The sequence below is a fragment of the Micromonospora sp. SL4-19 genome, from assembly GCF_047921475.1.
Classification (GTDB): domain Bacteria; phylum Actinomycetota; class Actinomycetes; order Mycobacteriales; family Micromonosporaceae; genus Micromonospora.
This window is the reverse complement of record NZ_JBLROB010000003.1, coordinates 166803-221659: the sequence shown is the minus strand read 5'-3', so window position 1 is coordinate 221659 and position 54857 is coordinate 166803. Positions and strand designations below refer to the sequence as shown.

Annotated in this window: 55 protein-coding genes and 1 pseudogene (2 of these 56 cut by a window edge); 23 read left to right on the top strand and 33 right to left on the bottom strand. The window is 72.1% G+C overall.

Translation table 11 applies throughout. From position 1 onward, the window contains the following. Positions 1-442 carry the 5' portion of a PPC domain-containing DNA-binding protein gene (locus tag ACNAVT_RS07050; RefSeq protein ID WP_416293945.1) on the bottom strand. 2 nt of this gene lie to the left of the window's left edge, so only the first 442 of its 444 coding nucleotides appear in the window; it begins with the start codon at positions 440-442; only part of the stop codon is in view: it crosses the left edge, with 1 base visible at position 1. A 246-nt stretch (positions 443-688) separates the two neighbouring features. Here ACNAVT_RS07050 and ACNAVT_RS07045 point away from each other — a divergent pair, with 246 nt between their 5' ends. Then, entirely contained in the window at positions 689-847 is a 159-nt protein-coding gene (locus ACNAVT_RS07045; protein WP_416293943.1) for a hypothetical protein, read from the top strand. A gap of 42 nt (positions 848-889) precedes the next feature. Here the strand turns inward: ACNAVT_RS07045 and ACNAVT_RS07040 are convergent, their stop codons facing one another. The 3 genes from ACNAVT_RS07040 to ACNAVT_RS07030 are packed head-to-tail and all read right to left on the bottom strand — an operon-like array spanning position 890 to position 3473. After that, on the bottom strand, positions 890-1453 hold the full coding sequence (locus ACNAVT_RS07040) for a GerMN domain-containing protein (RefSeq protein WP_416293941.1): 564 nt from the start codon (positions 1451-1453) through the stop codon (positions 890-892). Continuing rightward, positions 1450-2802: a sensor histidine kinase gene (locus tag ACNAVT_RS07035; protein ID WP_416293940.1), complete on the bottom strand. Its 1353-nt coding sequence runs from the start codon at positions 2800-2802 to the stop codon at positions 1450-1452. Before ACNAVT_RS07035 ends, ACNAVT_RS07040 begins: the two co-directional genes overlap by 4 nt. Beyond that, complete coding sequence (locus ACNAVT_RS07030) at positions 2799-3473, bottom strand: response regulator transcription factor (protein WP_416293938.1); 675 nt, start codon at positions 3471-3473, stop codon at positions 2799-2801. Before ACNAVT_RS07030 ends, ACNAVT_RS07035 begins: the two co-directional genes overlap by 4 nt. A 161-nt stretch (positions 3474-3634) precedes the next feature. Between ACNAVT_RS07030 and ACNAVT_RS07025 the strand changes: the two genes are divergently transcribed. The 4 genes from ACNAVT_RS07025 (at position 3635) to ACNAVT_RS07010 (ending at position 5396) form a co-directional block, all read left to right on the top strand. Next, positions 3635-4045: an STAS domain-containing protein gene (locus tag ACNAVT_RS07025; protein WP_416293936.1), complete on the top strand. Its 411-nt coding sequence runs from the start codon at positions 3635-3637 to the stop codon at positions 4043-4045. Between the two features lie 26 nt (positions 4046-4071). Next, positions 4072-4353, top strand: coding sequence for a hypothetical protein (locus tag ACNAVT_RS07020; protein ID WP_416293934.1), 282 nt, complete (start codon positions 4072-4074; stop codon positions 4351-4353). Positions 4354-4419: 66 nt separating this feature from the next. Then, on the top strand, positions 4420-5106 hold the full coding sequence (locus tag ACNAVT_RS07015) for an STAS domain-containing protein (RefSeq protein ID WP_416293932.1): 687 nt from the start codon (positions 4420-4422) through the stop codon (positions 5104-5106). Then, positions 5106-5396, top strand: a complete 291-nt coding sequence (locus tag ACNAVT_RS07010) for a BON domain-containing protein (protein ID WP_416294191.1) — start codon at positions 5106-5108, stop codon at positions 5394-5396. Before ACNAVT_RS07015 ends, ACNAVT_RS07010 begins: the two co-directional genes overlap by 1 nt. Positions 5397-5492: 96 nt before the next feature. On the opposite strand, the gene ACNAVT_RS07005 is transcribed toward ACNAVT_RS07010, so the two are convergent. The 10 genes from ACNAVT_RS07005 to ACNAVT_RS06960 form a co-directional block, all read right to left on the bottom strand. Then, a complete protein-coding gene (locus tag ACNAVT_RS07005; RefSeq protein ID WP_416293930.1) occupies positions 5493-8261 on the bottom strand; it encodes an AAA family ATPase in 2769 nt (922 codons plus the stop codon). 55 nt (positions 8262-8316) lie between these two features. Then, the gene (locus ACNAVT_RS07000; RefSeq protein ID WP_416293928.1) at positions 8317-9780 is read right to left on the bottom strand and encodes a hypothetical protein; all 1464 of its coding nucleotides are present in this window, start codon (positions 9778-9780) and stop codon (positions 8317-8319) included. A gap of 7 nt (positions 9781-9787) precedes the next feature. Next, a complete protein-coding gene (locus ACNAVT_RS06995) occupies positions 9788-10318 on the bottom strand; it encodes a hypothetical protein (RefSeq protein WP_416293927.1) in 531 nt (176 codons plus the stop codon). A gap of 12 nt (positions 10319-10330) precedes the next feature. Further along, the gene (locus ACNAVT_RS06990; protein WP_416293925.1) at positions 10331-10807 is read right to left on the bottom strand and encodes a hypothetical protein; all 477 of its coding nucleotides are present in this window, start codon (positions 10805-10807) and stop codon (positions 10331-10333) included. Positions 10808-10983: 176 nt separating this feature from the next. Continuing rightward, positions 10984-11670 carry a DedA family protein gene (locus ACNAVT_RS06985; protein ID WP_416293924.1) on the bottom strand — a complete coding sequence of 229 codons (687 nt, stop codon included), beginning with the start codon at positions 11668-11670 and terminating at the stop codon, positions 10984-10986. Between the two features lie 35 nt (positions 11671-11705). Further along, positions 11706-12254 (bottom strand): phosphatase PAP2 family protein, encoded by a 549-nt coding sequence (locus ACNAVT_RS06980; RefSeq protein WP_416293923.1) that lies wholly within the window; start codon positions 12252-12254, stop codon positions 11706-11708. A 117-nt stretch (positions 12255-12371) separates the two neighbouring features. Then, on the bottom strand, positions 12372-13775 hold the full coding sequence (locus tag ACNAVT_RS06975) for a sensor histidine kinase (RefSeq protein WP_416293922.1): 1404 nt from the start codon (positions 13773-13775) through the stop codon (positions 12372-12374). Between the two features lie 73 nt (positions 13776-13848). After that, on the bottom strand, positions 13849-14526 hold the full coding sequence (locus tag ACNAVT_RS06970; protein WP_416293920.1) for a response regulator transcription factor: 678 nt from the start codon (positions 14524-14526) through the stop codon (positions 13849-13851). Positions 14527-14648: 122 nt separating this feature from the next. Further along, complete coding sequence (locus tag ACNAVT_RS06965; protein ID WP_416293918.1) at positions 14649-15437, bottom strand: hypothetical protein; 789 nt, start codon at positions 15435-15437, stop codon at positions 14649-14651. 95 nt (positions 15438-15532) lie between these two features. Next, on the bottom strand, positions 15533-16195 hold the full coding sequence (locus tag ACNAVT_RS06960; RefSeq protein WP_416293916.1) for a hypothetical protein: 663 nt from the start codon (positions 16193-16195) through the stop codon (positions 15533-15535). Between the two features lie 64 nt (positions 16196-16259). On the opposite strand from ACNAVT_RS06960, the gene ACNAVT_RS06955 reads away from it, so the two are divergent. Next, on the top strand, positions 16260-16595 hold the full coding sequence (locus tag ACNAVT_RS06955; RefSeq protein WP_416293914.1) for a hypothetical protein: 336 nt from the start codon (positions 16260-16262) through the stop codon (positions 16593-16595). Between the two features lie 179 nt (positions 16596-16774). Continuing rightward, positions 16775-17683 carry a methyltransferase domain-containing protein gene (locus tag ACNAVT_RS06950; RefSeq protein ID WP_416293912.1) on the top strand — a complete coding sequence of 303 codons (909 nt, stop codon included), beginning with the start codon at positions 16775-16777 and terminating at the stop codon, positions 17681-17683. 96 nt (positions 17684-17779) lie between these two features. On the opposite strand, the gene ACNAVT_RS06945 is transcribed toward ACNAVT_RS06950, so the two are convergent. Next, positions 17780-18496 carry a hypothetical protein gene (locus ACNAVT_RS06945; RefSeq protein ID WP_416293911.1) on the bottom strand — a complete coding sequence of 239 codons (717 nt, stop codon included), beginning with the start codon at positions 18494-18496 and terminating at the stop codon, positions 17780-17782. Then, complete coding sequence (locus ACNAVT_RS06940) at positions 18489-19070, bottom strand: RNA polymerase sigma factor (RefSeq protein WP_416293909.1); 582 nt, start codon at positions 19068-19070, stop codon at positions 18489-18491. Before ACNAVT_RS06940 ends, ACNAVT_RS06945 begins: the two co-directional genes overlap by 8 nt. A 71-nt stretch (positions 19071-19141) precedes the next feature. Between ACNAVT_RS06940 and ACNAVT_RS06935 the strand changes: the two genes are divergently transcribed. Next, positions 19142-20395 (top strand): YncE family protein, encoded by a 1254-nt coding sequence (locus tag ACNAVT_RS06935; protein WP_416293907.1) that lies wholly within the window; start codon positions 19142-19144, stop codon positions 20393-20395. 69 nt (positions 20396-20464) lie between these two features. Here ACNAVT_RS06935 and ACNAVT_RS06930 read toward each other — a convergent pair whose 3' ends face one another. From ACNAVT_RS06930 to ACNAVT_RS06920, 3 genes are all read right to left on the bottom strand, one after another. Further along, a complete protein-coding gene (locus tag ACNAVT_RS06930; RefSeq protein WP_416293905.1) occupies positions 20465-21373 on the bottom strand; it encodes an NADP-dependent oxidoreductase in 909 nt (302 codons plus the stop codon). Positions 21374-21497: 124 nt separating this feature from the next. After that, complete coding sequence (locus ACNAVT_RS06925) at positions 21498-21947, bottom strand: VOC family protein (RefSeq protein ID WP_416293903.1); 450 nt, start codon at positions 21945-21947, stop codon at positions 21498-21500. A 106-nt stretch (positions 21948-22053) separates the two neighbouring features. After that, a complete protein-coding gene (locus ACNAVT_RS06920; protein ID WP_416293902.1) occupies positions 22054-22554 on the bottom strand; it encodes a DUF6194 family protein in 501 nt (166 codons plus the stop codon). A 102-nt stretch (positions 22555-22656) separates the two neighbouring features. On the opposite strand from ACNAVT_RS06920, the gene ACNAVT_RS06915 reads away from it, so the two are divergent. Further along, positions 22657-23340 (top strand): TioE family transcriptional regulator, encoded by a 684-nt coding sequence (locus tag ACNAVT_RS06915; RefSeq protein WP_416293900.1) that lies wholly within the window; start codon positions 22657-22659, stop codon positions 23338-23340. Between the two features lie 47 nt (positions 23341-23387). On the opposite strand, the gene ACNAVT_RS06910 is transcribed toward ACNAVT_RS06915, so the two are convergent. Continuing rightward, positions 23388-24257: a DMT family transporter gene (locus ACNAVT_RS06910; protein WP_416293898.1), complete on the bottom strand. Its 870-nt coding sequence runs from the start codon at positions 24255-24257 to the stop codon at positions 23388-23390. Positions 24258-24410: 153 nt separating this feature from the next. Next, positions 24411-25121 (bottom strand): phosphatase PAP2 family protein, encoded by a 711-nt coding sequence (locus ACNAVT_RS06905; RefSeq protein WP_416293896.1) that lies wholly within the window; start codon positions 25119-25121, stop codon positions 24411-24413. A 143-nt stretch (positions 25122-25264) separates the two neighbouring features. Here ACNAVT_RS06905 and ACNAVT_RS06900 point away from each other — a divergent pair, with 143 nt between their 5' ends. Both ACNAVT_RS06900 and ACNAVT_RS06895 read left to right on the top strand, forming a co-directional pair. Continuing rightward, positions 25265-27928: a wax ester/triacylglycerol synthase domain-containing protein gene (locus ACNAVT_RS06900; RefSeq protein ID WP_416293894.1), complete on the top strand. Its 2664-nt coding sequence runs from the start codon at positions 25265-25267 to the stop codon at positions 27926-27928. Then, a complete protein-coding gene (locus ACNAVT_RS06895) occupies positions 27919-28668 on the top strand; it encodes an SDR family NAD(P)-dependent oxidoreductase (RefSeq protein ID WP_416293892.1) in 750 nt (249 codons plus the stop codon). Before ACNAVT_RS06900 ends, ACNAVT_RS06895 begins: the two co-directional genes overlap by 10 nt. A 51-nt stretch (positions 28669-28719) precedes the next feature. Here ACNAVT_RS06895 and hpnH read toward each other — a convergent pair whose 3' ends face one another. The 9 genes and pseudogenes from hpnH to ACNAVT_RS06850 all read right to left on the bottom strand — a co-directional run bounded on the left by hpnH (position 28720) and on the right by ACNAVT_RS06850 (position 38965). Beyond that, entirely contained in the window at positions 28720-29718 is a 999-nt protein-coding gene (gene hpnH / locus ACNAVT_RS06890) for an adenosyl-hopene transferase HpnH (protein WP_416294190.1), read from the bottom strand. A gap of 2 nt (positions 29719-29720) precedes the next feature. Beyond that, positions 29721-30677 carry a 4-hydroxy-3-methylbut-2-enyl diphosphate reductase gene (gene ispH / locus ACNAVT_RS06885; RefSeq protein ID WP_416294188.1) on the bottom strand — a complete coding sequence of 319 codons (957 nt, stop codon included), beginning with the start codon at positions 30675-30677 and terminating at the stop codon, positions 29721-29723. Positions 30678-30737: 60 nt separating this feature from the next. Continuing rightward, positions 30738-31229 (bottom strand): annotated as a pseudogene (locus ACNAVT_RS06880) (hypothetical protein); the annotation flags it as partial. A gap of 41 nt (positions 31230-31270) precedes the next feature. After that, on the bottom strand, positions 31271-33223 hold the full coding sequence (gene shc / locus ACNAVT_RS06875) for a squalene--hopene cyclase (RefSeq protein ID WP_416293891.1): 1953 nt from the start codon (positions 33221-33223) through the stop codon (positions 31271-31273). Then, positions 33223-34230 carry a polyprenyl synthetase family protein gene (locus ACNAVT_RS06870; RefSeq protein ID WP_416293889.1) on the bottom strand — a complete coding sequence of 336 codons (1008 nt, stop codon included), beginning with the start codon at positions 34228-34230 and terminating at the stop codon, positions 33223-33225. The genes shc and ACNAVT_RS06870 overlap by 1 nt, the downstream gene beginning before the upstream one ends. Continuing rightward, positions 34227-35579, bottom strand: coding sequence for a hydroxysqualene dehydroxylase HpnE (hpnE, locus tag ACNAVT_RS06865; RefSeq protein ID WP_416293887.1), 1353 nt, complete (start codon positions 35577-35579; stop codon positions 34227-34229). The genes ACNAVT_RS06870 and hpnE overlap by 4 nt, the downstream gene beginning before the upstream one ends. An 8-nt stretch (positions 35580-35587) precedes the next feature. Next, positions 35588-36457 carry a presqualene diphosphate synthase HpnD gene (gene hpnD / locus ACNAVT_RS06860; RefSeq protein WP_416293886.1) on the bottom strand — a complete coding sequence of 290 codons (870 nt, stop codon included), beginning with the start codon at positions 36455-36457 and terminating at the stop codon, positions 35588-35590. After that, the gene (gene hpnC, locus ACNAVT_RS06855; RefSeq protein ID WP_416293884.1) at positions 36454-37311 is read right to left on the bottom strand and encodes a squalene synthase HpnC; all 858 of its coding nucleotides are present in this window, start codon (positions 37309-37311) and stop codon (positions 36454-36456) included. The genes hpnD and hpnC overlap by 4 nt, the downstream gene beginning before the upstream one ends. Before the next feature lie 283 nt (positions 37312-37594). Beyond that, on the bottom strand, positions 37595-38965 hold the full coding sequence (locus tag ACNAVT_RS06850; protein ID WP_416293883.1) for an MFS transporter: 1371 nt from the start codon (positions 38963-38965) through the stop codon (positions 37595-37597). Between the two features lie 274 nt (positions 38966-39239). Between ACNAVT_RS06850 and ACNAVT_RS06845 the strand changes: the two genes are divergently transcribed. From ACNAVT_RS06845 to ACNAVT_RS06830, 4 genes are all read left to right on the top strand, one after another. Next, positions 39240-40085 (top strand): SAM-dependent methyltransferase, encoded by an 846-nt coding sequence (locus tag ACNAVT_RS06845; RefSeq protein WP_416293882.1) that lies wholly within the window; start codon positions 39240-39242, stop codon positions 40083-40085. 51 nt (positions 40086-40136) lie between these two features. Beyond that, the gene (locus ACNAVT_RS06840) at positions 40137-40361 is read left to right on the top strand and encodes an alpha-L-fucosidase (RefSeq protein WP_416293880.1); all 225 of its coding nucleotides are present in this window, start codon (positions 40137-40139) and stop codon (positions 40359-40361) included. Next, positions 40362-41204, top strand: coding sequence for an alpha-L-fucosidase (locus tag ACNAVT_RS06835; RefSeq protein WP_416293879.1), 843 nt, complete (start codon positions 40362-40364; stop codon positions 41202-41204). Between the two features lie 190 nt (positions 41205-41394). Beyond that, on the top strand, positions 41395-42138 hold the full coding sequence (locus ACNAVT_RS06830; RefSeq protein WP_416293878.1) for a DUF998 domain-containing protein: 744 nt from the start codon (positions 41395-41397) through the stop codon (positions 42136-42138). A gap of 33 nt (positions 42139-42171) precedes the next feature. On the opposite strand, the gene ACNAVT_RS06825 is transcribed toward ACNAVT_RS06830, so the two are convergent. Further along, complete coding sequence (locus ACNAVT_RS06825; RefSeq protein ID WP_416293876.1) at positions 42172-43353, bottom strand: beta-propeller fold lactonase family protein; 1182 nt, start codon at positions 43351-43353, stop codon at positions 42172-42174. Between the two features lie 291 nt (positions 43354-43644). Here ACNAVT_RS06825 and ACNAVT_RS06820 point away from each other — a divergent pair, with 291 nt between their 5' ends. Further along, the gene (locus ACNAVT_RS06820; protein ID WP_416293875.1) at positions 43645-46467 is read left to right on the top strand and encodes a M14 family zinc carboxypeptidase; all 2823 of its coding nucleotides are present in this window, start codon (positions 43645-43647) and stop codon (positions 46465-46467) included. An 81-nt stretch (positions 46468-46548) separates the two neighbouring features. Here ACNAVT_RS06820 and ACNAVT_RS06815 read toward each other — a convergent pair whose 3' ends face one another. Both ACNAVT_RS06815 and ACNAVT_RS06810 read right to left on the bottom strand, forming a co-directional pair. After that, positions 46549-47706, bottom strand: coding sequence for a D-alanyl-D-alanine carboxypeptidase family protein (locus tag ACNAVT_RS06815; protein WP_416294186.1), 1158 nt, complete (start codon positions 47704-47706; stop codon positions 46549-46551). Positions 47707-47845: 139 nt separating this feature from the next. After that, a complete protein-coding gene (locus ACNAVT_RS06810; RefSeq protein ID WP_416293874.1) occupies positions 47846-48778 on the bottom strand; it encodes an ion transporter in 933 nt (310 codons plus the stop codon). A gap of 121 nt (positions 48779-48899) precedes the next feature. Between ACNAVT_RS06810 and ACNAVT_RS06805 the strand changes: the two genes are divergently transcribed. The 7 genes from ACNAVT_RS06805 to ACNAVT_RS06775 all read left to right on the top strand — a co-directional run. After that, positions 48900-49322, top strand: coding sequence for an acyl-CoA thioesterase (locus ACNAVT_RS06805; RefSeq protein WP_416293873.1), 423 nt, complete (start codon positions 48900-48902; stop codon positions 49320-49322). Between the two features lie 213 nt (positions 49323-49535). After that, positions 49536-50942 (top strand): hypothetical protein, encoded by a 1407-nt coding sequence (locus ACNAVT_RS06800; protein ID WP_416293872.1) that lies wholly within the window; start codon positions 49536-49538, stop codon positions 50940-50942. Further along, positions 50939-51514 (top strand): hydrogenase maturation protease, encoded by a 576-nt coding sequence (locus ACNAVT_RS06795; RefSeq protein ID WP_416293871.1) that lies wholly within the window; start codon positions 50939-50941, stop codon positions 51512-51514. The genes ACNAVT_RS06800 and ACNAVT_RS06795 overlap by 4 nt, the downstream gene beginning before the upstream one ends. After that, a complete protein-coding gene (locus tag ACNAVT_RS06790; RefSeq protein WP_416293870.1) occupies positions 51507-51863 on the top strand; it encodes a hydrogenase/urease maturation nickel metallochaperone HypA in 357 nt (118 codons plus the stop codon). Before ACNAVT_RS06795 ends, ACNAVT_RS06790 begins: the two co-directional genes overlap by 8 nt. Continuing rightward, on the top strand, positions 51863-52402 hold the full coding sequence (locus tag ACNAVT_RS06785; protein WP_416293869.1) for a hemerythrin domain-containing protein: 540 nt from the start codon (positions 51863-51865) through the stop codon (positions 52400-52402). Before ACNAVT_RS06790 ends, ACNAVT_RS06785 begins: the two co-directional genes overlap by 1 nt. Further along, positions 52399-53520, top strand: a complete 1122-nt coding sequence (locus tag ACNAVT_RS06780; protein ID WP_416293868.1) for a hydrogenase expression protein HypE — start codon at positions 52399-52401, stop codon at positions 53518-53520. Before ACNAVT_RS06785 ends, ACNAVT_RS06780 begins: the two co-directional genes overlap by 4 nt. Then, a protein-coding gene (locus ACNAVT_RS06775; protein ID WP_416293867.1) for a nickel-dependent hydrogenase large subunit crosses the window boundary here: on the top strand, positions 53517-54857 show its 5' portion. It continues 459 nt past the right edge of the window; only the first 1341 of its 1800 coding nucleotides appear in the window; its start codon is at positions 53517-53519; its stop codon lies beyond the right edge, outside the window. Before ACNAVT_RS06780 ends, ACNAVT_RS06775 begins: the two co-directional genes overlap by 4 nt.

Here is a 54857-nt window from a genome sequence, read left to right as displayed (position 1 = left end):
ACGGGCGGGTCGTTCCCGTCAGCAGGGCCATCCCGGTCTCCCGGTCGATCCGCTTGGCGAGGCTCGCCCCGACCTCGGAGATGATGACCTCCAGGGTCGGCCACACCTCGCCACGGAGCAGGTGACCGCCGACCGTCGTGCCGTCCGAGCGGCCGAGCACCGCGTGCACGTGCAGCGCCGCCTTCCCCTCGTCGTCGGCGATGTCACCCAGCAGCGACAGGACCTCGACCTGCTCGCGGACCGGGATGCGCAGGTACTCACGCCGCTCGCGGTCGTAGTAGCCCAGGTCAGCTGTCGTGAACGCGCCGACGGCGGTGACCTGGGCGCCGCGGATGCCGTGCCGCTGCGCCACGTCGTTGATGGCGGCCACCGCCTCCGCCCCCTTGTCGACCGCGACCACGATCACGCGCCGGCCACTGTCGCTCAGTTCGGCTTCCCTCATGATCTCCCTCTCCACGCCCCGGTCGGCCCTGCCCGCCGCGGGTGTCCGTTCACCCGCCACGCTATCGGCGCAATAGGAGCGTTGTGCCCGGATCGATCGACCCCGGATCATTCCGGGTGCGGGAGCACCAAACGCCCACGGACGGGCGCGGCGCCGCGGCAGTTTGCCGCCCGGGTGCCCGGGAAGCCATGAGGTTCCGACGGCGCGAGTCCGGTAGCCGCGCCGAAGCCGAGCCGGGAGGTTGACATGGCTGACCGCGAACGACTCCACGACCTGCGCCAGCAGGCCCACAACGCGGGCATCGAGGGCAACTCCAAGATGACCGAGGGCCAGTTGCAGGAGGCGCTCAAGAGGGTCAGCAAGGGCGAGCAGCCGCAGATGGCCAAGCGAGCGGCCAAGGGCTGACCGCACGCTACGCCGCCGGCACTCGCGTCGCGGGTGCCGGCGTCAGCGCCGCACGATCAGCGGCGCGTAGTCCGCCGCGGTCAGCGGTGCCCGGGACAGCGATCCGTCGGCCCGCGGCACGTCCACCGGCTGACCGTCCCGTCGGAAGGAGACACCGTGCACGTCGGCGCGGTTGGTCAGCGTGCAGACGATCTGGCCGAACGCGAGGATTTCGTCGCTGCGTCGCGTCTCGTAGCCGGCTCCGCCGACCTCTACCTCGGCGACGCCGCCGCTGAGCCGGGCACCGGCCACCGCGGCGGTGCCGGTCAGGGCACTGGTGAATCCGGCGTCCCGTTCCGCGCTCCCGGGTCCGGCCAGCAGGTGCTGCAGGTGCGTCTCGACGTCGGGCAGGTAGTCCACGCGGCGCATGACGGTGCGTAGCCGGTCATCCCGAACGAAACAGAACGGCTCGTCCGCCCGTCCTTCGGTCGGCACGGCACCGCTGCCGACCGGACTGGTGAAGGGACGAGGTGGGGCGTGCAGGGGGCGGGGAGCCTCGTCCACGGGAACGCCACATCCACCGACCAGCAGCGCGGCGAGAGTCAGGATCGACACCCGTCGGTTCACGGCACGCACCCCGGCAGTTCCACCCGGAACCGGGCTCCGCCTTCGGGGCGCTCCGTCACCATGGCCCGGCCGCCGTGCACGGCCGCGTGTTCGGCGACGAGCGCGAGACCGAGACCGGTCCCGTCGGTGCCGGCGCGGGCGTGGGCGGCCCGACCCCGAACGAAGCGGGCGAATATCACCTCGCGGTCCTGCACCGGCACACCCGGTCCGTCGTCGTCCACCTCGATGATGCCGGTGCCGTCGTGGTCGCAGGTCAACCGCACCGCCACCGGCCCCCCGGCGTAACGGACGGCGTTCTCCACCAGATTGAGCAGGATCTGCGCAACGCGGCGCCGGTCGACCAGCCACTCGCCGCCGGCCGGTGCGGACCACACCATCCGGTCCGACAACCCGTGCGTCCGGCAGGCGTCCCGGGCCAGCGCCTCGACGTCGACGCGCTCGCGGAACGCGGGATGTTCGGTGCGGGCCAGTTCGATCAGGTCGTCGACCAGCCGCTGGAAGCGGGCGATCTCGTCGGCGACGAGGCCGGCGGCCGTCGCCGTTCGTTCGTCGTGGTGTTCGCGGCGGCGGTCCAGCACGCTCGCCGCAGCGGCCAGTGTCTGCAGCGGGGAACGCAGTTCATGGCTGACGTCGGCGGCGAAGCGCCGGTCCCGCTCGATGTGCCGGACCAGCTGCTCCACCATCCGGTTGAACGAGGTGGAAAGGCGGGTCAGGTCAGGATCGGTGGCGGGGTCGAGGCGGGTGCTGAGGTCGCCGGCAGCGATCCGCTCGGCGGCGTCGGCGACCGCGGTCAACGGGCGGAGGCTGTGCCGGGTGGCGTACCAGCCGAGGGCGGCTCCGGAGCCGGCGACCATGATGGCGACCGCGGTCAGCGTCAGCCCCACCAACTGGAAGGTCTGCTCGACCTCGCGCAGGGAGGTGAGCTCGTAGTAGCTGGTGTTCGGCGAGAGCGGGATGCCGACCAACAGGGCCGGCTGCCCGTCCGTCCGGATCCGCTGCACGGCCGGCTCACCCGATCGGACCATTCGCTGCAGCTCGGGCGGGACCGAACTCGCGCCGATCTCCGCGGTACGGGCGAACCACCGGCCGTCGCGCTGCACCAGCGGGCGCCGGGCACTGCCGGTGTCCAGTGACCCGAGCACCTCCGCGACGTCGGGCGCGTCCGTGTCCAGGCCCGCGCGGACGACCGCGGCGTCGAAGTAGGCCGCGCGCACCGCGGTGCGTTCCCGCTCGTCGAGCAGTGAGCGGCGGGTCAGGTCGTACGAGAAGAGGGCCATCGCCACCGCGAGCAGCAGCGCGCCGATGGCGAACGCGGCGGTGACCCGGGCGCGGAGTCCGAGACGGTTCATCGCTGCAGCTTGTAGCCGAGGCCACGGAGGGTGACCAGGTGTCGGGGGTTGCCCGGATCCTGCTCGATCTTCTGGCGCAGCCGGCCCACGTGCACGTCGACCAGGCGCTCGTCGCCGGTGTCGTATCCCCACACCCGCTGGAGCAGTTGCTGGCGGGACAGGACCTTGCCGGCGTGCTGGGCCAGCTCGCAGAGCAGGCGGAACTCCGTCCTGGTCACCGCGACCGTTCGGCCGGAGCGGCGGACCTCCCCGGCGTCCGCGCTGATCTCCAGATCGCCGAAGACCTGCATCGCGGTGGGCGTGACGGTGGCCCGTCCCCGGCGGCGCAACGCCCGCAGCCGGGCGGACAGCTCCTTTATCGCCACCGGCTTGACCACGTAGTCGTCGGCGCCGGCCTCCAACGCGGCCACGATGTCGTGCGTGTCGTCCCGGGCACTGACCACCACGATGGGGACGTCGTCGTCGCGGCGGAGCTGCCGGATGCACTCGAACCCGTCCATCCCGGGCAGCATGAGGTCGACGAGCACGTTGTCCGCCGGGTCCTTACGTTGCCGGCGCAGCCCCTCCTCGGCGCTCGCCGCCCCGTACGCGGTGTAACCCTCCTCCTCCAGGGCGAGCAACAGCGCGAGCCGGATCCGGTCGTCGTCCTCGATCACCAGTACGGCCGTCATACCCGGCATCATTCCTGGCCGAGGTCGGGATCCCCAACCCCCTGATCCCCGCTGCGGTTTTGTCACACAACTGTCATGCGGCTGCGGGACGACCTCCAAGATCGGCACGCAGAGTGTGAAGCAACCGGACGCGACGGACCGAGAACCCACAGGAGCCGTGAGTGACTGCGCACCAACCACTCCCACCGGAGTGCCGGGTGCCCCGGGTCGAGCTGGACATCGTCGACGAACTCGACCTGCCCCGACTACCCGAGATCGGCGCGGTCCTGGACCGGGTCCTGTCCCTGCATCCCGCGGAGGTGGTGATCGACCTGTCCGGATGCCGGCACCTCGACGCGGCAGCCATCGGGTTGCTGCTCGACGTCCAGCGACGGATGGCTCGACGAGGCGGCCTGCTCACGCTCCGCGATCCGCACCCGCGAATCCGCCGCATCCTCGACACCGCCCGTGACAAGGAACCTCTCCCGGTCGTCGGCGCACCCGCGCGCCCGCAACCCGCCAGAAGCAGTGCGGCCGGTGCCGAGCCGACGAAACCAGCGCTCGGACGGGCGCAGGTCGTCGCGCGGTGCTGAGCCCACCGAAGCGAAAGGAGGAATCAGTGACCGGCAGCGCGCTGCTCAGCGCCCTCGCCATCGGTCTCGGTGTCGGCATCGTTGGCCGGCTCGTCCTGCCCGGCCCGAAGGCCGCCCCCGTGTGGCTGACCCTCGCTCTCGGGGTGGCTGCCGCGCTGCTGGGCTCGATGACCATCCGCCTGTTCGGCGTTGACGTGGACCACACGTTCCCCCGGCTGCTCGCGCAGGTCGGCTTCGCGGTTCCCGCAGTGATCCTCGGGGTCGTGACCGCCGGACGCCGGGGCACGGGAGACGCCACCAAGCCCTGAACCGCCGCACCATCCGGCAACCGCCGAGCCCGCACATCGTTACGGGCGGGCAGCGAGAGGAGAGGCATGACGGTCGTACCGGCGGACCACCTGATGAGCCTGATCTGCGACGGCTGCGGCGAGACGATCACCGGAGCCGCCTGCGTCCTGCCCGACGCCGAGGTCGTGTGGACGCTGGTGTTCGAGCACGGCTGGACAGGCTCACCCTTCGCCTCCGGTCCGCACCACTGCCCCCGCTGCGGGCTCAGGCTCGCCGCCGGCGCCAACGGCGCGGGCCGGGCCCGGGACGACGACCTCGACAACACGCTCGGCATCGACGACCTCGACGGAATTGACGACGAGCGGGCGCCCGGGAACGGGGACCCGACCGAGGCGGTGCGACGGGCCCTGGCGGAGTCCCTCACCACGGACGATCAGGTGCTCGTCGACCTCGGTGAGGTGAGCACCATCGACTCGACGGGCCTCGGCCTGCTGGTGCGCGCGCATCAAGAGGCACGGCAGGACGGCAAGGTGCTCTGCCTGGTGGCGCCGTCCCGCTTCGTCCGGACGGTGCTGCACACCATGCGGCTGGACACCGTCTTCCCGGTCATCCCCACCCGTACGGTCGCCTTTCGTCGATCCGCCGGGACCGCTCGCGCGGTGCCCGCGACGGACGCGACCCGCCGCCGTCGCGCGCCAGCGCGCTATCTGCCCGTCCAGCCGAGTCCGACGACGCCCGTTCAGCCGACATCGACCAAGGAGGTCGCCAGGTGATGCCTTGGCCATTCCCCGAGAACAATCCCTTTGTCGGCGGAGACGGGGCTCACGACGACGATCACGACCTGCGACTCGCCGCGCTGGTCGCCCAACGGCTGAGCGCCGACTGGGCCACTCGTCGTCAGCAGATCTCGGTGTCCGTCCAGAACCGGGTGGTCATCCTGACCGGGATGGTCGGCGACCCGAACACCCGGCAGGCGGCCGGCGAGCTGGCCTGGGACGTGCCCGGCGTCTTCGACGTCTGCAACGCGCTGACCCTGTACGGTCGGCGACGCGGCCGACGCTGAGCCACCGAGACCGTGCCGCCGTTCCTCGTCGCCGAGGCAATGGCGCCCCCTAACGGCCGGCGCTCGGGCGCGGGATGGCCGGCCGAGCGCGGACGGTCAGTCCGGGACGGACTCCGGTGGCGGGGCGCCCGGTCGGCTTCCCATCACCGCCCCCAGTTCGGCCCGGCTGGAGATGCCGAGCTTGCGGTAGGCCCGGGCGAGGTTGGCCTCGACGGTCTTCGGACTGATGAACAGCGTGTCGGCGATGACCCGGTTGGTGCTCCCCTGCGCGGCCAGCCGCGCCACCCGTTCCTCGGTGGCGGTGAGGACGATCGATGACGCCGCCCGCCGGCCGATCCGGGTCAGCTCCGCCCGCGTCTGGGCGGCGAACGCGGCGGCCCCGAGCGTGGTGAACTCGGCGTCGGCCACGTCCAGCGCCTCGCGGGCCTCGCGTCGGCGGCGGGCGCGGCGCAGTGCCCGACCGGCGACCAGGAGGCAGCGGGCGCGGTCCAGCGGCAGCACGTCCGCCGGCACGGCCGCCCGGGCGGCGGACAACGCGGCGAGCGCCGGCGTCGGGTCGGCCCCGGTGGCGCTGACCAGCAGCACCCGGCTGCGGGCGAGGCCGAGGGAGGTCCACGGTCGGGCCAGCCGGGTGTGTCGCTCGGCGAGCCGGGCGAGGGCCTTCTCGGCGGTGGCGAGGTCGCCGGCTCCGACGCACGCCTCGATCCAGTCCGGTTCGAAGCGCAGCGCGATCGGTTCGGCGATCCCGGAGCCGTCCAGCGCCTGTACCAGCTCGCCGTATGCGGCCGCGGCCTCGCCCATCCGACCGGCGGACAACGCGACGAACCCGGCGAGCTGCAGATGGATCCGCCGGCACCAGGCGTCGTCGAGGTCGCGGGCACGGCGCAGGCCGGCCTCGACGACCAGGGTGGCCTCGGCGAGCCGCCCCCGGTACGCGTCCAGCGTCGCGGCCAACCAGGTCTCACCGACCAGGCCGCTGCCGATCTGCTCGCCCAGTTCCCGGGCCGCGGCGATGTGCGCACCGGCGGCGGCGAACCGGCCGGCGAGCAACTCCGTCTCGCCGAGATGGGTGAGCAGTTCGTGCTGCCACGGCTCGTCGCCACGCGCCACCGCGCGGCCGAGCATGTCCTGCAGCCGGGCTCGCGCCCGGTCGTGGGCATCGGTCGCCTTCCACCAGATCGCCGGGATCGAGCCGGCCAGCCACGACGGCTCGCCGGCCTCGAGCGCCAGGGCCCGATCGAGCAGCTTCGTGCGGGCCGGCAGCCCGGCGCGTACCTCGTGGAAGAACAGGAGCAGCAGCGAGGCGGTCACCAGGGACCGGTCGTCCTCGCGGTCGGGAAGCAGCGCGATGGCGGCCTCGGCGTGCCGCCGGGCGGCTTCCGGCGCGTCCTCGAACAGGGTCAGGTGCGCGTGGATCCGCCCCGCCAGGGGGGTGCCGGCGGGTGCCGCGGCCAGCGCCTGCTCACCCGCGGACACCGCGGCGGTGAGATCGTCGGCGCACCACGCGACCATCGCGCGCAGCAGCAGTGCCTCCGCGCGGGCCTCGCCGGTCAGCTGCCCGGCCGCCGCGTCCGCCGCCGCACCGGCTGCCGCGTAGTCGCCGCTGTCGATCCGGCACCGCAGCGCGGTCAGGCGGCGCCGGTCCCGGCTGTCGGCGTCCACGGATGGCGTGAGTTCGGCGGCTCGTTCGTACAGCTCGGCGGCGACCGCGGGGGCACCGCGGGCCCGCTGGCGTTCGGCCGCCTCGGCGAGCACGGCGGCGACCGCGGTGTCCGGCGTCGTGGTGCACGAGGCGAGCTGCCGCGCACGTTCGTCCGGATCGGACACCGCGTCGGCCAGCGTGCGGTGCAGCCGGCGCCGGACACCCGGCGGGATGCCACCGCGTACGGCGGCGGCGTACCGGGGGTGGGTGAAGGTGACCCGGCTCGGCGTGACGGTCAGCAGGCCGGCCTCCTCCCCCGCGTCGAACGCATCCGCCGGCACGCCGGCCGCTTCCAGATCGCGGAGGGTGGGCACGGTCAGCAGGGCGGCCAGCCGCACCGCGTCCCGGCTGTGGGCGGGCAGCGCCCGCAGCGCGTCGGCGAGCAGTTGCCGCATCGACGACGGCACCGGCAGGTCCTCGCCGGGCCACGGCGGGCGGGGCAATCGCAGCACCGCCCGGGCCATCTCGATGGCCAGCAGCGGGTTGCCGCCGGCGTCCCGGGCGATGCGGGCGAGCAGCGGGCGGCTGAGCGTGCCGCCCAGCCGGGCCCGGACGATGTGGTGCAGGGCCCCGGCGCCCAGTGGGGCCAGGCCGATGCGGGTCATCGACGGGACATCCGACCGGTCGTCGTCGAGGCCCAGCGGCGCGGCCGGGGGTTCCGTACCGTCCGTGCGCCGGGTGACCAGGACCGGGGGTCGGGGGGCGAGTCGCCGCAGCGCGAACCGCAGCGCCCGCTCGCTCGGCGGATCGAGCCACGGGGCGTCGTCAACGGCGAGCAGCACCGGCGCGGCGTCGCTCATCGCGGCCTCGATCAGGGACCGGGTCGCCGCGCCGACGGCGCGCTCGTCGATCACCTCGTCACGATGGGCGGAGAGCAGCACCACCTCGGCCGCGACGCGTTGCGGGGGCGGCAGGGCCGGCACCCGGGCGGCCAGCGGCCGGAGCAGGTCGGCGAGCGCGGCGAACGGCAACGCCGCCTCGGTCTCGGTCGGAGCGCAGGTCAGGGGCAGCCAACCGGCCCGTTCGACCCCGGCCACCAGGGCCCGCCAGAGGGCGGTCTTCCCGATCCCGCTCGGGCCTTCCATGAGCACCGGCGCTCCCGCGTCGAGTGCCCGCCGCGCCCGGCCGGCGACCGCGTCCCGGCCGACCAGGGAGACATCCATGGCGGGATGATGGCACGCTCACGCCAGCGGCTGGCGCACCCGGGGGTACGGCGACTCACCGTGGCGGGCGCCCGCAGACGGCGACGTCCGGAATGACCTCCTCGTTGCGATACACGTCGGCGCTCCAGCGAGGTCCGCTTTCCGGCGGGATCGGTTTGATCGCGGGTGCCGTGCTCGGTTTCAACAGACTGAGGAACTTGTTGATCACCGCCACGACCGGTTCCAGGATGCGGTAGCCGACGCCGAAGACGGCCCGCACCCCGATCGCCACGCCCCGGCACTGGGCGTAGGCGGCGCCGAGGGCCGAGCCGAGGGTCGAGCCGTACGAGGTCGTCAGTTCGAAGTAGATCCCGGCTTTGAACAGGAAGGCGCTGATCCCGACGGTGAAGCGGACGCCGTGCCGGATGACCAGGCCCATGACACCGACGGGCACCCCGGTGAGGGAGTTGAGCAAACTCGTCCTGCGCTGGAAGTTCTTCGCTATCCGTGGCCCGAAGGTGCCGTTGGCGTATCCGAAGCCGAGCGAACCGGCGAGGGAGAACTCGCCCGCCCCCTTGACGGTGCCCAGCTTCGCGCCGAACGCGGTGGCGACCTCGAGCGTCTGGCTGATCGTGAACGAGAGCGGTATCCCGATCAGCTGGCCGATGGGAAACGAGAGGTCCGCCGCGATCGGGAACGACTTCTTGTGGTTCTTGCCGTCCTTGATGCCGCCCTCGAACTCGACCTTGATCCCGAAGCCGCCGCCGATCTCCAACTCGGCCCGGGTCAGCGTGCCGGCGCCGATGGCGAGGTGGAAGGTGGCGTTGGGCCGTTTGAAGGTGAGCGTCACGGTCCCGACGAGCCGGACGCCCCCGTCGTCGTAGGTGAAGTGCGCGCCGACGCCGTCGGTGCAGCAGGTGGAGAAGACCTGGTACCCGTGGGACCTGGTGCTGACCGTGCCGCCGCGCTGGGGCGCCGGCTGCACGGGCTGGTCGGCCGACGCTCGGGCCGGCAGCCGCCCCACCGGCCGGCTGCGGCCGTAGGTGCTCGGCGGCGGGGGCGAGTCCTGGGCCCACCCCGGGTCGCCCGCCGGATAGATGACCGGGTCGTCGAGGGTGATCCCCTGCTTCTCGAACGTGCCGTCACGGATCACCTCGGTGATGTCCACCGGTCCGATCGTCACGAGCAGGTCGTCGCCGTCCGCCGCGATGTCCAGCACCCGGCCCACGCCGCGCCCGGTGACGAACATGACCTTGCCGGGGGCGAGGTCACCGGCGTTCCGGGCGTGCCTGTCGAGGCGCCAGGTCAGACCGTCGGCGGTGACCGACCGGACGGACCGGCCGCCCCCGCCGACGATCACCACGTCGGGCTGGAGAGTGACCCCGGGACCGGGGACCGGAGCCGCCCCGTAGGCAAGGTCCGCGTCGCTGAGCGTGGCGTCCGCGGAGCGGGCCGCCGGGCGGAAGCTGTCGCACCCGGTCAGCATCAGCAGGGCCACGACGGCGACGGCGATCAGCGCTCGGCCTCCGTGCGCTCGCATCCGCGGCTCACATCCGGGTGCCGACGGTACGGGCGAGCGCTTCCAGCCCCTGGCGGTTCTCCTCGGGGTCGTTGAGCCGGACCAGTCGTACCGCCACCCACACCCCGGCCTTGTTGATGAAGAACCCCTCCAGGGTGGCGTAGGCCTCGTCGCCGACGCCGGACAGTGGTCGCACCTCGTGCCCGAGCTCACGCTCGATGTCGAGGTACTTCTTCGCGCCGTCACCGACGTAGACCTCGACCTGCGCGGTGGGTCCGGTGACCGGCGCGGTGTAGGTGCAGGTGTCCCGGACCGCCTGCGCGTCGTCCAGTCCGGTACCGGCCAGCTTCTCGGCGTCGGGCTTGAGCACCAGGGAGCAGGCGTCGGGCAGGGCCGCCGGCCCGGCCGGGCCGGACTCCTCGGTCGTCGGCTCCGCCGACGCCGCCGCCGCGGCCGGCCGGCCGTCCCCGGCGGGCTTGTCGTCGGAGCTGCCGCACCCGACCGGTACGGCCAGCACGACGACGGCCAGCCCGAGCACTGTGAGGTGGTTCTTCCGCATCTCGGACTCCCGTCAGGCCAGGATCGCGTCGAGCAGGGCACGCAGCTTCCGCTCGTACGTCCCGGTGTCGACGCTGAAGCTGCTCATCGTCACGGTGTAGCTGCCCTTGGGGCTCACGACCACGGCTTCGCCCTCGATGTCCTTGGCGGCCACATACGCCCGGTCACCCTGGTCGAGGTCGACGACCCGGTCGAAGCGCTGCCCGGCCTGGTCGTGCTGGTAGTCGTAGGTCATCGCGCCGGCGGTCTGGGACGCCATCGTGATGGTGAGGCTGGCCACGCCCTTACCGTCGCCGAACAGGCAGTTGCCCTCGTCCTTCATGGGCTGCCCGAGCAGATCGGACACCTGCGCCGCGGTGAACGGGCACGCCGGTACGGAGTCGTTGCCGAGGCCCGCGGCACCCGCGTCGGAGCCCGCGTCCGCTCCGATGTCGCCGCCGGCCGGGTCGGTCGACCTGTCGCAGGCAGCGGACGCGAGCAGGGTGAGCATCAGCAGGAGCGTCAAACCCCGCAGCCCGGATCCTCGAGAGGGCCCCGGGCGGGGCAGGCGGTGGGGACGGTCCGGGGCGAACAGAGCACGGGCCATGCGCCTGACGGTAGGGCGTCACGCGCGTCCGGTAATCGGGTGTTTCCCTATGGCACGACGCGATCTCTGCTCGTCGAGATTCAGCGTCCGACGCGCCGCTCCGGCCCGGCCAGCTGCCCGCCGTCGCGTGGGGCAGCCACCCGGCGGGAGCGCAGCAGGTGGATGCCGACCGGGAGCACGGAGAGCACCACGATGCCGATTAGGATGAACTCGATGTTGGACTTGACGAAGCCGATCTGGCCGAGGAAATAGCCGAGGACGGTGACGCCGGCGCCCCACAGGACTCCACCGAGAACGTTGAAGGCCAGGAACGTGCGGTAGTGCATCCGGGAGACGCCGGCGATGATCGGGGTGAAGGTCCGGACGATGGGTACGAAGCGGGCCAGCACGATCGATCGGGCGCCGTAACGGGCGAAGAAGGCGTTGGCCCGCTCCACGTTCTCCTGCTTGAACAGGCGGGAGTCGGGTCGGCGGAACAGACTCGGGCCGACCCGCTTGCCGAACAGGTAGCCCACCTGGTCGCCGGCGATGGCGGCAACGGCCACCAGGAGGCAGAGCAGCCAGAGCGGCTGGTGCAGGTAGCGGCCGTCGGCGACGAGCAGCCCCGCGGTGAACAGGAGCGAGTCCCCTGGCAGGAAGAAGCCGATCAGCAGTCCGGACTCCGCGAAGACGACGGCCAGGATGCCGATCAACCCGAACGTGGAGATCAGCCACTCCGGATCGAGGAAGCTGGGACCCGCGGCGAGGAGTGCCTGGGGCGTTGACACGAGGGGGACCTCCACGGAAGGGGACGGGGGCGGGTTCAGTGGCCGACGGCCGCGCTCGGCCGACGGCGCCGCGCCCACCGGTCGTACGCCCGCCCCCCGGCATCGACGACGCCGACGGCGGCGGCGGCGATGAGCGCGCCGACGAGCACGTCCGCCGGATAGTGCACACCGGTCCAGATGCGGGCGAATCCGATGACGGCGGCGAGCACAGACAGCGCTACCCCCCAACGCCAGGACAGAAACGCCCCGACCGCGAAAGCCACCGCGAACGCGGCCGTGGCGTGATCGCTGGGTAGTGACGGTCCCGAGGCGTGCGGGATCAACTGGTGCACGGAGTGGGTCTGGAACGGTCGCACCTCGGTGCTGACGGCCCCGACGACCTGCCCGGTCACGAACGCCACGGCGAGCACGGCCGCGACCCGCACCACTGCGCCCCGGGTTCGCCGCAGACCGGCCAGCACGGGCACCGCCGCCCCGACGCCGAGTACGTAGATCAACCAGACCGCTGACCACTCGAAGACGTCGTCGACGGGGTCGCTCTGTCCCGCTGCGGCGTTGATGAGCTCGAACAGGTGATAGTTCATCGCGTCGTCGGCTCCCCGGGCTGACCCGGCACTCCCACACGGCCGGCTGCTACCAGCATGTCCCCCCGGAACTGAGAGGAGGCTGAAACGGCGACGGGCCGGGGCCGGTCGGTCGGGTCAGGCGTCGTCGCCGAGGGGCAGGAGGATCCGGACGGTCATGCCCGGGCCGGGCAGCACCTGCACGGTTCCGCCGTGCGCGGCGATGATCTCCCTCGTGATCGGCAGGCCCAGGCCGCTGCCACCGTCGGCGCGGGCCCGGCTGTCGTCGAGTCGGACAAACCGGCCGAAGATCCGCTCTCGCTGCTCTTCGGGGACGCCCGGCCCGTCGTCGGTGACGTCGACACAACCCCATCCGTCGTGCACGGCCACCCGCAGGACGACCCGGGAGCGCGCGTGCCGGGCGGCGTTGTCGGCCAGGTTGCGCAGGGCCCGGCCGAGGTCGTGCGCGTCGCCGCGGACCCGTACCGGGGCCAGGTGGGCGCGGACGGTCAGGTCCGGTCGACGGGTGGCGATGCGATCCCGCTCGGTGTAGGCGAGGTCGTCCAGGTCGACGTCGTCATGGCGCGGGGTGGGGCGGCGCTCGTCGATGCGGGCCAGCAGCAGGAGATCGGAGACCAGGCGGCCGAGCCGTTGCGACTCCTGGCGCAGCAGCCCGACCAGCTCGGCGTTGGCGTCGGGCAGCGGCGCGATCGCCAGCCGATCCAGGCCGGCCTGCAGGGTGGCGAGCGGGCTGCGCAGTTCGTGGCTCGCGTCGGCGACGAACCGTCGTTGGCTCGCCGCCGCCGTCTCCAGGCGGTCGAGCATGCCGTTCATCGTCTCGGCCAGCGCCGCGACCTCGTCGTGCGCGTCGGGTACCGGCACCCGGGCGTGCAGATCGCGGGCGGTGATGCCGGCGACCCGGCGGCGAATCGCCTCGACCGGGTGCAGCGACCGGCCGACGAACAGGAAGACCGCCGCGCCGACCACCAGCAGCATCGGCGGCAGCCCGGCGGCCAGGATCGCGGCCACGGCCTCCGTGCTCTCGTTGACCGGCCGCAGCGACTGCGCCACCAGCACAGTGTGGGTGCCGGCAGTGGTACCGACCCCTTCGGCGACCACCCGGTACGGGTCCTCGTCGGCGAACGGCAGCATCCGCTGCTCCCGCAGCACCTGCCCGGCCCCGGGGCGCAGGGGGGACAGCGGCGCGGCCCCGGCGAGCGCGGCCGAGGCGGCCTCGACCCGGCCGGACGGTGCGAGGACCTGCACGAGGGTCTGCTCCCGCGGGCTGGGTCTCAAGGTCTGGGCGAGCGCGTTCCGGTCGCCGGCGGCCACCGCCGAGGCCACCTCGGTGGCCCGCTGCCGTGCCGCCGCGTCCACGTTGCCGGCCAGGTCCGCGCGGGCCAGGTAGACGAATGCCGCCGCCCCGACGGCGAAGGCGAACGCCACCACCAGCGCGGCGGCCAGCGCCGACCGGAGTCGCACCCCCAGCCGCCGGCGCACCCACCGAATCAACCCCTGGTAGTGCTCGCGCGTGACCGGCATGACGGCAGCGTAGGCACCCCGATGCTGAGAGGGCTCTGAGACGACCGGCAACGGGCGGTCACCGGTCCCGCTGTCAGCCGCCGTCGGCCGCCAGCCGGTATCCCATGCCGCGCTCCGTCTGGATCGCCGCCCGGCCGAACGGCTGATCGATCTTGCGGCGCAGGTAACCGATGTACACCTCGACGATGTTGGGATCGCCATCGAAGTGGACGTCCCAGACATTCTCGATGATCTGGGTCTTGGACACCACGTCGCCGCGATGCCGCATGAGGAACTCCAGCAACGCGAATTCCCGCGCGGTCACCCGGACCGGCTGGCCGGCCCGGGTGACCAGTCGCCGCGCGGGATCCACCGTGAGGTCGCCCGCGGCCATGACCACCGGACGGGCGGGAGCGCCCCGGCGGACCAGCGCACGCAGCCGGGCCACCAGCACCACGAACGAGAACGGCTTGGTCAGATAGTCGTCGGCGCCGAGGTCGAGGGCGTCGGCCTGGTCGTACTCACCCTCCTTCGCGGTGAGCATCAGCACCGGCGTCCACACCCCCCGCGACCGCAACTGCCGGCACACCTCGTAGCCGCTGAGGCCGGGCAGCATGATGTCGAGAACGACCACGTCGTAGGGGTGCTCGCTGGCCGCCCACAGCCCGTCCGGGCCGGTGTGCTGCACGTCGACGGCGAACCCCTCGTCGGTCAGGCCGGCGCGGATCACCTCCGCAAGCGCCTTCTCGTCCTCGACCACGAGCACTCGCACCAGTTCGCCCCTCTCCCCTCGGCCGGCACCGCCCTGGGTCGACGTCGCTTCCGATCATCCGTCGGGGCGGACCCGGCGCCGCCGGCCCGGGCGGTCGCGGGTGGCCTCGTCGGTGCGGGCGTTCACCGCTGTGCCGCGGCGGCCCGCCGGTCCGGCGTGACGACCCGCACCGGGGCGTCCCGCTTCGTCACGCTCAGGTAGAGGATGAGGACCACGACGGTTGCCAGGAACGCCCCACTGGTGATCACCGTACCGAGACCGAGACCACCTTCGTCGCGGCCCTGGGAGAGATAGTCGCCCAGCGACGCGCCGAGCGGGCGGGTCAGCACGTAGGCGATCCAGAACGCCAGGATCGGGTCCAGCCACGACCGGGCGTACGCGGACGCCACCACGGCGATCAGCGCGGCGAAGATCAGCCCCGAGCGCCAGTATCCCAGGTCGAGGCCCTCCGCCAGCAGGTCGCCGGCGGCGGTGCCGAGCGCGAAGGTGAACAGGATCGCGGCCCAGTAGAAGCGCTCCCGCCGCGCGGTGACGATCGAGTGGATCGACAGCGTTCCCTCACTGCGGTACCACACGACGAAGGTGGCCCCGAGCGCCACGGCGAACACCGCGGTGCTCACCGCCAGTGGCACGCCGAGGTTGTCGGTCAGGTTGTCCGTGATCAACGTGCCGACGATGCTGATCAGCACGACCGCCAGCCAGTAGATCCCCGCCACGTACCGGTCCGCCCGGAACTGCCAGACGAGCACGGCGGCCAGCGCGACGGCCATGACCAGCGTCGTGCCGGTCAGGCCGAGGTGCAGGTTGACGTTGAGAAAGTCCGCCGCGGTCTCCCCCACCGTCGTCGACAGGACCTTGATGATCCAGAAGTAGACCGTGACTTCCGGAACCTTGTTCATCATCTGCCGCATGCGCGGATGTCCGTTTCGCGTGTTCAGCGCCATGCGCCGCAAACTGCCACCCCCGTGCTGAGAGCAGGCTGAAGCGCGACGGCCTGCCGGCCCGTTCAGTTCGTCTCGGCGTAGACGAGATCCATCGTGTCGGTGTGCCCGGACCAGCGAAGCTCGAGGTGCCAGCAGCCCGCCCGCGGCATGTCGATGATCGACGGGCCCGGGCCGCCGGTGACCGCGTGGGTCACCCGGCTGTCGGTGCCGTCCAGGGTCGCGGTGATCATCAGGTTGTCCGACGACGTCGCATCGGCCGGCGCCGGAACCGGGCGGGACACCCACAGGATCTTGTTGTTGGATCCGTCCTTCCGCTGCTGCGCCAGCGGGTGAGCGAACAGCACCGCGACGATGTCGCCCTTCGCGCCGAAGACGTGTGCGATTCGGGAATCTCCGCTGAACCCTTCGTCCGCCCAGTCGGGCAGCGCTCCCGTCTCGACCTGGGATGCGCATCCGGTGGCGGCGGGCTCCGCCGAGCTCGACACGGTGACGGCCGGCGTGACGGGCGGGCTCGTTGCCGTGCATCCCGCCATCAGGACCACCAACCCCAGCGACAACCTGCCCCGTAGACCCATCTCGCGCCCTCCTGACCGCGTCGTGCCTGCCGATGACTCGCTCGTGCAGGCATCCCCACTGTCAGGACACCGGCCGCGCCCGCCGGGATCCCTGGCTCCGTCTCCCCCGAGCTCCACGGCAGCCCACGAGCGGCGGCTGACGTACGGCATCCGGCGGCCACCTCGGGCCGATCAGGCCGTTCTGCTGCCGCCAGCGGATCTGAGACGATGAGCCATGGCCTCCAGGCGGTGGCAGGGTTGGGATCCGCTGGCGGCGGTCGCGGCCGTGATCGCCCTCATCATGATCGGTCTCTACGTCGGACTGATAGGCCAGCAGGGCGGCGAGGTGGCGGTCTGGTTCCTCGCCGGACTGGCTGCGGCAGCGCTGCTGTCGGGCTACGGGGTAGCCCGCGCGGCGCCCCGACGTGAGCTCGCGCTGGCGCTGTCGGGCCTGGTGATGGCAGTGCTGGGCCTGCTCGGCATCCTGACGATCGGCTGCCCGATCCTCATCGCGGGTGGGTTGGCCCTGGTCGCTGCCGCGCGCAGCGGACGCCCTCGCACTCACCGGTGAGTCGGCAGGAGACCTGACCACCGCTGAGGCGGGGAGCCCCTCGGTCCCGTCTGGAGTTGTGATCACGGTGGTCTCGTGTCGAGGATGAGGGGTCGGCCTGGTTGGCTGGAGCCAGGCTGTGTCTGGTTGCATCCCGTGTCGCGCTGACAGAGCACGCGGTCGGGCGTGAGGATGTGGGCATGAGTTCATCGCAGCCCGTCGTCGACCCCGGGTCCGAGCCGGACACGACCGCGGGCGGGTCGGTGAACACTGCTGGCGCGCGGTCCAGGCCCCCATCGCCGGACGCCCCCGAGTCTTCCCCGGATCACCGCTACCTGCTCGACAACGCCCGGGTGGAGGCGGGCGAGCGGTTCACCTGGCTGGCCGAGCTGTTCGACGGTGTCACGCGTGGGCACTTCGACCGGCTCGTAGTGAGGGCGGGCCGGCGCTGCTGGGAAGTTGGTGCCGGCGGCCCCAGCATTCCCGAGGCACTCGCCACGGCCGTCGGACCAACCGGTTACGTGCTGGCCACGGACATCAATCCGGCCTGGTTGGACCCGCACGGCGGGTACGAGGTGCTCCGGCACGACATCGTCGGGGACCCGCCGCCGCAGCCAGGCACGTTTGACCTGGTACACGCGCGGCTCGTGCTCGTTCACGTGCCCGACCGTGCCCGGGCGTTGGCGACGATGGTGGCGGCGCTGCGGCCCGGCGGTTGGCTGTTGGTCGAGGATGCCGACACCGAGCTGCAGCCGCTGGCCTGCCTCGATGAGGTTGGCCCGGCGCAGCGGCGCGCCAACCGGCTGCGGCGCGCCGTCCGGGAGTTGATGACCCGCCGCGGCGCCGATCTGCGCTACGGCCGTACGCTGCCGCGGGCGTTGCGTGCGGCGGGCCTGGTCGATGTCACGGCGGCCGGCTGCTTCCCGGTCGGCGGGGTAGCCTGCGACCAGCTGGAGGCCGCGACGGTGCGCATGGTCCGCGCCGAGTTGCTCGCCGCAGGGCTGGCCAACGACGTCGAGATCGACGCGCACCTGGCCGCCGTCGATGCCGGCGAACTCGACCTCACCCTCGCGCCGCTGATCTCGGCATGGGGACGCCGCCCGGGCTAAGCAGTCTGCCTGAAGTTCTGCATGTAACTGGGGGGCAGCATGGAGCGGCCGACCGGCCGGCCTCCGCACCACCGTGATCACAACTCCACACGGGGCCTAATCCAGCGAGTTGGCGATCTCGATCGCCTCGGCCTTGGTGAAGTCGCCCTCGAGCCGGTAGCTGACGCCGGCCCGCTGCCAGATCAGGGTCGAGGCGGCGAGCCTCGCGGTCTCCACCCGGACCGTGCCCGTGCGGTCCACGTAGGCCAGTGCGTGTGGGCCGCCGATCCAGACGGCGAAGTCGCCGTCGACCTCGACCCACTCCACTCCCGGCCCGCCGACCTGCTTGTGGAAGGCCGGGTCGAGCCCACCGTCGTAGGCGTCGACGCGCAACGCGCCCCCGCGATAGAGCAGCGTGGCCACACGGAAGCTGCCCGTGCCATCGGGATCGGCGATCAGCACCTGCTCCGGCGGGCCCAGCTTCGCCGGCAGCCGGATCGGGAAGCGCACCTGCCGCTGCGCCTCATGCAGAGCGGTGGGCCGCTGCGACGGCAACGGCGACGGGGTGCCGGTGGGCAGTACGGGTTCGGGCGAGGTCTCGATGATGGTGCCGGCGAAGCGCAACAACCCCGCCACCGCGTCGGCGAGGGCGGCTCGCCCCGGCGGCAGCAACGCCACGAGCAGGGCGACGAGCACCGCGACGAGGTAACGCCACCGGCGTCGCCGGCGCACGGGTGCGGCGAGCCGTGCGCGTACGCGGGCGGTCACATCGGGCGGCTCCGGTGTCCGCAACCAGGCCGAGAGGTCGCGCAACTCCCGCTCGAGGTCATCCACGCCGCACCTCCTCGCGGTCGAGCAGGCCGCGGAGCTTCGTCAGCGCCCGCGAGGTACGCGACTTCACGGTGCCTCGGGCCCAGCCCAGCATCGTCACGGTCTCGTCCTCGCTGAGGTCGAGGAAGAACCGGCAGACGATCACCTCACGGTCCTTTTCCGGCAGCAGGCGGAGGGCCTTTACCAGGGCGGCGCGACGTTCCCCGGCGAGGACGGCCTCGACGGCGGCATCCTCGGCGATCTCCGACATGGGGTTCACCACCGCGGCGCGCAGGACGAGCCCGTCGCGCCGGCTGCGCGACCGGTGCAGATTACGGGTCTCGTTGGCCACGATCGCCAGCAGCCATGAACGGAAGGACGACTCACCCCGGTAGCGGGAGAGCTTGCGATATCCCTTCACGAACGCCTCCTGGATGACGTCCTCCGCGTCCGGGCCCGCCCCGAGCAGCACCGCCGTCCGGTACGCGGACGCGGTGTGCCGGGCGACCAGGAGGTCATAAGCCTCCAGGTCACCTGCCCGAGCGCGGGTGACCAACTCTGCGTCGTCCAGGGGAACCTCCGATGGGGACGAACTCATGACACCACCCACGCCGGACGGGTTCCATTGCCCGGGAACCCCGGTCGTCGCGGCGGTGTCACCCGGGCATGATGGCAAAAAACACGATCTCGCGCCGTACCGTGCTGAGCCTGCTCGCCGGTACCGGCGCCGCTGCGCTGATCGGCTGCGATGCTGTCCGGGGCCGGAACCAGGACCGGGCCATCACGATCCCCGACGCACTGCTCGTCGAGGTCGACGGCGGGCTCGGCGTACTGCGCGGCGCTGATCGGATGACGATCCCGCGCTCCCTCGCCACCGTCGACGGGCAGGCGGTCTACGCGACCGCGCCCGACGGTGCGGACACCGCCTTCTGGCGGATCGACACCGCCACGGGCCACGCCTCCACGCGGGTCACCCTGCCCGGGCGCTGGGTGCCGCAGGCGGTCTCCGCCAACGGTACGAAGGTGGCGCTCACGTCGCACGCCGACAGCGCCACAAGCGGTCGCCCGGACGGGCGGGACGTGAGCCCGGTGCTGATCGCCGACATCACCGGGGTCCAGCATCGACTGGAGCTGCGGGGCAACTTCGTGCCGGAAGCGTTCACCGCCGATCTCGCCGGGCTGTTCGTCCTCGAGTGGCTCCCGGCGGCGGCTCCGGACCGCTACCGGGTCCGGGTCGTCGATCTCGCCACGAGGGCACCCGGCCCGCTGTCCACCCGGCTCAAGACGCCGGTCCCGCCCGGCGCCGAGGAGGAGATGCGCGGCGACGGGCGGCAGGCCGCGCTCGCGCCGAATCGCACGATCCTCTACACGCTCTACACCCATCAGCCCGACCACCAGCACACCCGCAACCTGATCAGCGGTCGCCCGGGCGACGTGCACGCGTTCGTCCACACTCTTCACCTGAATGAGCGCTGGGCGTACTGCATCGACCTGCCGCATCCGTTCGGGGAGGCGCCCGCGAGCGGGCACGCGATGGCGATCAGTCCGGACGGACAAACTCTCCACGTCGCCGACATCACGTCCGGCAGCGTCGCGGAGATCTCCACCGAGGAGCTTGCGGTACGCCGGACGGCCACGGTGGCCAAGGGCACCGGCACCGGCCACGCCGCGGCCGACCGCGACCGCCTCTTCGTCGGCGCCGACACGGTGGTGCGCACGGTGGAGGTCGGGCGGCTCGGCGCCGGCACCACCTGGTCGGTCCGCGAGCCCGTCACCGGTCTCGTGCTGAGCCCCGACGGCAAGCGCCTCTATGTGGGCCAGACCGGCGGTGTGAGCTGGCACGATTCCACCACCGGCGCCGAGCTCGGCCGCACCGGGGTGCCCGGCCTGATAGGCGTGCGCGGCCTGGCCGGGCAGCACTGAACCGCCCGAGCGGCTCGCCGCCACGGAAGGGGAGGCGGTGGGCCTCGATCGTGGACGGTGCCGGACCGGTCAGGCGACCCGGAGGACGAGCTTGCCGTGCACGTGGCCGCTCTGGCTGATCTCCTGGGCCTCGGCGGCCTGGTCGAGGTTGAAGGTCTGCGCGACGGGGAGCTTGAACTCGCCCCGTTCGAAGAGCCGCACCGCCTCGTCCAAAGCCTGGTACGACCGGCCCTGCGCGCCGCTGGTCATCCGGACCCCGTGCTGCTGGGCGTCCGGGTCGGCGATCGTGAGCACCTTGTCGGGCGTACCGGTGATCTCGATCAGGTCGGGCAGCGCCCCCTTGCCGGCGACATCCAGGGCCTCGTCCACGCCGTCGGGCGAGATGTCCCGGACCCGGTCCACCAGCCCGGGGCCGTAACTGGTCGGGGTGACGCCCAGTGCGCGCAGGTAGTCGTGGTTGGCCGGGCCGGCGGTGCCGAGCACCGTGGCTCCCCGGGCGTGGGCGATCTGTGCGGCGGTCTGACCCACCCCGCCGGACACTCCGTTGACCAGCACGATGTCGCCCTCGCGTACGCCGAGCAGGTCAAGGCTGCGCACGGCGGCCTCCGCCACGACCGGCAGCCCGGCGGCCTCCTCCCACGACATCTTCGGTGGCTTCGCGGCGAAGTGCTCCAGCACCGCGTACTCGGCGTAGCCGTCGGAGGTGGCGAAGCCGAAGACCTCGTCCCCCACGCCGACCCCGGTGACCCCCGCACCGACCTCGTCGACCACCCCGGCGACGTCGATGCCCGGGATGGCCGGCAGCGTGAGCGGCATCATCCGGCGCATCGCGCCGCTGCGGACCTTCCAGTCCATCGGGTTGACGCCCGCCGCGCGCACCGCCACCCGAATCTGCCCCGGTCCGGCGTGCGGCTCGGGCACTTCGACGGGCTGCAGGACCTCGGGTCCGCCGTACTCGGCGAACTGCACCGCTCTCATCTGCCACCTCCCACGTCGACCGGGCGTCGGCGACCGGCCAGCAGGGTTGTCCGAACGGGTGGGTTTCGCACCTGGCCCGTGGCCCCGGTCGACCGGTCCGGTTGCGGTTGCCGGCCGTCCACGTTCAGCGGGCGGACGTGTGCGCCATCTCGGCGAGGATTCCGGTCCCCTGCCCGAGTTCGATCAGGTAGCCGTCCGGGTCCCGCAGATAGCAGCGGATCTCGACCCCGTGGTCCTTGGGCTCGGTGAGGAACTGCCCCCCGCGGGAGCGCCACTGCTCGTAGACGGCTCGCACGTCGGTGACCCGGACGTTGATCGCGGAGCTGAGCGAGTCCGGATCCGGTGGCGCCTGGGCCACCACACTCGGCTTGTCGTCGGTGGGGCCGCCCTCGCTGTTGATCACGATGTAGCTGTTGTGGAACCGGAGGATCGCCGGCGAACGTTCGCGTACGACGGTGGCCCCCAGCACCTGCTGGTAGAACTCGCGGGACCGGTCCACGTCCCGCACGATCAGCAGGTGGGTGAGCACCATCCCGTGCTCTGGCCGGAAGTAGTCCGGTGCTTCGTGCGTCATCCGCGCCTCCCTGGTCAGCACCGCGGGTACCCGTGCAGGAGGCCGGCACACCGGCCGCGGCCCGGACGACGGAGGGTTGTCGTCCGGGCCGGCCGCCGCCGAGCGGTCAGTCCGGGCGGTGCTGCCGCCGCAGCGAGCGGTGGTGCCGCTCCAGCGCCCTGCCGTGCGCGTGCGCGAGCAGCTGGTCGACCTCGGCCAGGGTTCGGGCCGGGTTGAGCACGCATGCCCACCCGTAGGCGCCGTAGACGGGGTGGGGACCGATCTCGTCGAGAAGGGTGAAGTCGACGGAGGCGCGGTTGTCGGCGAACCGCGCCGGCGGGTAGCCGAACCGGCGCTGGAACTCCTCGCGGCCGAGCTCCACGCTGAGCCGGAAGACGCCGGGCCGGTCGAGCCGCGAGTCTTCGTCACCGCCGCCGGTGTCGTGCTCGACGATCGTGGCGAACGGCTGGCGGCGCCCGTCGCCGACGAAGAAGAAGCGGTCGCCCCAGCTCGACGGTGGGGCACCCGACGCCTCGTCGGCCCGCACCATGGTCGCCTCGGGCAGGGCGAGGATGCGGTCGGCGATGTCGTCGGCGCCAGGCGCGGTGGGTGCTGGATTGAGCGTCATGGCTTTCACCGTATCGTTGAACCGCCCTGTTAAACTTTTTCCTCGATCAACACTGGAGGTGAGGGCCTGAACCCTCAAGCCGCGAGACATGCGTACCGCCCCGTGGACCTGGCCCGCGAGCACGGCATCTCGACGCAGGCGGTCCGCAACTACGAGCGCGACGGCGTCCTTCCCGCCGCCCGCCGCCCGCCGAGCGGCTACCGCGCGTACACCGACCTGCACGTGGCGGCGCTGCGCGCCTACCTCGCGCTCGTTCCGGCCCACGGATACCAGGCGAGCGCCGAGATCATGCGCGCCGCCGTCCACGGCGACCTGGACACCGCCCTGAGCGCCGTCGACCGCGGCCACGCACAGCTGTTGCGGGACCGGGAGACCCTCGACGCCGTCGAGGCGACCATCGGTGTGCTCACCGCGGCACCGGCCACCAGCCGGCCGGACCGGCCGCTGACCGTCGGCGCCCTCGCCCACCGGCTCGGCGTGGCTCCCGCGACGCTGCGCAAGTGGGAACGGGCCGGAGTCCTGACCCCGGCACGGGACCGCGCCACCCGCCAGCGGATCTACCACCCGGACGACGTACGCGACGCCGAACTGGCCCACCTCCTGCGCCGCGGCGGATACCTGCTGGACCACATCGCGACCGTGCTGCGGCAGGTACGCGCAGCCGACGGCCCGGAGCCGTTGGCCGCGTCCCTGCACGGCTGGCGGCAGCGGCTGGCCGCCCGCGGGCGCGCGATGCTGGTGGCCGCCGGCCGCCTCGCCGACTATCTCGACGCGGCCGGATCGTGACGGGCCGCCGTCACCCCGCCGGCCGGCGGGGCGACGCGGTGCTGCCGCTACTCCCCGGCGACGTGTGGTGCCCGCCGGGCAAGGAGAGAGACCGCGACGACCACCAGCACCAACGCGAGCACCTCGCCCACCACGAACCAGGGGGCGGTCATGATCCGCTCACCGAGCCAGAGCAGCCCGACCCCGATGGATACCAACGGGTCGGTGACCGTGATCGTGGCCAGGGCGGGCGCACCCATCGGGCCGGCCTGGTAGGCGTTCTGGCTCAGCAGCACGCCGAACGGACCGAGGACGATGACGCCGTACGTCTGCCAGTGGCCGAACGCCGCCAGCAGGCCCTCCTCGGGTTGCAGCCCGAGGCTGCTGACCAGCCCGGCCGTCACGCCGTAACAGATGCCGGCCGCGGCCGCCAGTGGTAGCGGGCGCCACTTGCGACCCAGCCCGAGCGCGATCACCAGGCACAGGCCGACGGTGACGATCACCGCGATGCAGAGCAACGCGGCCGACCCGAACGACTCAAGTCCCCGACCCTGCCCCCGGGTCGGCCGCGCGACCGCCAGAAAGATGCTGAGCCCGAGCAGGCACAGCCCCGATTCCAGCAGGATCCGCGAGTCCGGTCGGTCGTGTTCGGCCGCGGCGAACAACAGGACGTACCAGATCAGCCCGGTCACCAGCAGCGGCTGTACCAGGATCAGCGGGACCAGGCTCAACGCCGCGATCTGCAGGGCGAACGCCACGGCCGCGAGCACTGTCGACCAACGCCAGCCCCGAACGTGAACCAGACGCACCAGCAGCCTCGGCTGCCCGGCCCGTTCCTCCGGCACCTTACGAGAGGCACGGAACTGCAGTAGCGAGGACACGCCGTACGCCGCGGCAGCGCCGAGGGCCAGCGGGGCGCCGGCCGCCAGTTGTCCCACGTCGCTCACCATGCGCTCGCCCGCCCGATCATGTGGCCTCCCTGTCGTACGCATGGCAGCCGGTTGAGGCGCAACTCAGCGGTCGCGGCTCGGCGGGCAGCTTGATCGGTCAGGCCGTGAAGCGGGCGGAGACGCCCGAGGCGGATTCCCCGGTCAGTGCGCAGGTTGCTCCAGCCGGCGCGGGAGTGGGACGGTCCGCCACGGCACCCGCAGGAGCAGCCGCGCGATGAACAGTCCGAGCAGGTATCCACCGACGCTGTCGGTGAGCCAGTGGAAGCCCAGGTAGGTGGTGCCGGTGAAGGTCAGCACGCCGGGCAGCCACTGCACCAGACGGCGGACCGCCACGGCCAGATACGGCGCGAGCAGCACCGCCAGTACGGTGTAGTAGACGATCGCGTTGCTGACGTGCCCGGACGGGTAGAACTCCTCCCAGCTGTGACTGAACAGGCGTACCGAGCCGTGGTGCGGCGCGCCTCGCGAGGTCCACCGCTTCAGCCCGACGATCAGCAGTGTACTGATGATCGGGGCCAGCCCGGTCAGGATGACCGGGCGCGCCGTGCGGTGCTGCCAGCCCAGCCACGCGGTCACCGCCAGGGTGACGACGATCAGCGGTCCGCCCTGACCCAGGTAGTCGAAGGCGAACATCACCGCGTAAACGGGTCCCGGGCGGTGCCGGTCGCACCAGTCCCGGACGGCGATGTCCAGGCTGAGCAGCGGCGACCACCAGACCAGCGCCGCGGTGAGGGCGGCGAAGGCGGCGACCAGCAGCCCGTCGAACCACCAGCCGCGCGGGACCGGCATCAGCACGGGTACGCCCAGCGGGCGGTGTCGGGCCCGCCCCCGCTCTGGTGTTCCCACTGCCATCGCGTCTCCCCGCGCTGCCGCCCGGCGGGCGCCTGAGATTCGAAGATATCCCATATCCGCTTAAACCAGCAGTTAAGCTCATGAACGTCTCCGAGGGGCGGCTCCTGACGCCCCTCACCACGCGTTGCCTGGGAGCATCCGACATGTCAGCGACCACGCGCCCCGCGCCGCCCCTGGCCGTCGGGCAGTCGACCGCCACGGGCAGTGTGGAGAACCCGAACCCGAGGTCGCCGGGCGGCGGCACCGAGCCGGTCGCCCGGCGTGTGCTGGTCGTATCGGCCGACATCGGCGGCGGCCACGACGCCACCGGGCGCGCCCTGGCCGAGCGGGTCCATGCACTGTGGCCGGGCAGCCAGGTGGGCTGGGTCGACACCCTCGACGTGATGGGCCGCGGGGTCGGCCGCTCGTTCCGGCGCACCTACCGCACCAACGTCGGAGCGACACCCTGGTTGTACGAGTTCTTCTGGGCCTCGATCTGGCGGCACCGCTGGTTCGCCACCTCCTCCAAGTGGTTCACCGGAGCCTGGGCCGGCCGCCGACTCGCTCCGGTCATCGAGGCGTTCGACCCGGACCTGATCGTCTCCAGCTATCCGCTGGGCAGCGCCGGGCTCGCCTGGCTGCGTCGGCGTCGTGGTCTCGGCGTTCCGGTCGGGGCCTGGGTCTGCGACTTCGCCCCACACCCGTCCTGGGTCTACTCCGAGCTGGACCTGGACCTGGTGGTCCATCCGGCGGCACTCCCCGTGGCGGCGATCGCCGCACCGGGCGTATCGCTGGGGGTGTGCGCGCCACCGGTCCTCGACCGGTTCCACCCGGGCGACCGGGCCGAGGCCGCCCGGCGCTGCGGTCTGGATCCGGACCGCGCGACGGTGGTGGTCGCCTGCGGTTCGTACGGCTTCGGACATGTCGAGGAGGCCATCCGCGCACTGGTCGGCATCGGCGACGCGGTACAGGTGGTCGCGGTCTGCGGACGCAACGAGCGACTGGTCGCCCGGCTGGCGACGCTGCGCCCGCCGCCCGGCCGGCTGCTGGTTCGGCGTTGGGTCGACGACATGCCCACCCTGCTGCGGGCCGCCCAGTTGGTGGTGACCAACGCGGGCGGGGCCACGGCGCTGGAGGCGTGGGCCACCGGCACGCCCATCGTGATGTACCGGCCCATCGCCGCGCACGGTGTGGCCAACGCCGCGCTGATGACCGCCGCCGGCCTGGCCGAGACGGCGCGCAGTCCCGGTGCGCTCGTCGCCTGCGTCCGCAGCCGGCTCGTCGGCCGGCACCCCACCGGTCCGATCGCCCCCGCGGCCCACCCCCACCTGCCGGACCTTGGGCTGCCCGCGGTCGCCGACGCGCGGTTGCCGACAGGCGACACCCGCCCGGACCACCCGCCGGCGATCGGCCGACCGGCCAGCTGGCCGCTGCGATCCCAGGACGCGTTCTTCTGGCACGTGCAGTCGGAAACGGTGGCCCAGCAGATCGGCGCGGTACTGGACCTCGGCCCCCGGCCGGACGGCGGGGCGCTCACCAGAGCGGATCTCATCGCTCTGCTGGCCCGGCGGCTGCCCGCCATCGCCACCCTGCGCCGCCGGCTGGTCGAGCGGGGCCGGTGGCGCCGGCCCGGCTGGGTGGTCGACCGGTACGTCGACCCCGCCGCCCACCTCGACGAGGTCACGGTCGCCCCCGGCGACGACGGCAGTGCCGCCGTGGACCGGTTCTGGTCCCAACCGCTGGCCGACGACCGTCCGCTCTGGCGGTTGCTGCTGGTCGGCGGCCTGCCTGACGGGCGTACCCGGGTGGCGATCAAACTGCACCACTGCGTCGGGGACGGGATGTCCCTGATCGGCACCCTGGGCCGGCTGCTCGACCCCGCCGACGGCCGACCGTCCGATACGGAACGGACGGCACCGGCCTCGCCCGAACGGGTCCCCGCCGACGCGCCCGAGCGGAGCGGACTGGGCAGCCGGCTCGGGCGCACCGCACGCGGCCTGGCCCGGCTGGCCAGCCAGGGACCGGCACCGGCCACCGCGTTCAACCGTCCGGCCGGTTCGCCGCACCGGCGGTTGATCACCGCGGCCCTGCCGGCCGCCGAGGTGCTCGCCGCGGCGCGGGCCTGTCAGGTGCACGCCAGCGAACTGATGCTCGCGCTCACCGCCGCGGCGCTGGGCGCCGCCGCGCCGGAAGGAACGCCGCCGCGCCTGCGGGCGATGTTCGCGGTCTCGCAGAACCCGCGGTGGCGGGCTCCCACCCAGGGCAACTGGACCGGGGCGGTCACCCTCGATCTTCCGTTGGGGCGGTCTTCGGCACAGGCCCGGGTCACGGCCGTACGGCAGTCGCTGCGCACCGCGTTGCTGAGCGGGGAAGCCGAGGCGGCCGGCCTGGTCATGCGGGCGATGGGCGTCCTTCCCGCGCCGCTGCACGCGGCACTGGCCCGACGTGTCTACACCAGCCGGCATCTCAACGTCATCGTCTCCTACATGGCGGTGCCGTGGGACTCCCGGATGCTCGCCGACGCCCCGCTTCAGGCGGCCGCCCCGGTGGTCGCCCTCGCCCAGGGCGTGCCACTGGGAATCGGGGTGCTGCGCTTCCGGGACACCGTCGAGATCGGTGTGCTGATGGACGAGTCGCTGGCCCACACCGGCGCCGCGTTCGTCGACGCTCTGCGCACCAGCCTGGCCGAGCTGCGCCGCGAGGTCGACGCCGGCCGGAGCGACGACGCGAGCGACGACAGCGGTTCGTCCGACCGGGCGCCGGACGGCGGACCGACCGGGCGGCGGCGCGAGGGGTCGGCTCCGCCCCGGGTGCCGCGGTGCGCCTGACCGGGGCGGTGGTCCTGGTCACCGGCGCGTCGTCGGGGATCGGAGCGGCGGTGGTGCGGCGGCTCACCCGCGCGGGAAGCCAGGTCGTGGCCGCCGGCCGGAACCCGGACCGGCTCGCCCGGCTCGCCGCCGAGACCGGTGCCGCCACGCTGCTGGCCGATCTGGCCCGGCCCGGTGCCGGCCGGGAGCTGGCCGAGCGGGTCCTCGCCCGACACCGGCGGGTGGACGTGCTGGTCAACAACGCCGGCGTCGGCTGGGCGGGCCCGTTCGCCGGGATGCCGGACGCGGTCGCCGACGAACTGCTCGCGGTGAACCTGCGGGCGCCGGTCGAGTTGACCCGGGCGTTGCTGCCCGGGATGTGCCACCGCGGCGGCCATCTGGCGTTCGTGAGCTCGATCGCCGGTCGCCTCGGCGTGGACGGAGAAGCCGTCTACGCGGCCAGCAAGGCCGGCCTGGACATCTTCGCGCAGAGTCTCCGGCTGGAACTGGCCCCCCACCGGGTCACCGTCAGCGTGGTCGTCCCCGGGGTCGTGGACACACCGTTCTTCGCCCGCCGGGGCCAGGCGTACCGCCGTCGCCGGCCGCGGCCGCTGCCGCCGGAGCGGGTGGCCGACGCGCTGGCGACCGCGATCACCCAGGACCGGGCCGAGGTCTACGTGCCAGGCTGGCTGCGTCTGCCGGTGGCGGTGCGGGGACTGCAGCCGGCGCTGTACCGGCGCCTGGCTGCCCGCTTCGGCTGACCGGCGGCGCTGCCTGGTTCGGCTGACCGGCGGCCAGCCTGGCGTAGCCCCTCAGTTCCTGCGCATCGCCCGCAGCGACTGCCGCAGGGAGGACATGGTGGCCAGCACGGCGGTCGGCTCGTACCCGCAGTGCGCCATGCAGTTGGCGCAGCGCGGGTCGTTTCCCCGGCCGTAGCTGTCCCAGTCGGTCGAGTCCAGGAGTTGCTGGTAGCTGGAGGCGTATCCGTCGGCCATCAGATAGCAGGGACGCTGCCAGCCGAGCAGCGAGTACGACGGGATCGCCCAGGCCGTGCAGGGAAAGTCCACCCGGCCCTCGAGGAAGTCCAGGAACAGCGGCGAGTGGTTGAGCCGCCAGCGGCGACGCCGCCCACCGGCGAAGGCCTTGCGGAACAGCTCCCGGGTCTCCACGACGCCCAGGAAGTGCTCCTGGTCCGGTGCCTTCTCGTAGGCGTACGCCGGGGAGAGCATCATCTCGTCCACGCCCAGGTCGTCGTTGAGGTAGTCGAGCACCTCGATCACGGTCTGCGGGGTGTCGGTGTTGAAGAAGGTGGTGTTGGTGGTGACCCGGAACCCGCGCCGCTGGGCCTCCCGGACGGCGGCCACCGCTTCGTCGAAGACGCCGTCCTTGCAGACCGCCGCGTCGTGCCGCTCCTTCAGCCCGTCGATGTGCACGGTGAAGGCGAAGTACGGCGACGGACGGAACTTGTCGATCTTCTTGGGCAGGAGTACGGCGTTGGTGCACAGGAAGACGAACTTCTTTCGCCGCACGAGTTCTTCGACGAGAGTGTGGATCTCCGGGTGCATGAGCGGCTCGCCACCGGCGATGGAGACCATCGGCGCCCCGCACTCCTGCACGGCGGCGAGGGCCTGCTCCACCGGCATCCGGCGCTTGAGCAGGTGCGCCGGCTGTTGGATCTTGCCGCAGCCGGCGCACGACAGGTTGCAGGCGAACAGCGGCTCCAGCTCCAGCAACAGCGGGAACCGTTTGCGGCCACGCATCTTCTGTTCCATCAGGTAGCTGGCGATCCGCAGGCTCTGGCGCAACGGCATGCTCACGGCTGACGTACCTCCTTGGGAAGGGTGAAAGCGACGTCCTCGACGGTCGTAGTGTGCTCACTCACCTCCCTCGCCCCCAGCCCGGTGAGCGCGGCGACGACCTCGTCGACCAGCGCGGGCGGCGCCGAGGCGCCGGCGGAGACGCCGACCGTCCCGGCGCCGGCCAACCAGCGCAGGTCCACCCGGCTGACGTCGTCGATCAGGTAGGCCCGCGCGCCGGCCCGCTCGGCCACCTCCACCAGCCGCCGTGAGTTCGAGGAGTTGTCCGAGCCGACCACCAGGACGACGTCGGCCCGGGCGGCGACCTCGGTGACGGCCCGCTGGCGGTTGGTGGTGGCGTAACAGATGTCGTCGGAGCCGGGGCCGGTCAGCGCCGGGAACCGGCGGCGCAACGCGTCGACGACCCCTGCCACCTCGTCGGTCGCGAGGGTGGTCTGCACCAGGTAGGACACCCGGTCGGGATCGTCCACCGGCACCGTCTCCGCCGCGGCCGGGTCGGGCACCAGGCGGATCCGCGCGGGTGCCTCGCCGAGCGTGCCCTCGGTCTCCTCGTGGCCGGCATGCCCGATCAGCAGCACGGTGTCGCCCCGGCCGGTGAACCGGCGCGCCTCGGCGTGCACCTTCGCCACCAGCGGACAGGTGGCGTCGATCACCGGCAGCCCCCGCTCGACGGCTTCCCGGCGCACCGCGGGCGCCACGCCGTGCGCGGAGAAGACGGTGAGGCCGCCGGCCGGCACCTCGTCGAGTTCGTCCACGAAGATCGCGCCGCGGGCCTGAAGGTCGGCCACCACCCGGGCGTTGTGCACGATCTGCTTGCGGACGTAGACCGGCGGGCCGTGCTGGCGTAGCGCCTGCTCCACCACCGCGATCGCCCGCTCCACCCCGGCGCAGAAGGACCGGGGCGAGGCCAGCACGACCTGCCGCAGGCTGCTCGCCCCCGCCCACTCGGCCAGCGCCGCTGCCACGGTGGGCAGCACCCCCAACGCGGTACGGACCCGGCGGAGGGTGGCCGGCCGGTACAACGAGCCGGCCGCGGTGTCGGCGACCACCCGGACGCAGGCCGTGGGTAGGTCGGCACGACCGGCCAGCAGCCACGCCGATTCGCAGTCGACGACCAGCGCGCCGGCCGCGGCCAGCCGTGCCCGGGCCGCGCCGTCGATCAGCCGGTCGGTGCTGATCACGGGGCCGACGTGCACCCGCAGTCCGCGGCGGCGCAGGGCGGCGGCGAGCAGGGGAGCGTTCGGCATCCGCAGCTCGCCCGGCGGACCGTGCTGGGCCTGCGGGTCGACCAGCACCTCGCTGGCCACCACGACGTCGCCGGAGAGCAGCCCGGGGGCCAGCCCGCCGCCGATGCCGGCGACGGCGACCGGGTCGCTACCGGCCGGGCGGCGGGCGGTTGCCGCCCGGGCGCGCCGCGGTCCGACGCCGGTGTGGCGCACCGCCGGTCGTCCGGGCGAATCGCGGCCGGCCAGCCCGCGTCGCAGCGCGGACGCCTCCGCGCGCATCGGCGCGTACAGCGTCCAGGTCGGGCTGTCCGCCGGTCCGGTCACGGCAGTGCCTCGGCGTCGAGGCCGGTGGCGCGCGCGTTCAGGATCCGGCCGAGGGCGCTGATCGGGAAGACCAGCCGGTACAGGCCGTAGTTGATGTAGAAGTCGCCGGGGAAGCCGGTCCCGGTGTACTGCGGCTCGTCCCAGCCGCCATCCGGGCGCTGGGTGGCGACCAGCCAGCGCACCCCGCGAGTGGCCGCCTCCCCCGCCCCGTGGCCGGCGGCGTGCAACGCGAGCAGCGCCCACGCGGTCTGCGACGCGGTGGACTCGCCGCGCCCGACCCAGGCCGGATCCCGGTAGGAACGCAGGTCCTCGCCCCACCCGCCGTCGGCGTTCTGATGCGCGAGCAGCCAGTCGAGTGCCCGGCGGATCGCCGGGTGCCCGGGCCGCAGTCCGGCGGCCACCAGCGCCGGCACCACCGCCCCGGTGCCGTAGACGTGGTTGGCTCCCCACCGGCCGAACCACGAACCGTCCGGCTCCTGGGCCCGCAGCAGCCAGGCCACGCCACGGCGCACCGGCACCGTGTCGGCGAAGTTCTCCGCCGCCAGGGCCTCGACGATGTGCGCGGTCACGTCGGCGCTGGGCGGGTCGATGACCTCACCGAAGTCACAGAACGGCAGGTCACCGAGGACCGCGCGGGTGTTGTCGGCGTCGAAGGCGGCCCAGCCGCCATCGCGGCACTGCATGCCGAGCATCCAACGGGTGGCCCGCAGCACGGCCGCGTCGGCCCGAACGTCGGTGCGGCGCAACGCCAGGATCACCTCGGCACTGTCGTCGGTGTCGGCGTACCCGTCGTTGTCGAACTCGAAGGCCCAGCCGCCGGCCGGGGTGTTCGGCCGGCGGACCGCCCAGTCGCCGCGGACCCGGATCTCCTCGCTGAGCAGCCAGGTGCCGGCCCGGGTCAGGGCGGGGTGCCCGGCCGGCAGCCCGGCGTCGGAGAGTGCGGTGACGGCGAGGGCGGTGTCCCAGACCGGTGACTGGCACGCCTCCAGCCAGCGCACGGTTCCGTCCGCGGTCTGCTGGCGCACCGTGAACCCGTCCAGCCCGGCCAGGCCGGCACGCAGGACCGGGTGGTCCAGCGGGTAGCCGAGCAGGTGCAGCGCCATCAGCGAGTACACCCAGGGAGGCTGGATCCCACCCCAGGATCCGTCGGCCTCCTGGCGCGCCACGATCCACTCGGCGGACCGGCGCAGCGCGTTTCGGCGCAGCGGGCCGCGGGCGATCCGCTCGTAACCGGCGGCCAGCCGGTCCAGGCGGTGCAGCACGCCGGGCCGGGAGAGCAGCCGGGGAGGCCGCGGCGGCGCCGCGTCGGTGCACAGTTCGTCGACGGTGAACCCGAGGTCCCGCACCGGACGCAGCGCGCGGACGATCGACAGCGGGACGATGGTCTGCCGCGCCCAGCAGGCGAAGTCGTAGATGTTGAACGGCATCCAGGACGGCAGCAGCACCAGCTCGGGTGGCACGGCGGGCAGCCGGGACCAGGGCCAGTGCCCGAACAGGGCCAGCCAGAAGCGGGTGAATACGCGGCTCGCCGCCAGGCCGCCGTGGTCGCGGACGAACGCGGCGGCGCTCGCCATGTGCGGCGCCTCGGGCAGGTCGCCGGCCAGCCGCAACGCCAGGTACGCCTCGATCGTGGTGGACAGGTCCCCCGGGCCGCCGTGGAAGGTGGCCCAGGAGCCGTCGGGCCGCTGCTGGGACCGGATCCAGCGGGCGGACTCGACGGTCTGTTCGGCGGTACGGATGCCCAGGAACTGCCGCAGCATGAGGTCCTCGGCGTCCATGGTCACGTTGCTGGCCAGGTTCCCCTTCCACCAGCCGGCGTCGTCCTGCAGCCCGAGCAGATGGTCGCGGGCACGGCGCAGGGCTTCCCGGGCGGCGTCGGACGGGGCTTCGCCCCCCGGTGGGGCCGTGACGACGGACCCGGTGGGCTTCGAGGAGAGCAGCTCGGTCATCAGTGATCCCGTCCGGTGATGAAGGTGGCGATGTCGGCCAGTTCGCGCCGCACGTGGTCGGGCAGGTCCAGAGCGGCCAGTTCCGCCCGGGCCTGTTCGGTCTCCAGCGCCGCCCGCTGTCGCGTCCAGTCGCGCGCCCCGGTCGCCTCGATCAGTGCGGTGGCCCGGGCCACGTCGTCGTCGGCCAGCGGCGCCGGCGACCGGTACAGCTCGGCGAGGGCCCGGCCGGCGCTGCCGCCGTCGGTCACCGCTCGCACGACGGGGATGGTGCGCTTGCGGGTGCGCAGATCGGAGCCGACCGGTTTGCCGGTGCGCCGGGGATCGCCCCAGATACCGAGCAGGTCGTCGACGAGCTGGAAGGCCAGCCCGAGGTGGAAGCCGAATCGGGACAGCCCCTCGACCAGCCCGGCGGGGCCGCCGCGGAGCAGCGCCCCGAGCGCGCACGAGCCGGACAGCAGGGCGGCGGTCTTGTCGCCGGCCATGGTCAGGCACTCGTCGAGCGTGACGTCGTCGCGGTGTTCGAAGGCCAGGTCGTCGGCCTGTCCGCGAATCAGCGACCGCACGTCCAGGGCGAGCCGCCGCACCGCCGGGCCGCCGCCGGCAACCTCGGCGAGGGCCTCGTAGGCCAGCCCGATCAGGGCGTCTCCGGCGAGGATGGCTCGGCCGACGCCGAACACGGTCCAGGCGGTGGGCCGATGGCGGCGCTCCGTGTCACCGTCCATCACGTCGTCGTGCAGCAGGGAGAAGTTGTGCGCCAGTTCGACCGCGGCCGCCGCCGGCACGCCGGCCTCGGGCTCGGCCCCGGCGGCCTGGGCCGACAGCAGCGCAAGCGCCGGGCGCAGCCCCTTGCCCTGGCACACGGCGGATGATCCGTCGGCGTTCCAGTAGCCCATCTGGTAGCCGGCGACCAACCGGTTGCCCGGGTCCAGCCGGTCCAGCAGCGCCCGGATGGCCGGTTCCACGTGGGTCTGGATCTGGCTGGTGCTGTGGCTGTGCGCAATGGTCATCGTGCGGCCTCCGTGTGGTGTCGGGGCCGGGACGCGAGCTGGCGGGCGACGACGTCCGCGGCCTCCTGGCCGCTGCGCACCGCGCCCTCCATCGTGTCCGGCCAGCCCGTGTCGGTCCATGCGCCGGCCAGCACCAGCCCGGGTAGGCGGGTGGCCGTGGCCGGCCGGTACGCGCGGGTGCCGGGTGCCTGCCGGAAGGTGGCCCGCGGTTCCCGGGTGACGAACGCGTCGCGTACCGGGGTGTGCCGCGCGGCGGGGAACAGCGCGGCGAGCGCCGCGCGTTGGGTCGCCACCAGTTCGGCGGCGGGCCGCTCGATCTCGGCGTCGGCGGCCGACAGGGACACCACCAGGTGCTGCTCGCCGTCCGGGGCCGGACGAGTGAAGATCCACTGTGCCGGAGACTCCACGGCCGCGGCCATGGCCAGCTTCGTGACCCGGTGGGCGTAGCGCAGGTGCACGTTGACGATCGGTGCCGCGCCGAGTCGCTGCCAGTCCCCGGCGCCGGGCGCGGCGACCGGCGGGACCAGAGAGGCCGCAACCTGGTGCGGCACGGCCAGGACGACGGCGTCCGCGGCGATCTCGCCGTCGTTCATGCCGACGCGGAAGCCGCGGGTTTCCGGGTGGATCCATCGCACGCGGGTCCGGGTCTGCACGTGGACGCCGAGCCGGTGCAGCAACCGCCTGGCCGGGGCCGCGTGCAGGTCGATCAGCGGGACCATCGGACGGCCGATGTCGCCGGCGTCGGCGGCGTCGAGCAGTCCGGTGCGGAACACGCGGGCGGCCAGCGCCAACGACGCGTGGGCGCTGGGCAGGTTCAGGGCGGCCACGGTGACCAGATCCCAGAGCCGACGCACGGCGCGATCGCCCTGGCCGTGGTCGGCGAGCCAGTCGCCGAAGCTGCGGTCGTCGGTTTCGGGCAGGTCGGGGTCCACGTGCCGCAGCGCGGCGGCGGCTCGCACGGCGGCGAGCCGCTCCGCGGGGGCGAGCAGCCGGTAGCTGGCCAGCGCGGGCAGCAGATGCGCCGGCGCCGGTAGCCGGCGGCGGGCCAGCAGGTGCGGGGCCCGTCCGGGGACCAGCACCGGCACCGCGAACCGCGACTGCACGTCGGCGTCGCCGGCGACGCCGAGCCGGTCGAGCAGCCCGCGGTAGGCGTGGTAGCAGCGGAGGAAGACGTGTTGACCGGTGTCCACGGCCAACCCGTCACGGCGGAAGGAGTAGGTGGCTCCGCCGAGCTCGGCTCGGCTTTCCAGCAGCGTCACCGCCAGTCCCTGGTCGGCGAGCCGGACCGCCGCAGCGATGCCGGCCAGGCCGCCCCCGATGACGCACACGTTGCCGGCTCCGCCAGGCACGGGGGCGCTCATACGGAGCGTCCGACGAGCGCGCGCGCGGCCACCCACGCCTTCTCCCGCCCGGGCAGAGACACCCGGCTGCGGGTGACCGCCAGCGGGTCCGCCGCGATCCGGGCGAGCAGTCGGCGGTAGATGCCGGCCATCGCGGCCGTGCAGGCCGCGCTGCGCCGGTCCAACAGGGGCAGCAGCCGCAGCCCGGTGTCGTACCACTGCGCGGCCCGACGCGCCTGGAAGCGTACGAGCTCGGACAGCCGCTCGGGAGGGTCGACGAACCGGGCGCCGTCCAGCCGCAGGGTGCAGCCGAACCGGTCCAGGTCCTCGGCCGGCAGGTAGATCCGCCCGTCGACCCGGTCCTCGACCAGGTCACGCAGGATGTTGGTCAGTTGCAACGCCACGCCCAGCGCGTCGGCCAGCGGTTGAGCCCGGCCCGGGTCGGCGGTGCCGAAAACCCCGAGGGAGAGCCGGCCGATCGAGCCGGCCACGCAGCGGCAGTACCAGTGCAGGTCGTCGAAGGTGTCGTACCGGCGGCCGGTCACGTCGGCGGCGCACCCGTCGATGAGTTCGTCGAAGGCCGCCAGCGGGATCGGCATCCGGACCGCGGCGTCGGCGAGGGCAGTGAGCACCGGATCGCCGTCGTCGTCATCGGGCAGCAGGTGCAGCGCCGCCCGGGTCCGCGCGAGGTGGTCCAGCTTCTCGTCGGGCGGCATGGTGCCGTCGCCGATGTCGTCGATGCGTCGGGCCGTGGCGTAGATGGCCGACAGGGCGCGGCGTTTCAGCGGCGGCAGCAGCCGGATGCCGTACGCGAAGTTGGCGGCCTGGCTGCGGGTGATCTGCTCGCAGCGCCGGTAGGCCGTGTCGATGTCGCCGATCGTGGTCATCCGGCGCTCCTCACGGCGGCGGTCAGCCAGCGGTGCAGGATGCGCTTGCCCTCGGGGCGGACCGTGGCCCGCAACGGGTCGTGGTCGGCCGCCGCCAACGCGTCGAGGGTGGCCCGGCCGCCGGCCAGGTAGCCGCTGACCGCGAGCCGGGCCCAGCCGTGCAGGCCCGCGACGAGCGTGGCGCCGGCGTCGAGCCATGCTCGAGCCCGCTCCGCCTCGAACTCGATCAGGTCCCGGAGCTGACGGCTGGCGGTGGGGCGGGCGAGGTCGGCCTCGGTGACGTCGAACCGGCCCATGTCCTCTGCCGGCAGGTAGATCCGGTCGCGGCGGTGATCCTCGGCCACGTCCTGCAGGTGCTCGACGAGCTGCAACGCCGTGCAGACCCGGTCGGACAGGGCGATCCTCGCCTGTCCGGCCTGCCCGAAGACGTGCAGGACCAGTTCGCCGACCGGATTGGCCGACAGGGTGCAGTAGTCGACCAGCTGGTCGAAGGTGGCGTACCGGGTCACCCGCTGGTCGACCCGGTTCGCCTCGATCAACCGGACGAGCGCGTCGAGGGGCAGCCGGCACTCGGCCACGGTGGGGGCGAGGGCGCTCACCACCGGGTGGGTCACCTCGCGGTCGGCGTAGAGGGACCGCAGGTCGGCCTCGATGGCGTCGAGAGCGGCGAGCCGGTCGGTCGGGCCGGGCAGGGGTTCGTCCCCCAGATCGTCGACCTGGCGGGCGTAGGCGTAGACCGCGAGCAGGTGGCGCCGGTACCGGCCGGGCAGGATCCGCAGCGCGACCGGAAAGTTCTCCTGCGACCGGGCCTGCTCGACCCGGCGTACCGCCGTGACAGCCGTGCGTTGGCTCATCAGCATTCCTTCCTGGCCGGGCACAGGGCCGACGGTGTCTGCCCGTCCGGGCAGTGCGGTCAGCCGGGTGCGAAACGCAGGTTCGCCGGTGTCGTAGGGCGTCCCGCTCGTGGCGGGGCTGGAGCGATCTGTGCAGGACCGCGCGCGGCGATGGGCGGCGCGGGTGGCGCCGGGAGCCACGCCCCCGGAACCCGCTGGAATTCACCTTAACCATGCAGATCGGTGCCAATTCCTTGATTCGCGCCAAATCGTCCGAGCCGCGCGCGCCCGTGAGTGTCCTGGCTCATGTGGTTCCCGGTCGCTGCGACGCGGCCGCCGTAGCCACGTCGACCGGGTAGGTGCGCCGGGCGGCAACCAGGATGAGGCCGTTGGCCAGCAACGGAACGAGCATGATCAGGAACGTGTCGCGCAGGCCGACGCCGTCGGCCTGCCCCGCCGCACCCCCGAACCGGTCGGCCAGCCACCCGAAGGTGGCCGGTGCGGCGGCCTCGGCCACGAGCCGCAGGACCGTCCGTACGCTCTCCGCCCGCCCCCACAACTGGCCGGGGACGATGTCCAGCCGGGCCGCGTCCAGCGGCGGGTTGGCAGCCGCCAGCGCGGCCGCCCCGAGCGCGATCAGCGGCAGCGCCGCGACCAACGAGGGCAGCCACACCCCGGGGACGAAGAAGATCGCCGCGGCGACGTAGCCGGCCGCCGGGACGAGGATCCGGACGCCGAGGTGGCCCCGGGCCAGCGCCCGGTCGGCGAGCCGGCCGGACAGTGCCACACCGGCGAGCGCCGCCACCCCGATCACCAGCAGCGGACCGGCGAGCGCCATCTGCGAGATCCCGAAGTGCCGGACCGCGAAGACGACGACGAAGGTGCGCAGACCCGCGGAGAAGAAATATCCTGTCGCCGAAGCCACGATCAACACCCGGTTGGTGGGGATCGACAGCAGGTAGATCACGGCTCGCGCGAGCGACCACCGGTTCGGATCCTCCCGCAGCACCCGGTCCGGGACCGGCTCTATGCCGTGAGTGGAGACCGCCGCCTGCGCGCGGTCGGCTGCCTGGCGCCCCGGGCCCTGCTGCCCCTGCCCCGATCCGCCCTGCTGCCGGGAGGGCCAGTCCGCACCGCCCCGGGCAGGCTCGGGCAGCAGTCGCCACAGTGCCCACGCCAGCCCCGCGCTGACCCCCCCGAGCAGGAAGAACGCGGCCCGCCAGGAGAGCGCCGCGGCCACCTCGTCGCCGACCAGCAGACCGATGCCGGCACCGATGATCTCGCCGGTGAGAATCCAACCGAGGACGGTCGCGCGCTCGGCCGGTGGGATGAAGTCCCCGGTCAGGGAGACCACCACCGGGCCGGCTGCGGCCACCCCGGCGCCGAGCAGCAGCCGGGATGCGAGCAGCCACCGGTAGTCGGGCGCCAGACCGCCGGCGATCATGGCGGCCGCCCACACCGCGACGGTGATCACGAGCAGGCGTACCCGGTTGGTCCGGTCGGCGAGGACACCCAGCGGCACGCAGGCCAGGACACCCACTCCCGACGACGCCGTGGCCAGCAGGCCGAGCTGGGCTTGGCCGATGCCCAGCCCCGCCTCCAGCTGCACGGCCGCCGCACCGATCGTGCCGATGTCCGCGCCGTTCAGCGCGAGCACCATGGCGAGCAGGAGCACGACACGGCGCATCCCCGGCCGGGCCGGGAGCCCGCCGGTCAGCCGTGCGCCAGGGCGGTGGCCGTGCTGGCCCCGCCCGCCCGAACTGGCCATCGCCGCCCGACCCGCCGTCGTCGGACACCGGTCGGTGCCCTGTTCCCCGACTCTGCCGCAACGGCGAGGCGCTCACGGCACAATCAGGGAGCGGGATCGACGACGACCCCAGCGGGACCTCCGATGACGGATCCTCCGGTTAGGATCCCGATGCATGCCCGATACGGACAGGGAGGCCGCGATGGCGGATACCACGTCGGAGGTACGGCCGGTGCCGGAGCAGTCGCCGTCGGCGCGCATCGATCCGTCCGTGCCGCATCCCGCCCGCCGCTACGACTACTGGCTCGGCGGTAAGGACAACTTCGCGGCGGACCGGCAGTCCGGCGACGCGGTCGCCGCCGCGTACCCGGCGATCCGGACCACGGTGATCGAGAACCGCCGCTTCATGCAGCGGGCCACCCGGTATCTGGCCGAGGCTGCCGGCATCCGGCAGTTCCTCGACATCGGGACGGGCATCCCGACCAGCCCCAACATGCACGAGGTCGCCCAGGGGATCGCCCCGGAGTCGCGGGTCGCGTATGTCGACAACGACCCGATCGTGCTGGCGCACGCACGTGCCCTCTTGACCAGCTCACCGGCGGGCTCCACCGCGTACGTCGACGCGGACCTGCGTGACCCGGAGCGGATTCTCAGCCACCCCGACATCCGCGCCACGATCGACTTCGACCGTCCGGTCGGGCTGATGCTCGTGGCGATGCTGCACTTCCTCACCGACGCCGACGACCCCTACGGGATCACCGGTCGGCTTCTCGAGGCTCTCCCGTCGGGCAGCTACCTGGTGATCTCCCATGCGACCACCGACCTGGTGCCCAGGGAGGTCGCCGCCACCGCGGCGCCGGTCACGACGACCAGCATGATCGACATGGCGTTCCGGACCAGGGACGAGTTCGCCACCTTCTTCGACGGCCTGGAGCTCGTGCCGCCCGGCATCAGCCCGATCACCGAGTGGCACCCCGACACTCCTGCGGAGCAGCGGCTGCCGGCCGCCCAGGCATCCATGTACGGGGCAGTCGCGCGAAAGCCCTGAGCCGACGGACGCGGACGGCCCCCTGGACGACGGACCGGAGCACCAACCGTCATGCCCCTGCAATCCTGGTTCTCCGACGCCAAGCTCGGCATCTTCGTGCACTGGGGCAGCTATGCCGTCAACGGGATCACCGAGTCGTGGTCGATGTTCCAGGGCGACATCTCGCCGGAGGACTACCTGCGGCAGCTCGACGGCTTCACCGCGGGCTCAAGGTCGGCCTCTACTTCTCCCACGCGGACTGGTCCCATCCGGACTACGCCAGCGTTCGGGGCCTGATTGTCGACGCCAACTCGGACAACCCGCTGGCGTACGCCCCACCGGGCCGCGAGGACCCTGGGCGCTGGGAACGGTTCCTGGTGTTTCACCGGGGCGCAGGTCGGCGAGCTGCTCGACCGGTTCGAGCCCGATCTGCTGTGGTTCGACGGGCAGTGGGAGCGCGACGAGAGCCAGTGGTGGTTCGCCGAACTCGGCGAGCAGATCCGGGCCCGCTCACCGCACACCGTCCTCAACGGCCGGCTGACCGGCTTCGGCGACTACGCCACGCCCGAGCAGGGTCTCCCCATCACCGCGCCGGACGGCCCCTGGGAGCTGTGCCTGACGGTCAACGACTCGTGGGGCCACCAGCCGCAGGACCACCACCACAAGTCGGTGCGGCAGCTCATGCGAACCTTCACCGAGGTGATCGGCGCGGGTGGCAACCTGCTGCTCGATGTCGGGCCGACCGCGGACGGCACCATCACGCCCGAACAGGCCGATCGGCTGCTCGGGCTGGGCGCCTGGATCGGACGTAACCGGAACGCTGTCTACGGCACCCGGGCCGGGCTGCCGCCCGGGCACCACTACGGCCCGTCCACGATCTCCGCGGACCGCAGGGTGGTGTACCTGATCTGCTTCGACGCGCCACGCGAGTTCGTCGCGGTGCGGGGCCTGCGCAGCACCGTACGCCGGGTCTGTGTGCTGGGCACCGGCGCGGAGCTGGCGCACCGCGTGGTGGGTGGCTTCGCCGACGTGCCCGTGCTCTACATCGACGCCCCCGCCGCGCTCGACGAGCACGCCACCGTGCTCGCCGTCGAGCTGGACGGCGAGCTGGACCTCCACCGAGGCAACGGGCACGGCTGACGCCGTTGCGTCAGGGTCGCCCGCCGAGCGGAGGCAGCGAATGTGGCGTCGCCGGCCGGCGGGCACCACACGTGCCCCTGCAGCGAAAAGGGAGGATTGACAACTGAGCGTCGTCGGGTCTCCACTGAGTGCAGCAGTCGACGTCGGTCCGACTCTCCCGGCCGGCCCGCCGCCGGCCCTGGGAGAGAACATGGACTCCTCGCCCGGCAAGCCGCCGCAGGACGCCCTGACGGTTCGGCGTCTGCGCCTCGGCATCGGTGTGGTCGGCATCGCGCTGCCGATCGTCCTGACGGTCGGTAACGCGCTGCTCACCGGCAGGTTCATCCTGCTCAGCTCGATCAGCGGCTCCTACTACACCGACATGCGCAACGTCTTCGTCGGTGGCATGTGCGCCATCGGCGTCTTCCTCATCTGCTACCGCTATCGCCGGCTCGACGACGTACTGAGCACGGTCGCCGGTCTGCTGGCGATCGCGGTGGCGTTGTTCCCGACCGCGACCGGCGTTCCGGCCGGCGCGCTCTCTCCCACCGACATCATGATCGGGCGGGTGCATCTGATCTCGGCCACGGCGCTGTTCCTGCTGCTGGCCGTCTTCTGCATCTTCCTTTTCCCCATGCCCGATTGGGCGACCGTGCCGACGACACCGCGGACGCGGGTTCGTAACCGCATCTACCACGCCTGCGGGGGAGTCATCCTCGGCGCCATCGCGCTCGCCGTGGCGAGCAACGCGCTACCCCAGTCCACCCAGGGCACCCTCAAGCCACTGTTCTGGTGCGAGGCGCTCGCGGTGTTCGCCTTCGGCACCGCCTGGCTGGTCAAGAGCGAAGCGCTGTTCAGCGACGAGCAGCTTGAGGGCGGTCCGCCCGGCGGTGGACCGATCCATGATTCGACCACGGGCACACCGAACCCGACCGACGAGCCTGCCAGCCGTTGACCGGACCGGCCCATCACACCGTCAACCTTCGATCTAGCGGATGTTGGCGGTGTGGCCGAGGGAGTAGCGGCCCGGCTGGGGCCAGATGGTCAACCCGTGCGGACCGCTGCCGACCGGAATACGGGCGAGTAGTTTCCCGTCCCGAGTACGGATGACGTAGACCTCGTTGTGATAGCGGCCGGACAACCACAGCGCGGTGCCGTCGGCGGACAGGCCACCCATGTCGGGGCTGCCGCCGCCGGGGATCTTCCAGGTGGTGGTGGGTTTCAGGGTGGTCAGGTCGAGCACGCTGATGCTGCCGGCGTCCCGGTTGGTGACGTAGGCGAGCTTGCCGTCGCGGCTGAAGTAGATGCCGTGGGCGCCCTTTCCGGTGGGGATGAAGCCGGTCTGCCGGGTCGCCTGCGCGTCGAAGACATAGACGCCGTTGGCGTGCATGTCGGCGACCAGGAAGTGTTGCCCGTCCGGGGTGAGGCGGGTGTCCTGCGGCATCCCGTCGGCGGTCTCGGTCAGGGTGAACTGGCGCAGCTTGCGCAGGCTGGCCGTGTCCAGCACGAGCATCCGGTTGGCGAACTCGCAACTGAACATCATGATCTTGCCGTCGGCGGAGTAGTCCATGTGGTTCACGCCCTTGCACTCGGGAAACCGCACCGAGCGCACCCGCCGCCAGTCGGCCAGGTCGTAGAAGTCCAGCCGCTGGTAGGCCTCGGCGACCACGATGGCCTGCCGGCCGTCCGGGGTGAAGTAGAGGTTGTAGACGTCCTCCAGCTTTCGGAACGCGCCGGGCTTGCCGGTCCGCGGGTCGACCGGCACGAGCCCTCCGTCGGGGATCTTGCTGGAGGCGACGTACAGCGTGCGCAGGTCGTACGACGGCACGACGTGCTGCGGCTCGGGGCCGCCCGGGAACGTGCCCACGACCTTGTAGGTGGTCGGGTCGATGACCGACACGTCGTTGCTCTTGGTGTTCGGCACGTAGACCAGCGCCTTGTCGTCCCGTACCGGCTCGGCCAGCATGTTCGGCCCCGCCCCCGCGTACACGTTGCCGGGTGCCGCGTACCCGGGCATCCCCGCGACCAATGGCCCGAACGGCGCCGCCGACGCCGTTCCCGGCGGCGTCGTCGCATGCGGCCGCTGCCGGTCCGCGTCGGCGGTGGTGCAGGCCGCGCCGAGGAGCAGTACCGCCCCTGCCAGGGGCCCGATCCGCCGCCAGGTCGCCACCCTCGGGATCCTAATTGTCGCGTTGTTGCCGATCAGCCGGTTCGGCGGAAGCCAGCCGATGATCCACCCGGCCGAATGACGGTCTCCAGGTCATCCGATCCCGGCCGCTGCCGCACCGTCCTTGCCGGACGAGTTCCGCCGCCGGCTGACGGAGCACAACGGGGCAAAATACGCGTCGATTTGTAGCTCTGTCCGGCGCGCAATTCCTGCGAATGAATCTTGACCACGAGAAAGTGCTGGCCATAGGCTCCGGTCTCCGTGACGCAATTCCCACCGGAAACAGGTACCGACATGCCTCAGTCGAAGCAACCACCCGGAACGGTCATCACGAAACGGCTGGCAGGCGCCGCCGCGATCCTCCTCCTGGCCGGTACGGCGCCCCTTACGGGCGTCTCCCCGGCCGGCGCCGCCGCCCCGACCCCCACCTGCAGCAACGATTCCTCGGCCCGACTGTCCACCGTGCCCAGCCCCGAGTCGGTGCTCGGCTTCCCCCTCGGCGTCGGCCAGGAGCGGGTCGTCACCAACGACGAGGTCCGCGGCTACCTGAAGGCCGTCGACGACGCCTCCGACCGCGTGGTCACCGGCGTCATGGCGACCAGTGAGCTCGGCCAGCCGCTGCCGTACGCCATCGTCTCGAACGAGCGGCACGTCCAGCAGGGCACCCTGCAGCAGATCGCCAGGGACATTCGCGACCTGCGCGACCCGCGCCGGACCACGGCACACAAGGCCGCCGGGACCGCTACCGACAGCCCGGCCATCGTCTGGGTGACCGCCAACGTGCACGGCGGCGAGAAGAGCGGCACGGACGCCGCCCTCAAGACCCTGTACGAACTGGCCTCCGGCCTGTCCTGTGCGGTCGCCGAGCGCAACGACAACCTGGTCACCGTCATCGTGCCGACGCAGAACCCGGACGGCCGCGACGCCAGCCGTCGGCAGAACGAGTTCGGCTTCGACATGAACCGGGACTGGTTCGCCCGTACCCAGCAGGAGACCGACGGCAAGATCGAACTCCTGCGCCAGTACCCGCCGCAGGTCTTCATCGACGCGCACGAGATGGGTGGCCGGCAGTACTTCTTCCCGCCCAACGCCGACCCGATCCACCACGAGATCTCCAGCGAGAACGTCGACTGGATCAACCGGATCGGCGAGGCCAACAAGGCCGGCTTCGGCTACAACGGCGCCTGCGGCGGGGCCGTCACCACCGAGTGCTACTTCAACTACTCGACGTACGACCTGTTCTTCATGGGCTACGGCGACACGGTGCCGGCCGCCGGCTTCGGCGCCGCCGGCATGACCTTCGAGAAGGGCAGCTCGTCGGCGGTCGCCGACCGGGTCCAGCAGCAGTTCAACACGCAGTGGTCGACCCTCGGCTGGGCCGCCGCGAACAAGCACGAGGTGCTGAGCAGCTACTTCAAGATCTGGACGGACGCGCTCGCCGAGGGCAGGGCCGGCACGCTGGAGCCGAACGAGGTGGTCCAGCCCACCAACACGGTCCAGTTCTCGGTGCCGGACCTCAAGGTCAGGTCGTACTTCCTGCTCCCCGACCGTCAGCTCGCCGACGTGCGCCAGCTGGTCGAGCGGCTGCGCCGGATGGACGTCGAGGTGTACGAGGTGACAAAGCCGACGACGGTGCCCAACGCCCGGATCTTCGGCGGGCGCACCGCGACCGACTTCACGGTGCCGGTGGGCGCGTACTGGATCCCGATGGACCAGCCGCAGAAGCACTGGATCCAGGCGATCATGGGTGAGGACCCGTACGTCCCGTTCCCCTACTTCTACGACGTGTCCTCCTGGAGCAACCCGCTGCTGATGGGTGTGAACACGATCTACACCGGCGACGAGGTGCGGCCCCAGGCCCAGCTCGTCCGGCAGATCTCCGGCGGTAAGACCTCGGCGGCGGGGGCGAAGGGCTCGTACGCGTACCCGCTGGACTCGGCGGCGGCCGCCGAACTCACCTTCCGGCTGCTCGGCCAGGGCGTGCCGCTCGTGCGTGACCTCGACACCAGCGTAGTGGGCTTCCCCGCGAAGAGCCTGACCGCGAAGATCGACGGGCTTGCCAGGTCGCTCGGGGTCACCCTGACGCCGAACGGCGCGGCGGCCAGCGGGACGCCGGTGGACCTGCCGGATGTCGGGCTGTTCCAGGGCACCGGCATCACCACCACCTCCGGCTCCTACGGCGAGGCCCGGTACGTGCTCGGCAAGCGGTGGGGCCTCGACCTGAAGCCGGTGACGACCGCCGACATCAACAGCAACACGCCGGCGTTCACCGAGCGCACCGTGCTGCTCGTGCCGGACGGCAGCAGCTCGAACGGCGGCCTCACCGCCGCCGGACAGGCCAACCTGCGGAACTGGATCGCCCAGGGCCACACCTACCTCGGCCTGCGCAACGAGGGCACCCGGATGGCTCGGGCCGCCGGTCTCACCTCCACCACCGAGAAGACGAAGCCGGCCGACTACCGGATGATCGGTTCGCACCTGCGGGTCGACGTCGACGGCAGCAGCCCGGTCGCGCTGGGGCGCCCTTCGGAGGACTTCGAGTTCAACAACAACGACTCGATCCTGACGGCGAGCACCACCGGCACGAACGTGCTCAGCTACCCGTCGGACGACACCTTCTGGTCCAACGGCTACACCGTCCGTGCGGACGCGCTGAAGGGGACGGTCGCGGTCGTGGACGAGCCGACCGGTGCCGGCCGGGCAGTACTGTTCGCGTTCAACCCGCTCTTCCGGGCGTACAACGAGAACGGTCTGCACCTGGTGGCCAACGCGCTGCTCTACCCGGCGGCCGCCGCCCCGGCAGCGCGCACCCTCGCGCCGCAGCGCGCGCTCGGGATCGACCCGGCCCGCGCCGCCGCGGCCGCCGCCCCGGCGCCGGAGAACCTGGGCGGCGAGTGGCGACCGATCACCATCGAGGTGGCGGCCGGCGATCTGGCCCGTACCCAGCAGGTCGTGGCCGGCTTCACCGACACCGCGCGGGTGTCCGAGGCCGCCTCCTCCGGCTACCTGGTGATCCCGAACCCGGACGGTCTCCAGGCCGACGAGCACCCGTTCCTGCGTGACATGGTGCAGGCCCTGCGGGATGCGCAGATCCCGCTGCGGTCCGTGGTGGGCTGACCCACCGACCGAGGTCCGGCCGGCCTGCCTCCTGGGCCGGCCGGGCCCCGGCATCCGTCCCGCTCCCCACCCCTCAGCGCGCTAGCGTTGGCCCGCTCGTCGTCGCGCCCCCATGCGCCGCCAGGGTGTCACCAGGACCAGGACGGCCAGTACGACCGCAGCACCCAGGCCGAGGCCGGTCCACAGCGGGAACGACGACTCCCCGGCCGGATCCTTGCGCTCGCCCCTGACGGCGGCCACGGAATGGTCGTCCTTCTTCTCATCGGGTGTGACGAGGTTGCCGACGGACGCGTTGGGAGGAAGGGCGAAGCCCCAGTTGAGCAGGGCTGTCGCCTCGCCGAGACTGCCCAGCGGCGCGGTCTCCGCGCCGAGCAGGGTCACCGCGAGCCGCCGGCCGTCGCGTTCGGCCACCCCGACGTACGTCTGCCGAGCCAGATCGGTGAAGCCCGTCTTGCCGCCGAGTGTCCCGGGGTAGCGGTCCAGCAGCGTGAGGTCGTGCGTGATCTCGAACCCCGGCGTACCCGGCCCTGCCGGTATTTGCGCCACCCTGGTGGCGATGTATCGCCGGAAGTCCTCGCGATCGAAGGCGGCCCGCGCGATCAGCGCCAGGTCGTACGCGCTGGTGTACTGGCCCGGGCCGTCCAGGCCGGAGGGCGTCGCGGCGTGGGTCTGGTTCGCGTGCAGCCGGTGCGCCTCGTCGTTCATCGCCTGCACGCCGCCCTGCCTGCCGGCGCCGCCGCCACCGACGCGTGCCAGCACGTTGGCCGCGTCGTTCCCCGACTTGAGGAGGAGCCCCAGCCACAGGCTCTCGATCGAGTAGTGTCCCCCCTCGACCACGCCCATCAGCGAACTGGTCGGATCGAGATCCTGCAGGTCCGCCCGGGTCACCTCGACGACCTGGGCCGGGTCGAGGCGCGGCATCAGGGTCGCCGCGAGCAGCAGCTTCTGCACGCTGGCCGGCGTCCGGTGCTCGTGCGGGCCGCATCCGCCCAGCACCACACCAGTGTTGAGATCCGCCACCAGCCAGGAGGTGGCGGTCACTGCCGGCGCCATCGGCGCGCCCGCCGGAATGGTCACTCCCGCCGTCGCCAGCGCGTCTCCCCCGACCGCTGCCTGTCCGGGATCGACCGGCGGCGGAGCCGATGCGGTGGGCGGGGGCACCGGCGGCTTCACTGCCGGGCATGGCACGTAGGGCGCGGCTGCCGCCCGCGTCGCAGGCACGATCACCACAGCGGGCATGGCCAGGATGGCACCGAGCGTGATGCGAAAGGCTGTCACGTTAACGTACGGTAATCCTCGGCGGGGTGGACGCGGTCCGATTGGAGAAAGCACTCCGCGGTGACGTGGGCGGGACCGGACCTCCGGCAGCCCGACCTCGTCAGCGGTCGCCGGCCTGGGACTGGCGCGATCGGGCGTAGGTGTCGTCGCGGTCGATCCGCAGCTCCCGCTCCAACTCGCCGATGACCGCTCGCAGATCGTCCAACCGCTGGCTGAGAGCGATCCGGTCCAGCTCGTCGGGCACGCCGTCGCCGTCCTCGTCGTAGTCGGGCGCCAGCCGCTCGGTCATCTCCAGCCGGCGAGCCTCCTCCATCGAGTTCACGATGACCGCGATCAGGATGTTCAGCAGCAGGTTGACCGTGATCATCACGAAGCTGATGTAGTAGAGCAGCGTCCAGGGCGACACCGTCATGCCCTGCTCGATGAGGTCCGGCAGGGTCTCCAACGACAGCAGCACGAACAAGGTCAGCAGGGACCGGCCGATGTCTCCGTACTGCTCCGGAAACCGATCGCCGAAGATCAACCACCCGGCCATGCCGTACACGTAGAGGGTGACCGCGGCCAACGCGAGGAAGGCCGCGACACCGGGCAGGCTGCGCCACAACGCGGCCACGATGGTGCGCAACCCTGGCGAGAACCGCACCAGCCGCAGCACCCGGGCAACCCGCAGGAATCGCAGCACCGTGGTGTCACCGTGCAGGCCCGGAATGAAGACCGCCATGATCACCAGAAGGTCGAAGACGTTCCAACCGTGCCGGAAGAAGTCCTGCGGTCGGCGACCGTACGCCAGCAGCCGGATCGCGATCTCGACGACGAAGACCAACCGGAAGACCCACTCCAGCCCGCGCAGGACCTGGCCCAGCGATCCGAGGCGCGGATAGGTCTCGAGGCCGAGCAGCACTCCGTTGACCATGATGAGCACGACGATGGCGATCTCGAACGGGCGCGACCTCGCGATTCGGGCACAGTGTGCTGCCAGACCGGTTGGCTCGGCGGAGGGAGCAGGCCGGGCATCGCCTCGCTGCTCGGGCACCGAAGGCCGGCTCACCGTGCCCACGCGTCCGCAGCTCCGCTGTTCACCACGGACCGAATCGCGAGCGAGGGCCGGAGATCCATGCCGACAGCCTAAGCGGTCGCCGCCTATGCTCCGGCGCATGGGAGATCCGTTCCGGGTGCGTATCACCGTCCGCGGGTACGAGCTCGACACCCAGGGCCACCTGAACCAGGCCGTCTATCTCCAGTACGCCGAGCACGCCCGGTGGGAGTGCCTCCGCGCCGCCGGCATCTCCCAGGACCGGCTCATCGCCACCGGAGTGGGACCGGTGGCCCTGGAGGTCACCCTCCGCTACTTGAGCGAGCTGCGCGGTGGGGATCAAGTGGACGTGTCCTGCGAGTTCCGATGGAGCGAGCGCAAGACCTTCCGCCTCGACCAGAACTACACCCGCCCGGACGGCGGCCAGGTAGCGACGCTGACCGGGGTGGGTGGACTGCTCGACCTGTCCGCCCGGCGGCTGGTGCCCGACCCGCGCGAGCGGTTCCGGGAACTGGCCACCGACCCGCGGCCGCTCAACCTCTGAGACCGGCCGGCGCAGCCCTGACGCCACAGCTCGTCAAGGCTCGACGGGCGTGCGGTGGAGCGGGCTCCCGTCCGCGCCGGGGCTGCTGCCGGCTCACCCGGTTCGGGGAGTGCCGTCGTCACCTAGGAACGGCGTGCACTTACGGCCGCCTCCGGGCTCGGCTAGACCGGAGTCACCACGTGCCGATCCGAGCGCATCGAGGGGGTTGGCGGCATGCATCCGCGCTGTTCGAGCGCCGGCTTCGGCAGCGCCGAAGCGGTCGCGGAGGCGATCCTGTACGAGGGTTACCTGCTCTATCCCTACCGCCGGTCATCGGGCAAGAACCGGGTGCGCTGGCAGTTCGGAGTCCTCGTACCCCCGGCCTGGGGGGAGGCGCACGGCCTGGTCGACAGCGGCGTGGCGGGCTCGGCCGAGTCGCCGTGGCAGCAGACGGAATGCCTGATGGAGGCTCCGGAGACCGCGGTCGTCCGGGTCCGGCTGCGGTTCCTGCAGCTGCAACGCAAGACGGTGGAGGAACGAACAGCCGACGGCGCTCACCGGCCGGTCGACCGGATCGACGCCGAGGGCCGCACGGAGCTCAGCTTCGACGAGGCCGTACCGCGGGAGTTCGACCTCGAGGCGTCCGTCGCCGACCTGCGGCGCGGGCATCGCCTCGACGTCCAGGTGCCGGGCGGTGAGGACGTCGAGCAGTTGGTCGACGACCGGGGCGAGCCGGTCGGGCGGGTGGTGCGTCGCCGGTGGCCGTTGTCCGCATCGGTCAGCGTCTCCGCCGCCTCGTGTCCGGCGCCCTTCCGGCTGCTGCGACTCACGCTACGCGTCGAAAACACGGATCGGACGACGCCCGCGGGCAGCCGGCGTGACGACGCCCTGCGGTGTTGCCTGCTCGCGGCGCACACCCTGCTCGCCGTCGACCAAGGGCGGTTCCTGTCGCTGCTCGATCCGCCGGAGTGGGCGGCGCACGCGGCGCGGGACTGCCGGAACGTGCACACCTTCCCGGTGCTCGGCGGCGAGCCGGGCAGCTCCGACGTCCTGCTCTCGTCACCCGTCATCCTCTACGACCACCCGCAGATCGCGCCGGAGAGCCCGGGCGACCTGCACGACGCGACCGAGATCGACGAGATCCTGTCGCTGCGCACGCTCACCCTCTCCGATGCCGAGAAACACGAGGTACGGGCCACCGATCCCCGTGCCGCGGCCATCCTCGACCGCGTCGAGACCATGCCGCCCGAGGTGCTCGAACGGTTGCACGGAGCCATCCGATCCCTGGAGCCCGTCCGCCGGCAGGGTGAGGCCACGGGGCCGACACCCTGGTGGGAGCCCGGAGCCGACGCCGCGCTCGGGCCGGAGGCAGAGACCGTCCTGGTCGCGGGCGCCCTGCTGTCGAGAGGGAGCCGCGTCCGGTTACGACCACGCCGGCAGGGCACCGACGCGCACGACATGTTTCTGGCCGGCCGTACCGGTCGGGTGGAGCAGGTGTTGCTCGACGTCGACGGGACACGGTTCCTGGCCGTGACGGTGGACGACGACCCGGGCGCGGAGCTGCACCAGTGGTACGGGCGTCTGCGCCACTTCCGCCCGGAAGAGGTCGAGCCGCTGGTCGGGGAGGTCGAGACGCGATGAGCAGCGACGGCAGTGGCCGGGTCCTGGTTGCCGGCATCGGCAACATCTTCCTCGGCGATGACGCCTTCGGCGTGGAGGTCGTCCGGTGTCTGCGGGATGCCGTCCTGCCGGCGCGGGTGGATGTGTCCGATTACGGGATCCGGGGAATGCATCTGGCCTACGATCTGCTGGACGGCCGCCACGACGTGCTGGTCATGGTGGACGCGTTGCCGCTGGACGAGCCGCCGGGGACGTTGGCCGTCGTGCAGGTGGATCTCGACGCCCCCGGCTGGACCCTGCGGCCGGCGGACGCACTGTACGCACCGGCCGCCGACGGGCACGGCATGGATCCCGAGTCGGTGCTGCGCCTGCTGCGCAGTCTGGGCGGCAATGTCGAGCGCATTCTCGTGGTGGGCTGCCAACCCGCCGTCCTCGACGAGCGGATGGGGCTGTCGGCGCCGGTTGCCGGCGCGGTCGACGAGGCGGTCCGAACAGTGGTCCGGATCGCACAGGAGGAAGCCGCGCGACTCGACACGTTGCAGGAAGGCTGCCGGCGGGCGGCAGCAGAGCGGGAGGTGACCGCCGATGCATGAGACGGGTTTGTCCGAGGCGATCGTGGAAGCGGCAGTACGCCGAGCCGCCGGGCGCCGGGTCACGGGCCTGCGGGTACGAATCGGCGGCCACCCGGTCGACCCCGAGGTCGTCACCCAGGGCATCCAGGTGGCCGCGGCCGGCACCGTCGCAGCGGACGCCGCCGTCGACCTGGTGCTGGAACCGATGACGGTCCAGTGCCACGACTGCGGCAGCAGCGGGCCGATCACCGATCACCTCGCGATGGTGGCCTGCCCGCAGTGCGGTGGTGTCGACATCGACGTCACCGGCAGCGACGACGTCGTGCTGGAGTCCGTCACGATGGCCAACGCCGAGTTGGGAGCGGTCTGATGGACGCCACCGAGCTGCTGCGGCACGACCATCGCGTGGTGGAACAGCTGTTCCGGGACTACCGGGCGGCGGAATCGGACGCGCAGCGCCGCGGCGTCGTGGAGGTCCTCGTCCGCGAACTGTCGAAGCACGCCGCGCTCGAGGAAGTTCTCTTCTACCCGTTCGCCGCGAAGGTGCTGGCCGACGGGCAGGTCGACCGGCACCTCGCCGGGCATCGGCCGATCAAGGATCTGCTCCTCGAACTGGACCGCTGCCGGGCCGGCGATCCGGCGCAGGACCAGCTGATGGAGCGGCTGGCCTCCGCCGTCGAGCGGCACGTGCAGGACGACGAGCGCGAGCTCATGCCGCTGTTGTGCTCGCGGGCAGACGAGCAGGCCCTCCGTGAGCTGGGCCAGGAGATCGACCAGGGAAAGCAGCGGGCCCCGACGCGCCCGCACCCGCACGCGCCGGACAAACCGCCGGCGTTGGCCCTCGCGGCGCCGTTGGCGGCCATCTACGACCGGTTGCGGGATCGGATGCAAGGGAGGCCACGCACATGACGCAGGCTGCGCGCGACACCGCGGTGATCCCGCAGGAGAACGGGTTCGACGAGATCACCATCCTCTGGATCTCCGAGGGCATGAGTTGTGACGGCGATTCCGTGTCGATGACTGCCTCCGACCAGCCGGCGATCGAGGACATCGTTCTCGGGCTCATCCCCGGTCTGCCGAAGGTCAACGTGCACAACAAGGTGTTGTCGCCGGCGGCCGGCGGCGAGGAGTTCCTGGCGCCGTACCGGAGAGCGGCCCGTGGGGAGATGCGCGAGCCGTTCATTCTCGTCATCGAGGGATCGATCCCGAACGAGAACATCAACGGCGACGGGTACTGGACGTCGTTCGGCAACGACGAGAAGACCGGTGAGCCGCTGACCCTGAACTGGTGGATCGACCAACTCGCGCCGAAGGCGTGGGCGGTCGTCGCCGCCGGTACCTGCGCGACGTACGGCGGCATCCACGCCATGGCGGGCAACCCGACGGGGTGCATGGGCCTGGCCGACTATCTCGGGTGGGACTTCCGGTCCCAGGGCGGCCTGCCGATCGTCAACGTACCCGGCTGCCCGATCCAGCCGGAGAACTTCATGGAGACCCTGACCTGGGTGCTCTACCACGCCGCCGGCTCGGCGCCGCCCCCGCCGCTGGACCACATGCTGCGGCCACAGTGGCTGTTCGGCAAGACCGTGCACGAAGGCTGCGACCGGGCCGCCTACTACGAGCAGGCCGACTTCGCCAAGGACTACAACTCACCCAAGTGCCAGGTGAAGGTCGGCTGCTGGGGGCCGGTCATCAACTGCAACGTCCCGAAGCGCGGCTGGATGGGCGGCGTGGGCGGCTGCCCCAACGTCGGCGGCATCTGTATCGGCTGCACCATGCCGGGGTTTCCCGACAAGTTCATGCCGTTCATGGACATGCCTCCCGGCGGCAGCCTGTCCACGTTGCTCATCAAGCCGTACGGCGCCGTGATCCGCCGCCTGCGCGGCCTCACCAACGCCACCGCCAACCGGGAACCGAAGTGGCACCACAACGGGCCGGAGCTCACCAGCGGCTACAACCCCCGGTGGCGCCCGTACGGTCCGGCAGATCCCCGCCGACAGGCAGCAGAGGAGAGGAACCGACCGTGACCGCGACGAAACCAAAGCCGGCCGTCGCCCAGAAGCCCGGCGAACTGGTGGAGATGGCGTGGGATCCGATCACCCGGATCATCGGCAACCTCGGCGTCTACACGAAGATCGACTTCGCGAACCGCGTGGTCGCCGAATGCCACACCACGTCGTCACTGTTCCGCGGCTACTCGGTGTTCATGAAGGGCAAGGACCCGCGCGACGCCGGCTTCATCACCAGCCGGATCTGCGGCATCTGCGGCGACAACCACACGACCTGCTCGGTCTACGCGCAGAACATGGCCTACGGCATCAAGACGCCGCCGCTGGCCGAATGGATCATCAACCTCGGCGAAGCCGCCGAGTACATGTTCGACCACACGCTGTTCCAGGACAACCTCGTCTTCGTCGACTTCTGCGAGGCGATGGTCAAGCAGACCAACCCGAGTGTGCTCGCCCGCGCGGAGAACACCGCGGCACCAGGGCGCGATATCCACGGCTACCGGACGATCGCCGACATCATGCGGGCCTACAACCCGTTCGAGGGCGAGGTCTACAAGGAGGCGCTGAAGGTCAGCCGGACGACCCGGGAGATGTTCTGCCTGATGGAGGGCCGGCACGTCCACCCGTCGACGGTCTATCCCGGCGGGGTCGGCACCATGCCGCAGCCGACGCTGTTCACCGACTACATGAGCCGGCTGGTCAGCATCCTGGACTTCGTCAAGAAGGCCGTCGCCATGAACGACGACATCTTCGACTTCTGGTACGAGGCGTTGCCCGGCTACGAGGAGGTCGGCCGGCGCCGGGTCCTGCTCGGCTGCTGGGGCTCGTTCCAGAACCCCGACGTCGTCGACTACCGGTACGAGACCATGACGAACTGGGGGCGGGCGATGCACGTCACGCCCGGCATCGTCGTCGACGGCAAGCTGCTCACCACGGACCTGGTCGAGATCAACCTCGGCATGCGGATCCTGCTCGGCAGCTCCTATTACAAGGACTGGGCCGGCCAGGAGGAGCCGTTCGTCGAATACGACCCGCTCGGCAACCCGGTCGACATCCGCCATCCCTGGAACCAGACCACGCTCCCCGATCCCGGCAAGCGCGACTTCAGCGACAAGTACAGCTGGGTGATGAGTCCGCGCTGGTTCGACAAGAGCAGCGGGCAGCACCTCGCGCTGGACACGGGTGGCGGATGCTTCGCCCGGCTCTACACGACCGCGCTGGCGAAGATGGTCGACACCCCGTACGTCAAGTCGACCGGGCGCAGCGTGCAGATCTCGCTCCCGAAGAGCAGGACCCTGCCCGAGATGACGTTGGAGTGGAAGATCCCGCGCTGGTCGAACGCGTTGGAGCGGGAC

What these genes read in the sequence shown, in the direction of transcription:
- ACNAVT_RS07045 (WP_416293943.1), top strand. Translation starts at nt 689, where the DNA reads ATGGCTGACCGCGAACGACTCCACGACCTGCGCCAGCAGGCCCACAAC.
- ACNAVT_RS07035 (WP_416293940.1), bottom strand. Translation starts at nt 2,802, where the DNA reads ATGAACCGTCTCGGACTCCGCGCCCGGGTCACCGCCGCGTTCGCCATC.
- ACNAVT_RS07030 (WP_416293938.1), bottom strand. Translation starts at nt 3,473, where the DNA reads ATGACGGCCGTACTGGTGATCGAGGACGACGACCGGATCCGGCTCGCG.
- ACNAVT_RS07015 (WP_416293932.1), top strand. Translation starts at nt 4,420, where the DNA reads ATGACGGTCGTACCGGCGGACCACCTGATGAGCCTGATCTGCGACGGC.
- ACNAVT_RS07010 (WP_416294191.1), top strand. Translation starts at nt 5,106, where the DNA reads ATGCCTTGGCCATTCCCCGAGAACAATCCCTTTGTCGGCGGAGACGGG.
- ACNAVT_RS07005 (WP_416293930.1), bottom strand. Translation starts at nt 8,261, where the DNA reads ATGGATGTCTCCCTGGTCGGCCGGGACGCGGTCGCCGGCCGGGCGCGG.
- ACNAVT_RS07000 (WP_416293928.1), bottom strand. Translation starts at nt 9,780, where the DNA reads ATGCGAGCGCACGGAGGCCGAGCGCTGATCGCCGTCGCCGTCGTGGCC.
- ACNAVT_RS06995 (WP_416293927.1), bottom strand. Translation starts at nt 10,318, where the DNA reads ATGCGGAAGAACCACCTCACAGTGCTCGGGCTGGCCGTCGTCGTGCTG.
- ACNAVT_RS06990 (WP_416293925.1), bottom strand. Translation starts at nt 10,807, where the DNA reads ATGCTCACCCTGCTCGCGTCCGCTGCCTGCGACAGGTCGACCGACCCG.
- ACNAVT_RS06980 (WP_416293923.1), bottom strand. Translation starts at nt 12,254, where the DNA reads ATGAACTATCACCTGTTCGAGCTCATCAACGCCGCAGCGGGACAGAGC.
- ACNAVT_RS06975 (WP_416293922.1), bottom strand. Translation starts at nt 13,775, where the DNA reads ATGCCGGTCACGCGCGAGCACTACCAGGGGTTGATTCGGTGGGTGCGC.
- ACNAVT_RS06965 (WP_416293918.1), bottom strand. Translation starts at nt 15,437, where the DNA reads ATGCGGCAGATGATGAACAAGGTTCCGGAAGTCACGGTCTACTTCTGG.
- ACNAVT_RS06960 (WP_416293916.1), bottom strand. Translation starts at nt 16,195, where the DNA reads ATGCCGTACGTCAGCCGCCGCTCGTGGGCTGCCGTGGAGCTCGGGGGA.
- ACNAVT_RS06955 (WP_416293914.1), top strand. Translation starts at nt 16,260, where the DNA reads ATGGCCTCCAGGCGGTGGCAGGGTTGGGATCCGCTGGCGGCGGTCGCG.
- ACNAVT_RS06950 (WP_416293912.1), top strand. Translation starts at nt 16,775, where the DNA reads ATGAGTTCATCGCAGCCCGTCGTCGACCCCGGGTCCGAGCCGGACACG.
- ACNAVT_RS06940 (WP_416293909.1), bottom strand. Translation starts at nt 19,070, where the DNA reads ATGAGTTCGTCCCCATCGGAGGTTCCCCTGGACGACGCAGAGTTGGTC.
- ACNAVT_RS06935 (WP_416293907.1), top strand. Translation starts at nt 19,142, where the DNA reads ATGGCAAAAAACACGATCTCGCGCCGTACCGTGCTGAGCCTGCTCGCC.
- ACNAVT_RS06930 (WP_416293905.1), bottom strand. Translation starts at nt 21,373, where the DNA reads ATGAGAGCGGTGCAGTTCGCCGAGTACGGCGGACCCGAGGTCCTGCAG.
- ACNAVT_RS06925 (WP_416293903.1), bottom strand. Translation starts at nt 21,947, where the DNA reads ATGACGCACGAAGCACCGGACTACTTCCGGCCAGAGCACGGGATGGTG.
- ACNAVT_RS06920 (WP_416293902.1), bottom strand. Translation starts at nt 22,554, where the DNA reads ATGACGCTCAATCCAGCACCCACCGCGCCTGGCGCCGACGACATCGCC.
- ACNAVT_RS06905 (WP_416293896.1), bottom strand. Translation starts at nt 25,121, where the DNA reads ATGGCAGTGGGAACACCAGAGCGGGGGCGGGCCCGACACCGCCCGCTG.
- ACNAVT_RS06900 (WP_416293894.1), top strand. Translation starts at nt 25,265, where the DNA reads ATGTCAGCGACCACGCGCCCCGCGCCGCCCCTGGCCGTCGGGCAGTCG.
- hpnH (WP_416294190.1), bottom strand. Translation starts at nt 29,718, where the DNA reads ATGCCGTTGCGCCAGAGCCTGCGGATCGCCAGCTACCTGATGGAACAG.
- shc (WP_416293891.1), bottom strand. Translation starts at nt 33,223, where the DNA reads ATGACCGAGCTGCTCTCCTCGAAGCCCACCGGGTCCGTCGTCACGGCC.
- ACNAVT_RS06870 (WP_416293889.1), bottom strand. Translation starts at nt 34,230, where the DNA reads ATGACCATTGCGCACAGCCACAGCACCAGCCAGATCCAGACCCACGTG.
- hpnD (WP_416293886.1), bottom strand. Translation starts at nt 36,457, where the DNA reads ATGACCACGATCGGCGACATCGACACGGCCTACCGGCGCTGCGAGCAG.
- hpnC (WP_416293884.1), bottom strand. Translation starts at nt 37,311, where the DNA reads ATGAGCCAACGCACGGCTGTCACGGCGGTACGCCGGGTCGAGCAGGCC.
- ACNAVT_RS06845 (WP_416293882.1), top strand. Translation starts at nt 39,240, where the DNA reads ATGGCGGATACCACGTCGGAGGTACGGCCGGTGCCGGAGCAGTCGCCG.
- ACNAVT_RS06840 (WP_416293880.1), top strand. Translation starts at nt 40,137, where the DNA reads ATGCCCCTGCAATCCTGGTTCTCCGACGCCAAGCTCGGCATCTTCGTG.
- ACNAVT_RS06830 (WP_416293878.1), top strand. Translation starts at nt 41,395, where the DNA reads ATGGACTCCTCGCCCGGCAAGCCGCCGCAGGACGCCCTGACGGTTCGG.
- ACNAVT_RS06820 (WP_416293875.1), top strand. Translation starts at nt 43,645, where the DNA reads ATGCCTCAGTCGAAGCAACCACCCGGAACGGTCATCACGAAACGGCTG.
- ACNAVT_RS06815 (WP_416294186.1), bottom strand. Translation starts at nt 47,706, where the DNA reads ATGCCCGCTGTGGTGATCGTGCCTGCGACGCGGGCGGCAGCCGCGCCC.
- ACNAVT_RS06805 (WP_416293873.1), top strand. Translation starts at nt 48,900, where the DNA reads ATGGGAGATCCGTTCCGGGTGCGTATCACCGTCCGCGGGTACGAGCTC.
- ACNAVT_RS06800 (WP_416293872.1), top strand. Translation starts at nt 49,536, where the DNA reads ATGCATCCGCGCTGTTCGAGCGCCGGCTTCGGCAGCGCCGAAGCGGTC.
- ACNAVT_RS06795 (WP_416293871.1), top strand. Translation starts at nt 50,939, where the DNA reads ATGAGCAGCGACGGCAGTGGCCGGGTCCTGGTTGCCGGCATCGGCAAC.
- ACNAVT_RS06790 (WP_416293870.1), top strand. Translation starts at nt 51,507, where the DNA reads ATGCATGAGACGGGTTTGTCCGAGGCGATCGTGGAAGCGGCAGTACGC.
- ACNAVT_RS06785 (WP_416293869.1), top strand. Translation starts at nt 51,863, where the DNA reads ATGGACGCCACCGAGCTGCTGCGGCACGACCATCGCGTGGTGGAACAG.
- ACNAVT_RS06780 (WP_416293868.1), top strand. Translation starts at nt 52,399, where the DNA reads ATGACGCAGGCTGCGCGCGACACCGCGGTGATCCCGCAGGAGAACGGG.